We start from the raw sequence: 57,671 nt of genomic DNA, 5'->3' as shown, positions 1-57,671 counted from the left end.
GTCGGCGTAGGTGAGCGCGACGGGCTTCTCGCAGAAGACGTGGACCCCCCGCGCGGCTGCGGCGACGACAGGTTCGAGGTGGGCGTGGTTGGGCGATGCAACGATCACGACGTCGATCTCGTCGAGCAGATCCTCCAGCGTCGAAGCATCCAGACAATCCGCTTCGCGCGCCAGTTCTGCGCCATTGCCTGGCGAGTAGACGCCGGCCACTTTTGCGCCAGGGATGCCTCTCAGGATGCGGGCAAATTCACGCCCGAAGTATCCTGCACCGACGATCCCATAGCGCAGTGACGTGGGCGTCACTGGACCGCAGCGAGGACTCGCTGCAAGGGCTGATAGTGCTCGACGACCGCGAGCCGGTAGGCGTCGACGTCACCCTGGAGGGCGGCCTCGAGCATGTCGCCATGGGCTTTCGCGGTTTGACGCATGTCTGCAGGGAGGGCCAACCCGAGCTGCGGAAGCACCGCAGTGTGGACATCCCAGAAGGCTCCGACCAACTGTTGGGCCAGGTTGTTGCCCATCACGCCGAACATTGTGGTGTGGAAGGCGCGGTCCGCTTCGAGGAAGTTCTCTCCACGCGATGCCTTCTCGACCATCTCGTCGACCATCGCGCGGAGCGCGGGAGCGTCTGCCTGGCCGATCGCCCCGACGACACGCTCGGCCATGGACAGGTCCAACGCCAGCCGAACCTCGACGACCTCGCGGAGTGCGTTGAGCGAGCCTTCGGGCGAAAGCACGCCGCGGAACACGAGGGCCTCGACCATCGGGTCGAGCGACATCCCGCCCACGTAGGTGCCATGTCCGTGCCGGACGGTCACGATGTCCAGCGTTGAGAGCGTGCGGATGGCTTCGCGCACCGACGAGCGCGACACGTCCAGCGTCTCGCCCAACTCCGATTCCGTAGGGAGCGGGTCACCCGGTCGGAGGTTCTCACGCAGGATGAATTGCTTGATCTGATCGGCCGTTGTGTTGCGGCGCATTCGGGATCCGCGGGTGTCACTCTGGGGCATCCGTCCCACTCCATTCAGAAACTTAAAGGCGCCTTGCCTATTGTGCAGGGCGGCAACCTGTGTTTATAGTACGTCAGACGTCAGATGTCTTCAAGACGTCCTTCCCCATCACCAATGGAGCTAACACATGAACTCCCGATTCACCTCCCGCCGCGGTGCGGGTCGCCTTGCAGCCTTCACTGCAGGCGGCATCGCCGTGGCACTCGTCCTGGCGGGCTGCGGCGCATCAGCGGCACCGGAAGCCAGCACTCCGACCGAAGCGACCGACCCCGATGCGATCATCGAAGCCGGTATCTCGTACGCCCTGGGCGGCAGCTTCGACCCGATGCTCGCGACTGGCGCCGTCACGCTCGCCGCGAACTGGCACATCTTCGAGGGCCTTGTTGACCTTGACCCTGTGACACGCGAACCCTATGCAGCGCTCGCGGCAGACCTGCCGACCGAGGTCGACGAGACGACCTACGAGATCGACATCCGCGAAGGCGCCACGTTCCACAACGGCGACCCGGTCACCGTCGAAGACGTCGTCTACAGCTACGAGCGCGTTCTCGACCCCGAGTCGGGCAGCCTGTTCACGAGCTTCATCGACTTCATCGACACGGTCGAAGCTGTCGACGAAGACACCGTCCGCATCACCACCGACTACCCGTTCTCGCTCGTCAACGAGCGTCTCGGTGTGGTCAAGATCGTCCCGCAGGCAGTCGTCGAGGCAGACGCCGAGGACTTCGGGGCAAACCCGATCGGCAGCGGCCCGTACGCACTCGTCTCTGCTACTCCCGACGACGCCGTCGTCTTCGAGCGCTACGACGACTACAACGGTTCACGCCCGGCCCTTGCTGCCGGCATGAACTGGAACCTCCTGTCGGATCCCGCTGCTCGCGTGACGGCCATGTCATCGGGCACCATCCAGGCCATGGAAGACGTCCCCTACATCGACGTCGACTCGCTGGCGGCCACGGTCGATGTCGAGACCGTGCAGTCCTTCGGTCTGCTGTTCATGATGTTCAACACGCAGCAGGCTCCCTTTGATGACCCGCGGGTTCGTCAGGCGTTCTTCTACGCGCTCGACATGGACACGATCATCAACACCGGTCTGCTGGGCAACGCGGTGCCCGCCACGTCGTTCCTCCCCGAGGGGCACCCGAATTACAACGAGGCATCCACCGTCTACACCTACGACCCCGAGAAGGCGCAAGAGCTGCTCGCCGACGCCGGTGTGAGTGACATGTCGATCACGCTGCTGACGACCGACACCGGTTGGGTGCGCGAGGTGGCTCCGCTGATCAAGGAGTCGTTGGATGCTGTCGGCATTCAGACCACGCTCGACATCGGGCAGTCGCCCGCGCAGTACGGCAAGGTCGACGCCGGTGACTTCGAAGTGATGGTGGCTCCCGGAGACCCGTCGGTCTTCGGCAACGACGCTGACATCCTGATGCGCTGGTGGTACGGCGACAACGTGTGGCCGAACGACCGTTACCGCTGGGCGGGAAGCCCCGAGTTCGCTGAACTCACCGCCCTGATGGACGAAGCTGTCGCCCAGTCCGGCGACGAGCAGCAGGACACCTGGAACGAGGCATTCGACCTGCTTTCTGAAGAGGTGCCGCTGTACCCGCTGTTCCACCGCCAGCTCCCCACGGCGTGGAGTGCCGACGACCTCGTCGGCTTCGCGCCGGTGCCCACCACCGGACTGTCGTTCCTCGACGTCGGAGTGGCCGCGCAGTAATCCCCTGAGCCGGGGCGCGACCTCGCGTCGCGCCCCGGCCCACAAACTTGGAAGGACTGACCGTGTCGAACACGCTCCGTCTCATCGGGCGAAGGCTGCTTCAGCTGCCGCTGATGATCCTCGGCATCACATTTCTGGTGTTCTTCGTGATGTCGTTCTCAGAGGTCGACCCGGCCATCACCGCCCTCGGCGAGGGCGCTTCGGTCGAGGACCGCGAGGCATACCGCGAAGCGATGGGGCTGAACGACCCACTCCTCGTGCGCTACTTCGATTTTCTCGTGGGAATGCTGCAGGGCGACCTGGGCACCTACTCCGCACGACAGCTTCCCGTGATCGACGAAGTCGCTCGCGCCTTCCCGATCACTCTCCAGCTGACCTTCCTCGGTCTCATCATCGCGGTGATCGGCGCGGGCATCCTCGGCATCGTCGCGGCGGTCTACCGCGATCGCTGGCCCGACCAGTTCATCCGCATCCTGTCCATCGCTTCGCTTTCGACGCCGTCGTTCTGGCTCGCCATCCTGATGATCCAGCTCTTCACCCTGCAGCTGGGCCTTCTGCCGGCGTCGGGTCCGCTCCCTCCGTTCACCGAAGATCCCGCCGGGTGGCTTGCGCGAATGACCCTCCCTGCGATCGCGCTGGCGATCCCGGTCATCGGCCAACTCTCCCGCGTCGTCCGCACCTCCATGGTCGAAGAACTCGACCGGGACTACGTACGGACCGCCCTGGGGGCCGGCGTCCCCCGCCGGATCGTGGTCGGACGCAATGTGCTCCGCAACGCGCTGATCACACCGGTCACCGTGCTCGGGCTTCGCGTGGGCTACCTCATCGGCGGCGCCGTCGTCATCGAGATCATCTTCGCTCTCCCCGGGATGGGCACGCTCATCCTCAACGGCGTGACCAACAACGAACCCAACCTCGTACAGGGAGTGACGCTCGCAGTGGCCTTCGCGTTCGTCATCATCAACATCGTCGTCGACCTCCTGTACGTCCTCATCAATCCCCGAATCAGGTCGGTGTGACATGCGCAAGCGACTAACAGAACGACTCTCCGTCCCGGGCCTTCGCCTGGGGGAGCTCACCCTCGGAGCGAAAATCTCCCTCGGTCTCCTGATCGCCATCGGCGTGATCGCGATCTTCGCGCCGGTGTTCGCGCCCTACGACCCGCTGGCGTCCGGGCCGCCGGTGCTGCCGCCCTCGGCAGAGCACTGGTTCGGCACCGACCGACAGGGCCGAGACATCCTCTCCCGTCTCATCTACGGAGCGCGCTACTCGCTCGTCATCGGACTCGGCGCCACCCTCGTCGCCCTCCTCGCAGCAGCGGTGCTCGGCACGGTCGCCGCAACGGCCCCCAAAGCGATCGCCGAAACGCTCATGCGCATCCTCGACATCGTGATGTCGTTCCCCGGAATCGCGCTCGCAGCCGTCTTCGTCGCCGTTTTCGGTCAGTCACTCCCGGTCCTGGTGCTGACGATCGCGTTCCTCTACGTCCCGCAGTTGACCCGCGTCATTCGGGCGAACATCCTCGACCAGTACGGCGAGGATTACGTCTCTGCTGTCCGCGTGATGGGAACGTCCACGCCGCGCATCATCGCGAAGCACGTGGCGCGCAACAGCATCGCGCCCGTCCTGGTCTTCGCCACCGTCCTGGTCGCCGACGCGATCGTCTTCGAAGCATCCCTCTCCTTCATCCAGGCCGGCGTGCCCGACCCTGAACCGTCTTGGGGCAACGTCATCGCCGCCGGCCGCAACCTGGTCATGAGCGGCGCCTGGTGGGCAACCTTCTTCCCCGGGCTGCTGATCATGCTCACCGTCCTCGCGCTGAACCTCCTCGCAGAGTCGATGACCGACGCGATGGTCTCACCGCGGGCCCGCAAGGTCACCGTCGACGCCGGCTCCACCGAAGAGGCGACGCACGACCTCGAAGAGGCGCAAGCACCAGCGCTTAAGGGAGCCACCCCAGAAGAGGTCGCGGCAGGGATCGATGAGCTGCGCGATGAGCGGATGCCGATATCCGGCCTGCCCGGAGACTTGATCGACGCCGTGCCGGTGACGGTCATCCCACTCGAAAAGCGTCTCGCCGAACTGCGCGGAAGAGAACTGCAACGCACGGACCGCCTCATGTACGGTCGCGACTCCGCGCCCCTGCTCGAGGTTCAAGACCTCTCCATCGCGTTCCCGCGACACGGAGATGTGAACGTGGTCGACAACGTCAATTTCACGGTTCGTCCGGGCGAGACCATGGCGCTGGTCGGCGAATCAGGATGCGGCAAGTCCATCACTTCGCTCGCCATCATGGGCCTGCTCGACCCGCGGGCGACGCTCCAGGGCAAGATCCTGTTCGACGGCAAGGATCTCCTGGCGATGGGCTCCGCAGAACGCAACGCTCTGCGCGGGAACGACATCGCGATGATCTACCAGGACGCTTTGAGCTCGCTCAACCCCGCGATGCTCATCCGCTCGCAGATGAAGCAGCTCACTTCCCGCGGTGGCACGCGCACGTCGGAAGATCTGCTGGAGCTCGTCGGGCTCGACCCGAAACGCACCCTGGCGTCGTACCCGCATGAGCTTTCGGGCGGTCAGCGCCAACGCGTCTTGATCGCGATGGCTCTCACTCGCAATCCTCGCTTGGTCATCGCTGACGAGCCGACCACGGCGTTGGACGTGACAGTCCAGGCGCAGGTCATCGAGCTCTTGAACCGGCTCCGCGAAGAGCTCGGCTTCGCGATGCTCTTCGTCTCTCACGATCTCGCGCTGGTGGCAGAACTCGCCCACCGGATCACCGTCATGTACGCCGGTCAGGTCGTCGAGCAGGGCACCACTCGTGAGGTGCTCACGCAGCCCGTGCACGAATACACCCGTGGTCTGCTCGGCGCCGTTCTCTCGATCGAGACCGGTTCGACCCGCCTCCACCAGGTACAGGGTGTCGTGCCTTCGCCGCGCGACTTCCCCTTCGGTGACCGGTTCGCGCCGCGCTCGTCGGACCCGGCGCGAAACCTCGGCGTCGTCCCGGTCCGTCGGCGCATCGAAGGCACAGACCACTACTACGCCGCGCATCCCGAGGATGCGCCCATCGAAGCGATCGGAGCAGGACGATGAACGAACCAGTGATCGAGCTTCGTGACGTGCACGTGCGTTACAAGTCGCGCTCGTCCACGCTGTTCCACAAGCAGTACGTCGATGCGTTGGACGGTGTGTCACTCACCGTCCGGCGCGGCCAGACGCTGGGCATCGTCGGCGAGTCAGGTTCGGGCAAGTCGACCTCGGCGAAGGTGCTCGTGGGCCTCGAACGCCCGACCTCGGGTGAGGTCGTGTTCGCCGGGGAACCCGTGAGGTCGTTCACGACATCCGTACGCAAGCGGCTCGGACGCATCCTGTCGGTGGTGTTTCAAGACCCCGCCACCGCGCTCAATGCACGGATGACAGTGCGAGACGCGCTGCTTGACCCCATGCAGGTGCACCACATCGGCACCCGACCGCAACGTGAAGCGAAGGTCCGAGACCTGGTCGGCATGGTCGGGCTCCCGGCATCCGCCCTCGAAGCACTCCCCGGACAACTCTCCGGTGGGCAACGGCAACGCGTCGCCATCGCCCGTGCGCTGGCGCTGGACCCGCAAGTGATCGTGGCGGACGAGCCGACCTCAGCCTTGGACGTCTCGGTGCGCGCGCAGATCCTCAACCTGCTCACCGATCTCAAAGACGAACTGGGTCTCGGGATGGTCTTCATCTCGCACGACATCCAGACCGTCCGCTACCTCTCGGACGAGATCGCCGTGATGAACAAAGGCCGCATCGTCGAGTTCGGCGACGCAGCCCGAGTGTTCGACAACCCGACCGACGACTACACGCGCACCCTGCTGGGTGCCTCACCCTCCCTGCTCGAGCCGACCTCGTTCAGCTGAACTTCCCTACCTGGAGCCCCACATGACCTCTTCACTCACGACCCTGCCCGCACGCCAGTTCGCAGGTGTCGTCCCTCCGGTCGCGACACCCCTGCTTCCCGACGGCGGCATCGACCACTCCTCGCTCGAACGACTCGTCGACTACCTCATCGGTGCCGGCGTCCACGGGCTGTTCGCGCTCGGCTCGACCGGCGAGACGGCGTACTTCACCGACGACCAGCGGGTCGAGATCGCGCGCACCATCGTCAGCGCCACCGCCGGCCGTGTGCCGATCATCGCGGGCGCGATCGAGCTCACCTCGGCTCGCATCCTCGAGACCTCTCGTCGGCTCACCGCGACCGGCGTCGATGCGGTCGTGACCACCGCTCCTCTCTATACGCTGAACTCGCCGGCCGAGATCACGGCGCACTTCCGTGCGATCGCTGCCGGGATCGACGTGCCGCTCTGGGCGTACGACGTCCCCGTGCGGGTGCACTCCAAGCTGTCCGCTGACCTGCTCCTGGGTCTCGCCGTCGATGGTGTCATCGCGGGCGTGAAGGACTCTTCGGGTGACGACGTCGGCTTCCGCCGGCTCGTCGCGGCGAATGCCGCCGCAGGTCACCCGGTGCAGCTCCTCACCGGTCACGAGGTCATCGTCGACGCGATGGCGCTCGTCGGTGCGGACGGCGTTGTTCCCGGGCTCGCGAACGTTGAAGCGGCGGGCTACGTGCGGTTGTGGGATGCCACGACCCGTGGTGACTGGGAAGCCGCGCGCGACGAGCAAGAGCGACTCAACCGCGTATTCGAGATCGTCTTCCAGCCGACCGGGCTCTCCGGCGACGCCACAGGTGTCGGCGCGTTCAAGGCCGCGATGAAGGCCAGGGGCATCATCGACCACGCCACGATGGCGTTCCCCACCCAGCCGCTCGATGAGACCGCGGTGGACCGCATCCAGAACATCCTCGCCTCTCTCGACCTTCTCCCCGACCCGGTCGCCTGATGTCGGAGGCAGTGCTCGCCATCGACATCGGCGGCACCAAAACCGCGGTGGCACTGGTCGACCGCGCGGGCCGGATCCTCGACACGGAACTCGCACCCACACCTGCCCTCGAGGGCCCGGATGCCGTCATCGACACCGTGCGCGACCTCGCCATCACGCTTCTTGAGCGGTCGAGCGGTTCGGTGGTGGTCCGAGGCATCGGTGTTGCGACCGCCGGTGTCGTCAATGTGCGGGAGGGATCGATCGTCTCGTCGACCGACACCTTGGCGGACTGGGCGGGCACGTCGGTGGTGACGCGAATCCGTGCTGCGCTCGGCAGCGCGTGCGAATCCGGGTATAGCGTGCATGTCCAGAACGACGCGGACGCGCACGCGGCGGGGGAGTACAGCTACGGAGCCGCGGTCGGCGCATCCAGCGCACTGGTCGTCGCGGTCGGTACCGGCGTCGGAGCGGGGATCATCATCGACGGGCGCGTGCTCCGCGGTGCGCGTCACGTCGCGGGCGAGATCGCGCACGTCCCCACGCCGGGCGCCGACCACCTGAGGTGTCCGTGCGGACGCCCGGGCCATCTCGAAGCGATCGGCTCCGGCGTTGGACTGCACCGCCACTACCTCACGCTCGGCGGCGACCCCGCGGCATCCGACGCCCGAACGGTCGTCGCCCGCGCACATACAGGCGACGCCCTCGCGCGACGCGCAATTCACGACTCCGCGACGGCCGTCGGCCGTGCGATTGCCGCGGCCGTCACCCTGCTCGACCCCGAGAAGGTCATCGTCACCGGAGGTGTCGCCGACATCGGCGATGACTGGTGGCAACCGATGGCCGACTCTTTCCACGCCGAGGTGATCGATGCACTCCAGGACGTCCCCGTGATTCCCGGCGTGCTCGGCGGTCGGGCGCCGCTCCTGGGCGCAGCAGGATCTGCCTGGGAAGCACTGGAGGTTTACGCAGCATGAGATTCGACGCATCCGAAATCCTCGCCCGCCTCAACGGAGGGCTGATCGTCTCGTGCCAGGCCTACCCCGGTGAAGCGATGCGAGACCCGCGCACCATGGTGCAGATCGCGCACGCCGCGATCGTCGGGGGAGCCGCCGCGATCCGCCTGCAGGGCATCGCAGACATCCGGGCCGCCGAAGCATTGCCGGTACCCGTCGTCGGACTGTGGAAAGACGGCGACTCTGACGTCTTCATCACTCCGACGCTCGCGCACGCCCGAGCCGTCGCGGACGCAGGAGCCGACATCGTCGCTCTCGACGGCACGCGGCGCTCTCGTCCCGATGGACTCACTCTCACTGAAACGATTGCTCGACTTCGCGAGACGCATGACGTGCTCGTGATGGCGGACTGCGGATCGCTCGACGACGCCATCGCCGCCGAGAACGCTGGCGCGGACATCCTCGGCACCACACTTTCGGGCTACTCGGGCGAGCGACCCAAGACCGCGGGTCCCGATCTGGAACTCATTGCCCAGCTCAGCGAGCACTGCCACCGCCCCATCGTCGCTGAGGGTCGCATCCACACGCCCGCCGCCGCGGCCGCCGCAAAAGATGCCGGCGCGAACTCCGTATGCGTGGGTACCGCAATCACTCACCCCTCGACGATCACCTCGTGGTTCGTGCGGGCACTAGAAGAGGAGCGCTGATGGAAGTCATCATCACGAACGAAGAGTCGATCGGACAGCTCGTCGCCGACGACATCACGAACCTCCTGCGCCGCACACCCGACGCGGTGCTCGGCCTCGCGACCGGGTCGAGCCCGCTGCGCATCTACGACGCTCTCGCCGAAGGCGTCAGCCGGGGAGAACTGTCGCTGGCCCGCGCCCGCGGCTTCACCCTCGACGAGTACGTCGGGCTGCCGGAGGGGCATCCCTGCCGATACCGGACGGTGATCGACGAGGACTTCACCTCCCGCGTCGACATCGATCCGGCGGCTATCCACGCGCCCGACGGCAACGCCCCTGACCTCGACGCCGCCTGCCTCCGGTACGAAGAGGCGATCAGCGCGGCCGGCGGGGTCGACCTGCAGATTCTCGGCATCGGCACCGATGGTCACATCGCCTTCAACGAGCCGGGGTCCTCGCTCGCATCGCGCACCCGCGTGAAGACCCTCACCGAGCAGACACGGCGAGACAACGCCCGGTTCTTCGACGGTGACCTCGACGCGGTGCCCATGCACTGCCTCACCCAGGGTCTTGGCACGATCATGCAAGCCCGCCATGTCGTGCTCGTGGCGACGGGCAGCGGCAAGGCGGAGGCCGTCCATCACATGGTTGAGGGAGCGGTCTCTGCCCTCTGGCCCGCGACGATCCTGCAGCACCACCCGCATGTGACGGTGCTCGTGGATGATGCCGCAGCATCCCGCCTTCAATTGGCCGACTACTACCGCTACACCCGCGCACACCGGCACCTCGTTCAGTGAACGGCACGTGCCAGCCGTGAACCCCGCAACCATCATCAGCGCCTACGCGGCGTCCCCTGCGCACACCGTGTGGGACCCCGAACTTGAAGCCGAGCTCCTCTCGACGCTGTGCGCGCTCCCGACCGTTGCCGGGCTCGAGGTTCCGTGGATGGGCGCGCTTCACCCGCACGACACGTCCTGGTTTCTGCAACATGTGCCCGCGGGCGCGAAGCTGTCGATCACCGCGCTGCCGTGGGTGATGCAGCGATGCGCCGCCATGCCTTCCTACGGTCTGGCTTCGCGAGACTCCGCAGGGCGGGCGGCAGCGATTGCTGATTTCAGGATGCTTCACGCCGACGTGCATACGCTCGCACAGCAGAGTTCGGCACAGATCGACTTCGTCGCGGTTCACTCTGCGCCTCACGAGTCGGCGAACAAGGATGCGTTGGCGGAGTCCCTCGCCGAGATCGCGACCTGGGACTGGGGTGGAGCGCGCCTGATCATCGAACATTGCGATGCGGTGCGGCCCGGTCAGACGTACGAGAAGGGGTTCCTTCGGCTGGAGGACGAGATCGAGGTGCTCGGGAGAGTATCCGCCGATATCGGGCTCTGGATGAACTGGGGACGATCCGCAATCGAACTGCGCGACGCCGACGAGGTCACTGCGCAGATCAAGGTCGCAGGTGAGAGCGGATACCTCACCGGCCTGACCTTCTCGGGAGCGGCGTACGCGGATGGTCCGTACGGCTCAGCGTGGACGGACACCCATCCACCGATCGCCGAGACCGACCCCGACTCGGCGTCGCTCCTCGACACTTCTCACGTGATGTCGGCAATGGAGGCTGCGGGGTGCCTGGACTGGGTGGGGGTGAAGGTCAGCCGAAACCCTGCTGATCGCACTGCCGCCGCGGTCACGGCGACCGTGGCACGCAATCTCGACATCGTTCGCCGATCGATCCCTGTGGATCGGGCTTGCCGCGCGCGCGGACAATCATGACTGACACCGTCGTTCACTCGGCACGTCTGATCACCACCGGAGCCGTCGGAGAACATCGCGACATCGCCGACGCGTGGGTCCACCTGCGCGGTGGGGCAGTGGTTGCTGTTGGTGAGGGGGATGACTGGCGTCGAAACGTGGCGTCGGACACGACGATCGTCGACGCGCTGTCGGCGATCGGACCGGGAGCGATCCTCACGCCCGGACTCGTCGACATTCACTGCCACGGCGGAGGTGGCTCCGGCTTCGACGAGTCGCCCGACGATCTCGCTACGGCTGCCCACACTCATCTGCAGCACGGCGTGACGAGTGTTGTCGCCTCACTCGTGAGCGCGCCCATCGACGCCCTCGTGACGAGGCTGGCCACGATTCGGGATGCTGCGCCCTCGTCTCCCTCGATCATCGGCGCTCATCTCGAGGGCCCGTTCATCGACACCGCACACTGCGGAGCACACGACCGATCCGCGCTCTCGGACCCCAATCTCGTCCAGTTGCAGTCCCTGATCGACACCGGGATTGTGCGCCAGGTCACGCTCGCTCCCGAACTGAGCGGGGGGATGGACGCCGTGCGGTTGATTCACGCCGCCGGGGTGACAACGGCCGTGGGGCACACAGGCGCGGACGCCGCCACCGCGCAACGCGCGTTCGACAACGGAGCTCGCCTGCTCACGCACACCTTCAACGCAATGAATCCTCTTCACCACCGCGAACCCGGACCGGTCGGAGCCGCAATCGCCGACGAGCGCGTCACTCTCGAGGTGGTGCCCGACGGACACCATGTCGACCCCCGCGTCGTCGCGATGCTCTTTCGGGCAGCACCAGGCCGCGTGGCGATCGTCAGCGATGCGATGGCCGCCGCGGCGGCCCCAGACGGTCTCTATCCCTTGGGCTCACTGACCGCGGAAGTCGCCCACGGAGTGGCGCGCATCCAAGGGACGGCGACGATCGCCGGATCGACGTTGACCCTCGACACGGCGGTCCGCAACTGTGTGGGGTTCGGTGTGCCGCTGGCAGAAGCGCTCGCCGCGGCGACCGTCGTCCCCGCCCGAGCGATCGGTCGCCCCGACCTCGGTGTGATTTCGGTGGGTGGTCCTGCGGACATGGTGCTCTGGGATTCCGACCTGGCTGTAGCCCGGGTGTGGAAAGCCGGTGAATCGCTGTAGCACCAGCCTCGACGACGCCCGGGGACCGTCGCCTGACCGTCAGGGAAAGGTCACTGCGCCGGTCAGGCGGGCGATGGATGCTTGGATCGCCACAGCGGCAGCGCCGCGCGCCCACGCGCCGAAGCCGATGTCGTCGACGAGGATCTCGAGGGGTTGGGCGAGCGGATCGCGGTCAGCCGCGGCTGCGATCCGGATCCTATCGTCGGCGATACCCCACAGCCCGATTCCGTCTCCGGCGAGCACCACTGTGGGTTGCATCGTCAGGTTGGCCGCGAGGGCGATGAGTCTGCCGAGTCCGCGAGCGGCAGCATCCACCACCGCCACAGCGACCGGGTCAGCGTTCGTCGCGAGGGTCAGCACTTCGTCGTAGTCGACAGGTCTGCCGAGCGCTCCCTGCACCTGAGCGCACATCCCGACCGAGGTGAGGAGCGCGGACGAGCAGCCGCGGTGTCCTTCCGGGCAAAGTGGACCGGTCGGGTCGAGGGGGATGTGGCCGCCGAGACCGACACCCGCCTCACGTGTGTGCACCGACTCGCCGCCGATGACGAGCCCGTAGCCGACGCCGGCGCCGATCGTGATGACCGAGAATCCAGATCGCCCGCGGCCCGCGCCGAACCACCGTTCGGCCTCGACGAGCGCGACCACGTCGTTTTCGACCGTGACCTCCACTCCGCACGCCTCAGTCAAGGGTGCGGCGAGGTCGACATTCGACCAGCCGAGGAATGGAGCGCGGAGGACCCGACCGTTGTCGTCGACCGCGCCGCCGAGGCTGACGCCGACGCCCGCGAGGGGAGCAGGGGCAAGTGTGGCAATGTCGCGGATCAGGGTGGTGAGCAGTTCGATGACCGCCGACGGTTCGGTGCTGAGGAGGGGGAGTTCGCGCTCGTCGACGATGACGGCTCTCGTATTGGTGAGCACCGCGTAGACACTGTCTCCGGTGATCTTGAGGCCGATGAAGTCGCCGAGGTCGGGGTTGATGTCGAGCGGGCGTACGGGCCTACCCACCGAGCCTGTGGACGCTTCATCCAGCTCGATGAACAGGCCGCGTTCGAGAAGGGGCTTGGCCAAGCGCGTCAGGCTGGCCGGTGAAAGTCCGAGGCGTGGTCCCAGGGCGCTCCGGCCGATCGGCCCATGGATAAGCACCTCTCGGGCGAGCGCTTCGTGGCTCTCGGTCAACATGGTGTCGTCTCCATTTGGTTCCATCATGACAGCAACGTGACGGCGATGCGCGGCAATCGTGACCAGTACTCACTCTTGACACGCTTATTACTTTCGCGGTAGAAATAATTCGTGACCAACGAAGACCACCGCTCCGCAGACTCCCGCAGGCACCAGACCGTCGAATCCGACCGGTCGGCCCATGCATTGCATCTCCACCGCGGCGGCACCAGCGTCGTCCTCGACATGTCGGCCGCGCCTCATCCGGTCATCGTCCACTGGGGCGAAGAACTCATCGACTCAACACCAGAGACCCTGCGTTCGCTGGTCGTCGCCGCACGCCCGCAGCGTGTGTCGGGCGGGCTCGACCAGACGCCTCGCTTGGGCTTGGTCGCCACACAAGCCGTCGGCTGGCTGGGGACCCCCGGCGCCGATGGACACCGCGAAGGCTCTGGAACCAGCCTGCGCCTCGAAGTCGCCGGCGTTCAGGCGAACGAGCATCGCGCGACGATCTCACTGATCGATACCGAGGCTCGGCTTGCCGCCGACGTCGAGCTGCGCGTCGGGCCCAGCGGGCTGTTCCACCAGCGCATCCTGCTGCGCAACACCGGCAATAGCTCCTACACGCTGCAGTCGCTGCAGGCCGCCTTTCCCCTCCCGTGGGACGCAACAGAACTTCTCGACACAACGGGGCGCCACCTTCGTGAGCGCTCGCCGCAGCGTCACACCTTCACTTTCGGCACGCACACGCGTGAAAGTCGTCGCGGGCGTCCCGGAGCCGACGCCACACTTCTGTTGGCGGCCGGACGCCCCGGGTTCGGTTTCGAGCACGGACGTGTGCACGGCATTCACGTCGCCTGGAGCGGCAACCATCGCGTCATCGCCGAGCGTTCCACGTCGGGTGACGCCTTTCTCGCCGGCGGCGAACTGCTGCTTCCCGGCGAGGTCATCCTGGCGCCGGGGGAGTCAGTGCAGTCCCCGTCGGTCATCGGCTCGTGGGGTGACGGTCTCACCCAACTGTCGGCACGTTTCCATGACGAATGGCGGGCGCGTCCCCAGCACCCGCGCCGTCCGCGGCCCATCACGCTCAACACGTGGGAGGCCGTCTACTTCGATCACTCGCTGGAGAAGCTGACGGCTCTGGCGGATGCTGCGGCTGGCGTCGGCGTCGAACGTTTCGTGCTCGACGACGGCTGGTTCACCGGTCGTCGTGATGACACGGCAGGCCTCGGTGACTGGTTCGTGGACGAGGATGTCTGGCCCGAGGGCCTGCACGCCCTGATCGATCACGTGCGCGAGCGGGGCATGGAGTTCGGACTCTGGGTCGAGCCCGAGATGGTCAATCCCGACAGCGACCTTGCCCGCCGGCATCCCGATTGGATTCTGCGGGGGCGGATGCCTCTGCCGCCGTCGGCACGACAGCAGCAGGTCCTCAACCTCGCGCACCCCGAGGCGTACGACTACATCTCGGCTCGGCTCAACGCTCTCCTGGACGAGTACCCCATCGCCTACCTGAAGTGGGATCACAACCGCGACCTGGTCGACGCCGGAAGCGGACCCGCAGGCGTGAGCCGTGTGCGCACCCACACCATTGCCGTCTATCGGCTACTCGACGAACTCAAGTCCCGCCACCCGGGGCTCGAGATCGAAAGCTGCGCGTCCGGCGGTGCCCGAGTGGATCTCGGCATCCTGGACCGCACCGATCGGATCTGGACCAGTGACAGCCTCGACCCGATCGAGCGGCTCACGAACCAGAAGTACACCGGCCTCGTCGTCGCGCCCGAACTCATGGGCATGCACCTGACCAGCCCGGTCGTGCACTCGAGCCACCGCTCGGTGTCGCTTTCGCTCAGCGGAGCGGTCGCCCTGTTCGGTCACTTCGGCATCGAGTGGGATCTGACCTCCGTCGATGACGAGACCCGCGCCGCGATCGCAGAATGGGTCGCGCTGGCCAAGCGGATCCGCCCGCTCATCGCGACAGGCCACGTCGTCCACGTCGACGGCGTCGAGCCGGGCGTTGATGTGCGCGGAATGATCGCTGCGGACGCAGCATCCGCCCTCTTCACGATCACGCAGGTCGATTCTTCGGTCGGCCACCCCGGTGGACGGGTGCGGATGCCGGGCCTCGCGCGCGATCGCCGGTACCGCCTGCGGGTGGTCGATGTCGCAGCGTCGATCCCCGGACCTGGTCAGTCGCCGCTGGAATGGGCCCACCACGACACGGTCCTTACCGGTCGGGAGCTGGAGTCCGTCGGGGTACGCCCGCCCGTGCAATTTCCGCAGCAGGCCACCGTGGTCGAGCTGATCGCCGAAAAGTAAGACTCACACGCACCATCGCGCGCAAGGAGGCGCACCATGACCAAGAGATTCAGAACGACCGCCCACGCGGTCGCCCTGCTCGCAACAGCGGGCGTAGCGATCGGGCTGGGCGGATGTGCCAGCAGTCCCGGCAACGGGGTGACCACGCTGAGCTTCTTCCAGTTCAAAGGAGAAGCGCTCGAGGACTTCGCCCAGATCATCGCTGACTTCGAGGCAGAGAACCCCGACATCAAGGTGGTGCAGAATCAGAGCGCCGACTCCGAGACCGCGATCCGCGTGCTGCTGGTGAAGGACAAGACGCCGGATGTCATCACCCTGAACGCGAACGGCAACTTCGGGCGCCTTGCGCAGGCGGGGGTCTTCCACGACTTCTCGGCCGACCCGGTGCTCGAGACGATCAACCCCGCCGTCCAAGAGATCCTCGCGGACCTCGGCAACAAGGAGGGCGAGGTCAACGGCCTCGGCTACGTCAACAACGCGAACGGCGTGATCTACAACCGCACCATCTTCGAAGAGCAGGGGCTGGAAGTCCCCGAGACGTGGGACGAGTTCATCACCGTCTGCGACGCTCTGGAGGCCGCCGGAGTCCAGCCGTTCTACGGAACGCTCGCGGACGCCTGGACCGGGATGCCGTCGTGGAACGCGCTCGGCGCCTATCCCACACAGGACGGCTTCTTCGACCAGATGCGCGCAGAGGGCGAGAACGTCGGTCCGGATTCGCCGGTCTCCTTCCAGAAAGACTTCGTGAAGGCGATGGCCCAGCAGGGTGAGCTGTTCTCCTACATGCAGGAGGGCTACCGCGGCCGCACCTATGACGACGGCAACACGGCCTTCGCCAACGGCGAAGCCGCCATGCTCCTGCAGGGCATCTGGGCACTGAGTCCGATCAAGGGCATCAACCCCGACATCGACGCGGCGATCTTCCCCTATCCCACCACCGACGATCCGGCCGACCGGCTGCTGGTCACCGGCGTCGACGTCGTGGTCACCATGGGTCGCGACACGGAGCACCCGGAAGAGTCGATGCGCTTCATCGACTACCTGTTCGAGGTGGGCGTGATCGAGGAGTTCGCGGCCTCGCAGAATATGGTCCCCTCGGTCATCGGGGCAGAACTCAGCGACGATCCCGCGTTGCAGTCGGTGAAGCCCTTCTTCGATGACGGGCAGATCACCGGCTTCATCGATCACCAGATTCCACCCAGCATCCCGCTGACGGCGATCGTGCAGCAGTTCCTGTTCGACGGCGATGCGAATGCTGCGCTCGCCACCCTCGACAGCGAGTGGGCCAAAGTGGCCGCCCGCACCATCCCAGTGACGGGAGACGGAGAATGACCACTCTCACCAGCGCCGTGCGCACCTCAGCTTCAGGGCCGGAATCGAAGGGGCGCGCACCACGGGTGCGCACCAACAGCTCGAGGGCGATGCCGGCGTTCTACTGGATGGTCTGGCCGGCCGTCATCGCCTTCGCCGCGTTCCACACGATCCCCGTGATCGTGGGAGTCTTCTTCAGCTTCACGAACTACGCGGGCTATGGCGACTGGAACTTCGTCGGCCTCTCGAACTACTTCAACCTGTTCAAGGACGACCGCGTTCTGAATGCGTACGGCTTCTCGTTCCTGTTCGCGATCGTGGCAACCATTCTGACGAATGCGATCTCGCTCGCGATCGCCATGGGGCTCAACGCCAAGATCAAAGCCCGCAACTTCTGGCGCGGTGTCTACTTCGTGCCCTACGTGCTGGCGATCCTGGTGATCGGCTACGTGTTCCAGTTCCTCTTCTCGAACTCGCTGCCGAAGATCCTCGCGGGCATCCCCTTGTTCCGCGACAACATCCTCACCAATCCGGATTGGGCGTGGACGGCGATCGTCGGGCTTGCGGTCTGGCAGGCCTGTGCCTTCTCGATCATCATCTACCTGTCGGGGCTGCAGACGATTCCCTCAGAGCTGTATGAAGCAGCATCCCTCGACGGCGCATCTTCGGGTCGCCAGTTCGCGTCGATAACCTTCCCGCTCATCAGCGCGTTCTTCACGATCAACGTCGTGCTCAGTCTCAAGGGCTTCCTGCAGGTGTTCGACCCGATCATCGCTCTCACCAACGGGGGACCGGGCACGTCGACCGAATCGGTCACTCTGCTCATCTTCCGCGGGGGTTTCTCCGGCGGAGAGTTCGCCTACCAAACCGCGAACGCCGTGATCTTCTTCATTGTGATCACGATCGTCTCGCTCGTGCAGTTCCGGTTCCTTCAGCGCAGAGAGGCCGATATCTGATGTCTACGGCAGCAACCACCCTCGCCCAAGCAGAGGCGGCCACGCCCGCTCCTCCGCGCCGACTCTTCGCCAATCGCCGCGATCCGTCCGACGTCGAGGACGACTCGCGCAAGACCAACTGGTGGGCAACCGCGCTCATCGCGGTCTGCTCGCTCACCGTGCTCATCCCGCTGTACCTCGCGGTCGTGGTCGCGTTGAAGACACCAGAGCAGCTCGCCTCGGGCACCGGGTTCGAGTTGCCCAACCCGATCCGGTGGGCGAACTTCGCCGACGCGTGGGAGCGCACCGCCTTCCCGCAGGCGCTTCTGAACACCGCGATCATCACGGTCGGAGCCGTCGTCTTCACGCTCCTCACGAGCTCGGTCGTCGCCTACGCCCTGGCTCGCAACAACCACCGGCCGTTCTTCAAGGGAGTGTTCTTCTACTTCCTCGCCGCTCTTTTCATTCCGTTCCCGATCATCATGTTGCCGCTGGTCAAGCAGACCTCACTCCTGGGGCTCGACAACCAGGTCGGCATGATCATCCTGTATACGATCTTCGGGCTGTCGTTGAACATCTTCATCTACAGCGCGTACATCCGCTCGATCCCGATCGAGCTCGAAGAAGCGGCCCGCATCGACGGCGCAAGCACCTGGCGAGTCTTCCGATCAGTGATCTTTCCGCTGCTCATGCCGATGAACGCCACGGTCGGCATTCTCACCTGCGTGTGGGCATGGAACGACTTCATCATGCCGCTCGTGGTGCTCACCGACCCGGGTGCGCGCACCCTGCCTCTGGCGCAGTTCGTGTTCCAGGGTCAGTACAACACCGACTACACGACGGCGTTCGCGTCGTACTTGATGGCGATGGCGCCACTGCTGGTGGTCTACATCTTCAGCCAACGGTGGGTGATCTCGGGGGTCACCCGCGGCTCGATCAAGTAATAGCTCATCGCCAAACGACGGACGACTTCACAGACAGTGGAGTCGTTCGTCATTTGGCGTCGGCGATTACGCGTGCGACAGCGCATGAGACCCGTCAAGGATAAAATGACCCAGAAAGTTGCCCGTCGATCGGGTGCATCTGCTTTATGACCCCCATCACCTTTTCTCCGCGCAGGTCCGTCGTGACTGCGACCATCGTCGGCCGTGGTCGCGTCGGCCGCGCTCTGGCTGCCGCGTTCGAGGCTGCGGGGATCACCGTGACCGGACCGACTGTGCGCGGAGAGTCCGTGCCGGACGGGGACCTCATCCTGGTCTGTGTGCCGGATGCCGAGATCGCCCGCGTGATCGCCACGCTCGGCGATCACCCGGGCTTGGTCGGGCACGTCTCCGGTGCGACGTCGCTCGCCGACGCGAGCGCGGATTTCAGTCTGCACCCGTTGCAGACCTTCGCGGGTTCCGAGGGGGCGGAGGCGTTCCACGGCATCGGGTGCGCGGTCGCGGGGAGAACTCCGGCGGCGCTCGAGGTCGCAGAGGAGCTTGCCATCCGGATCGGTGCGCGACCGTTTCGCATAGACGACGCTCACCGTGCGGGTTATCACGCTGCAGCATCCGTCGCGTCGAACTTCCTTCTCACACTTCTGGATGCCGCGGAGCAGATTGCCGCGACCGCCGGTCTTTCCGACGCCGAGGCGAGGGAGTTGTTGGCGCCGTTGGTGCGCAGCACCGTGGAGAACTGGGCGGCGCAGGGCGCTCCCGGCGCCCTGACCGGCCCCATCGCGCGCGGGGACGAGCGGACCGTGGACCGACAGCGCGACGCCATTCAGGTCGGCGCACCTGACCTGCTTCCGTTGTTCGACGTGATGGCCGAGAGCACCCGCACTTTGGCCGCGCGCCGCGGAGTGAGCGCATGAGAACTGTCCGGACGATCGCCGAGGTTCGTGCGGCGGTCGCCGACGGCAGAACCGCCGGTCGGTCGATCGGGCTGGTCCCGACGATGGGGGCGCTGCACGATGGGCACCTCTCACTCATTCATAGGGCGCGGGCGGACGCGGGTCTCGTCGTCGTCTCACTCTTCGTGAATCCGACCCAGTTCGCCGCGCACGAAGACCTCGGTGCCTATCCGCGCTCCGAGGAACGCGATGCCGAACTCGCTTCGGATGCTGGTGCCGACATCCTCTTCGCCCCGACCGTCGCCGAGGTCTACCCGCACGGTTTCGCGACGACCATCCATGTCGCCGGCATCACCGAGGTCCTTGACGGCAAGCATCGAGGTGCCGCGCATTTCGACGGAGTCGCGACGGTGGTGGCGAAGCTCTTCGGGATCGTCGCGCCCGATGCCGCGTACTTCGGTCAGAAGGATGCGCAGCAGGTGCTCGTCATCCGTCGTCTCGTGCGCGACCTCGACATCCCCGTCCGCATCGTGGCATGCCCGATCGTTCGTGAGCCCGACGGGCTTGCGATGAGTTCGCGCAACGTCTACCTCGATCCCGCGTCTCGCCGGCAGGCGACAGCGTTGAACCGTGCGCTGGATGCTGCGCAGGCGACCGTCACCGGACCGGACACGGGCGCCACCATCGTGCTTGCTGCTGCCCACTCCGTGCTCACCGAGGCCGGGATTGATCCTGAGTACCTTGAACTGCGATCCCCGGACGACCTCACCGAGCTCGACACCATCGGCGATGGTGCGCTGCTGGCGGTCGCTGCGCACGTCGGCCAAGCCCGTCTTATCGACAACCGAATCTTGGAGGCACCCTGATGCGAACCGCAACGACCGAGGCGACGCCATGAGCGCTCACTCGGTGCCGATCCCGACAGTGCCGGCACGTCCCAGGGTGACTTTCGGGCATCTCACGGACATGAAAGCGCACAGCGAGCCGATCGTGATGGTCACCGCGTACGACTATCCCAGCGCGCAGATCGCCGACGCCGCCGGAGTCGACATCGTGCTCGTCGGGGACTCCGCCGCGATGACAGTTCTCGGCTACGACAGCACCGTGCCGGTCACCGTCGACGAGATGCTGATGCTCACCGCCGCCGTGCGGCGAGGGCTCCGCCACCCGCTGCTGGTCGCCGACCTGCCATTCGGCTCATACGAGGTATCCGATGAGCAGGCCGTCGCGACGGCGCTGCGGTTCATCAAGGATGCGGGTGCCGACGCTGTGAAGATCGAGCGCGGTGGAACATCGGTCGAACGCGCACGTGCGATCGTGGCAGCCGGTATCCCCGTGATGGGTCACGTGGGCCTCACCCCGCAGACCGCAGCGAGCATCGGTGGCTACCGTGCGCAGGGCCGCACCGCGGAAGAAGCGCACGTGGTCTTTCACAGCGCTCGCGCTCTTCAGAACGCAGGATGCTTCGCCCTCGTCTTCGAAGCGATTCCGAGTGAAGCGGCCGCCGCCATGATGCCGCTTCTCGAAGTGCCGGTCATCGGGATCGGTGCAGGGCCCGCCACCGACGGGCAAGTACTTGTCTTCCACGACCTCCTGGGCATCTACGACGGCCATGTCCCGCGCTTCGTGAAGCGATACGCCGAATTGCGCGCCCCCATGATCGCTGCCGTAGCCGCGTATGCGGAGGATGTGCGCACCCACCGCTACCCCCAGCCCGAGCACGAATACGCCATGCCGCGGGCGGAGACCCAGCTTCTGATGGGCCTGCTTCCTGAACCCGCTCGCTCGCGGGACGCGGGTAACAGATCCACCGCACCGTCAACTGCCTGACGATTTCTCGACGCGGCCGCGACACCTCTCGGCGACGCTCGAACGCCCCCGACGGCTCAGGGTTTCTCGAAGAGGACGTTCAGTTTCCGGGTCGACTCGATCCCGGAGAATAGCGCCGCCCGGTAGCGCAGCGTTTCCTTCGTCTCGGGGCTGGCGGACTCCGACGGATCCTCAGATCGTCTAAAGAATCGCTCCGAATATTTACACGTTCTGGAGACGTGTCAAAGACTGACTTTTCAGGCAAGGGGCCCGACTGCCGCATCCGGCAAGCTGCTCGCGGCTGGCGAGCGACCTCCATTTCCCCAGAATCATGAAAGCCACCATCGGCAGTTCGGACTCACCTTTGCCGCGTGCGCGGCGCCCGGTCCTAGCGAACGTTTGTGACGGCTCGCGCACCTGCCACCACTGCGGAGGACGCACAGCTGGATGCCTCGATCGCACGGGTGTGCCTCATACGAACCCCGCGTCAGTCTGCGACTCATATGGCACACATAGCTCGCACCTAAATGAACCATCAGGAGGATTCGTAGCGTTCTCGAGAGTGGCCGATCGGGCCGTCGAGAGGACTCCCATGTACTGGACTTATCTGCGTCGCGAGATCATCGGGCGTCGGAAGCAGACGGTCATCGTCGCGTCAGGCCTAGCGACCGCGATCGCGCTCGTGATCATCGTCAACTCGCTCTCGGCGGGCGTGCGCGACGCGCAGGACGAAGCGCTCGAATCGGTATACGGAGTGGGAACCGACCTTACGGTGACCGGTGCGATGGCCGAACCCGGCGCCAGCGGCGGACCAAGGTTCGAGTTCGGCGAGTCGAATGCTGACTCCACGGACGGTACGACCAATCTGAGCCAGTCCCGGCTCATGACCGACTTCATGCGCGGAACGCTCGACGCCTCTGCGTTGCAGACGATCGCTGAGGTCGACGGTGTCGCTGGCGCTTCGGGTGCGCTGAGCCTCACCAACACGACGTTCTCGGGTGAGCTCCCCGACCGGTCCGCGGCGCCCGAGGCCGGCACGGGCCCCGGATCGGGAAGCGACACGGAAGCACCACAGGGAGGGTTCGGCGGCGGAAGCTTCGACGTGAACGCGTTCACGGTATTGGGCGTCGACCCCACCGCCACCGCCGTCGGGCCGCTCTCTGCTGTCACGGTGAGCGACGGACGTGGGCTCGATTCCGATGACACCGGAGCGAATCTTGCAGTGCTGGATGCTACGTACGCCTCGAGTAACGACCTCGCCGTCGGTGACACGATAGATGTAGGTGGCACCGACATCGAGGTCATCGGCATCGTCGCCTCGACCTCGAGCGAGGCTGACACTGCAGCGAACGTCTACATTCCTCTCGATGTCGCCCAGGCCCTCGCCGGCGTAGGCGACGTGGTTTCGATCATCTATGTCCAGGCGGCATCAGCCGACGCGATCGGCACCGTGCAGGCTGATGTCCAGGTGGCACTGCCAGACGCGACGGTCAACGCGCAGTCCGACCTCGCCTCGACGGTTTCGGGTTCACTCTCGAGCGCATCCGCATTGATCTCGAACCTCGGCACCTGGCTCTCGATCATCGTGCTCGCGGTTGCGCTCGGCCTCGCCGTGCTCTTCACAATCTCGGGCGTCTCACGTCGCACCCGCGAGTTCGGCACACTCAAAGCCATCGGCTGGTCAAACGGACGCGTCGTCGGGCAGGTGGCGGGCGAATCCGTTGTGCAGGGTCTGCTGGGCGGTGCCGCGGGTTTGGTGCTCGGACTCATCGGGATCGGGGTGATCAACCTCATCTCGCCGACGATCTCGTCCGCTCCGTCGACGGTGACAGGCCCGGGCGGAGAAGGCCTGACTGGCGCAGGACCCGGCGGCGGTGGGCCCGGTTTCGGCAATGCTTTGCAGCAGAGCGGGGTGACCGACGTCGTGTTGAACGCACCCCTCACTCTGTGGGTCGTCATCGCCGCCATCGGAATCTCGATCGCGGGTGGCCTCATGGCCGGCGCGTTCGGCGGTTGGCGAGCCGCGCGGCTCAGCCCTGCCGAAGCCTTGCGATCCGTCGCGTGAATTTGATGCCCTCAGGCCACGTTCAACCCACCATCGACAGCACCCCAGGAGCCGACATGACCTCGACCGACACACAGGAGTCACTGCTGACGGCGGATGCAGCATCCGCCCCCCTCTACAGACTCTCGGGCGTCACGCGCACCTACGAACAACGAGGACGGATCGTCAAGGCGCTCGCGGGCGTAAACCTTGAGATCGCGGCTGGAGACTTCGTCGCTATTCAAGGACCGACCGGCGGCGGCAAATCGACACTTCTGCAACTGCTCGGCGCCCTCGACACGCCGACGACCGGCAGTGTGGTGCTCGCAGGAACCGACATTGCGACCGCAACGCAGGCCGAGCTCGTCCGGCTGCGCGCCGAAGAGATCGGCTTCGTATTTCAGGGGTTCAATCTCATCCCCACACTCACCGCGCACGAGAACGTCGACATGGCGCTCGAACCGCTCGGCCTTTCGACAGCCGAGCGCTCCGCTCGCGTCGTCGAGGCCCTCCTGCACGTGGGGCTCGCAGATCGGGCCGACCACCGACCCGGTGAACTCTCGGGCGGTCAGCAACAGCGTGTCGCGATCGCCCGGGCGATCGTCAAGCGACCGCGGGTTCTGTTGGCAGACGAGCCGACCGGCAACCTTGACGAGAGCATGCGCGACGAGATTCTGGGTGTGCTTGAGGCGCTGAACAGCGAGGGTCTCACTCTGATCGTTGTCACCCATGACTCCGCGGTGGCTAAGCGTGCGCGGCTGCGGCTGCGGCTCGATAAGGGCAAGGTCCGCGACGTCACACGCTAGTGAGGCCGCGCGCCCGCCGTGGCGCGTCACGTCCACCTTGACCGGGTTCTCGAGTCTTTGGAACGCCCACACGCGGCGACGCTTAGTGCACACATCGAAACACATCTATGTGTGGCGCCCCGTGGCGCCAGATGGAGGGACTGACGGGAATCGAACCCGCGCTATCTGCTTGGGAAGCTGGGATTTCGGCTGTTGGAGGGCTGAAAAAGCGCGGAAATACGCGGGTTTCTGGGGTGTGAGTGGGCCAGGTGTACACATTGGTGTACACCTGGCGATTAAGCTTTCTCGGCGTCAGATCACCGGGCAGTCTGAAGATGTCTAGAGGACATCGCTAGGCGATCAAGCCATAGGGGGACTTTGTTGAATACGCCATCCCGAGGTGCGCTCCGCCAGCGAAGGATGACGCGGCCTTCGCCAGGGCTGGGCCCCAAACTACGGCTCGAGTTGACGTGGTAGGCGCAGTTTCGAGAACGCTCACTTATAGAAAGTTGTTGCTGGGCGCCTCATTGCGCACGGCTTCGATAGCCCTCCGTGCAGCGGCTACCGCCTGCTTTGCGTGGGGAAGCATCTTCTCGCCTGCCATTGTCAGCGCGAATTTGCCGCCGCGACGTCCGATCAGCGTCGTCTCCAGATCGTGTTCGAGCCTGCGAATGAGTTCGGAGATCGCCGGTTGGGTGATGCTGAGCGCCGCGGCAGCCCTCGTGAAGCTCCCGAGCTCCGCCGCGGTGGCGAACGCTTGAAGCTGAGAGAAGGACGTGAGATGGTGCGGCCGACGTGAGGCGTTGCGGCGGGATGTGGGGGAATGCACACGGTTCATCGGACGATGTGCGAGCGGAGTGCGAGACTGTTGAGGGTCTCGCAGTCGCCGTCGGTAGTGATCACCGAACCGCCGACGCACACTTGCCGGACGCCCGCTATCGCGCTCGGCTGTAGGGCGAAGGTCATTCCCGGAGCGATCTCAAACTCGCCGTCCGCCGGGAGTCCATGCGTGATCGGAAGACCGTGGAGGTCAGTCTGCGCTCGCGTGTTCACCCACATTGCACTGTTGTAGGTGCCGGGTGCGACCGTTTGGATCATCGGTGCGCGCGACCAGAAGCCCGCCTCGATCACGGGCTCGTGCATCGCTGCGGCGACCTCGGAGAACATCGCCCCCGGACGCAACGCCTGAACGCCTTGCAAGTAGGCCTCATGCGCGGCGTCGGCAAGCCTGTCATGCTCGGCGTCCGTGCCGAAACGGACGTGCATCTGTTGCTGGGAGTCCATGCCGCCGTAGCACCCGAAGATCTCGGCGCCGATCGCACCGCCCGGATGTAGGCGTGGGGGCTCTCCGCCGGCCCAGCCCCACTCAGTGAATCCGCCGAAGAGCGGCCCGCCGCTCCGCAAGATCATCCCGGGCCACGTCGTGTGACCGCCGCGGCGAAGAATCTCGTGCTCGACGGCCGCATAGACGTCGCTCTCCCGAGCCCCGACGACAGCAGCGTCGAGGAATGCGCGTGATGCGTGTTCGCCGATCCGCGCAGCGTGGCGAAACATGTCCAACTCTGCCCGGCTCTTGACGAGGCGCTCCTGTGCGATGTCATCAGAGACGTCGACCCAAGTCACCGTGGGGTTTAATCCTGTGATCGCGCCCCACAGGGCCGACGAAACGCCGAGCATGCTCGAGAGGCCCACGGCACCGACGCGTGCGGTGCTCGCCCCATCGGAACGCAGTCGATCCGCGAGGAGGAGTGGAGGCGGGCCGACGCGCAGGTCGTCGATCCATCGCGAGTCCACGAGAGCGCGGCCCTGCTCGTCGTGACGCAACATCGCAGCACCGCCAATGATGGTTGCGATCATCGGCTCACCTTCGAGCGGGAGATACACAAGTGCGCCGGGAATTGACTCCCGGGCAAAGTAGACGTCCGTGCGGTCGTGGAGGCCGCCGAAGAAAATGAGTCCGCGGAGGTCTCTGTCGCGCATCACCGCCCGCGCGCGTGCCCAGCGCCGGTCGCGCTCCGTGCGGTCGAACTGGGGGAACTGCTCATCCGGTGACATGCCGCCGACCTCACTCCTGCCGCAGAAGGGTGCGGTCCACTCTGGTATACCAGAGTGGACCGTCAGATCACAACGTGAGTCGATGCCGCTTTCCGCGTCGAGTCGGCTCGACCGCTCGCCACGTGGGCGAACGCGAGCGAGGCCGCGACGTCTGGTTGTCCTGCGCTGATGGCGCGGTAGAGGCCCTCGTGCTCGGCGCACTGGGCCGGCATGTCGCGGTCAGACGTCATGCGGAAGAGCCACTCGACGCGACCGAGGATATTCTCAAAGATCCGCGCGAGCAGATCGTTTCCCGCGAGACTGATGATCTCCGCGTGGAAGGCGAGGTTGGCGCGCGCGAGTGTCGTGTCGTCGAGGGCATCCATGGCTTCACGTGCGTTGCGCAACAGCTCATTCATGCGCTCCAGGGCTGCGGCAACCGCCAGGTTCTCGGGCGATTCAGCAACCCTTCGAGCGGCAGAGCGAGCCGCGAGGGCCTCGAGAGACTCGCGGACGTCGAACAGGTCGTCGATGTCCTGGGCCGTGAGTGCTTTCACGATTGCGCCGCGGCGCGGCAGGATCTGGATGTAGCCGCGGGATTCGAGGAGGGGGAGTGCCTCGCGTACTGGCACTCGCGACACCTGCAACTCGTCGGATATCTCCCGCTCCTTGATTCGGTCGCCGGCGGCCAACGCGCCGCTGAGGATCAACTCGCGGATGTGCTCGTAGACATGGTCGGACAGAGGTTGGTACGCAACGCTACTGGTCATAGCGAGGGCTCCTTCCATAGCGCGCCTCGGGGGCTGTCCGAGGAATCTGGGACCGGCACTCACCCTACTCTCTTGATGCGTGAGCATACCTCGCGGTATTTTGTATACCCAACGCCATTGTGCCCTTTCTGGGTGCGCACCACCCTGACCACCCTGCGCTGCCCTTCCTCGTGCGACGTCAGGAGGATGCAGACCTGCTGGTCTTCCGCGGCACCGTGGACTGTCGACATTGCGCTCGAAAGGACGGGCGACGACTTTGCAAGCTGCTGCTCCCCGGGAGCGGGATCTGTAATCTCAGTCAAGCTCCCGGGGAGCAGTTCATGCCGGGGGTGATCACCCACTTGATGCGGTCAACGAATCACGGCCAAGCGGCGTCCATCGACTGGAGAATCGCCTCTGGCGTCAACTGATCAGTGAGTAGTCCCTGCACGCCGACCCCGAGCGCGTCATAGATCGCGGGTGCGGGCCACGTCGTGTTGGCGAGCGGAACGTATGATCCCGACTCAAGGATTCCGACGAGCGGAGCGAACTGTGGGAGCAGCTCGCTCTCGGTCGCGCCTGTGATCGGTATGAGGCCCGCAAGTTTGGCGAATTCGGCGGCCTGCGCCGGCTGAGCCATCCAGTCCAGGAAATCCTTGGCCGAGGTCTTGGCCCCGTCTGATGCCTTTGCGTTGAGCGACCATGTGTAGTTCGCCGAGATGTTCATGAACTCGGTTGTGCCAGATGCCGCTGGGAACGGGTGGACGGTCAACTCGATGCCGGCGCTACTGCCGATCGACTGCGCGGCGCCTCCTGGAAGCGGGGCGGACAGCGAGGAGCCTGTCGACAGGCTAGGTGCGATGGTGTCGAAGGCACCCGCCGCGGCGCCGTCCTGGAAGCAACCCGCTTCGTTGAGTTCGACGATGTCCTCGAGCGTTTCACGCCAGCCGTCAGAATCGGCGAATGTTACTTCGCCGGCTTCGCGCTTTGTGTTCCAGTCGGGATCCTCTTCGTAGACACGTGTGGCCGCGATGATCTGCGCGAGCAGTCCCGCACCCGCGGGTACGGCGCCGGCGACGACGGCGAACGAGGCTCCTGCGTCCCGTGCAGTCGCGCATGCGTCCAGCAGCGCGCTAAAGGTGGACGGGAACTCATCGATGCTTGCTGCGGTTGCAGTCGCGTCGTTGTAAACCATTCCGACGGGGACGAGGCCCGTAGGCTGGCCGAACACATCTCCGTTGAAGGAATACAGGTGTTCGGTCCCGGTCGGAATGACGGCTGAGGCCGCGTCGAGTGGTTCGAGGAACCCCGCCTCGGCGAGGGTCACGACCGACACTGCCTGCCCTGTCCCCGGCGTCAGGATCATGATGTCGGCTGCGTTGCCGGATTGGAGCTGGGTCGTGACTTGAGTGTTGTAGGCGTCGCCCGGGTAATAGATGACCTCGATATCGATGTCACGCTGCTCCGCGAAGACCTGGAGCATCCGCTCGTAGTAGTCGTCTGCGTCATTGCTCTGCATGATCATCGCCGTGAAGCCGGCCGCCTCATCGGTCTGATCGGTCTGACTGCTGTTGCCGGAGCATCCGGCAAGGCTCACTAGTCCGACGATGGCGACGACTCCGCACCACACGCGGAGGCCGCGTTCTCTTGTCTGCGTCATTGCATGAAACCTCTCGATTAGAGTGGGCTCGCGGTTCACGAGCTAGGCCTAATGGTATACCAAAAGAACGAATCTACTCCCAGATCCTGGTCATTGCCATGCGTTTTTCTGGCTAGCGTGTGATTGATGGTATACTTTGTGGCTGTCCGTGCTTGATAGTCAACGCTGGTTCCGCGAATGCCGAGGCCAGCGGCCTGGGGAACTTCGAAGGTCTTCTAGTCTGGACCGGGCCGCCTAGCTCGACCTTGGCCCGGCATCGATCGACGCCTATTGCATGTGCCGTTACCTTCCAGGTCTGCGTGCTGTCGTCGAGTTCCTTGAGTTGCGTTAATATTCGAGTCCTCCGCGGGTGCGCCCGGGGACAGCGTCAATTGCGGCGAGTGAGCGGCTGCCGGTCATGGGTTGGCGCTCATTCGGCGTGCAGTCGCCGATGGAACTCTCCGATCACCACAACGAATCCGGAGACAACGGCAGCTAACAGCACGCTCCAACCGAAGTGAACCGCGACTAGCTGTGCGCCCGCCCAAGCACCGAATCCGATAAGCAGGACCGATATCAGCCGGCGCGGCCATGGCTGGCCGTTGCCAGCGCCGACGCGCGAGTCGTAGACGAGACCAACGAGCGTCGAGGTGACGACGACTGTGGTCACGTCCTTCGTGCCGACGGCGCGTGCCGCGCCCGCCTGCACACCCATGGCCAGTCCGAGGAGTGCTGTTAGTACGTTGTGATCGATCGCGTCGATGTGGTCTCTCGCGAAACCGAGGCCCGCAACTAGGAGTAGCGCCGCGGTGACGACGCTCAGAAGGACGGTCGTGCGCCCTGACCAGCCCGTTTCCGCCCTACGACCTGAGCGCCCGGCGATCGCGGCGCCGACCATGAACGCGACCAGAGCGATGATCGGTCCGACGATTGGCAAGTCGTCGGCGCCCGCTAGTCCCATCCCCAGGATCACGACGTTACCTGTCATGTTTCCGGTGAACACTTTATCGAGGCCGAGGTACCCCGCGGCGTCGATGACGCCGGTCGAGAATGTCAGAGCGAGCATGCACCACAGCCGAACGTCGTCGGGCCGCTGCCGTCGGAACGCATCACTCATGTCTTCTTCCTGCTCTCTCTTCGTCGGGGACTATTCCGCCCCGACGCTCATGGCCGGTCGGCCGCGATCTGCAGCACGGACTCGGCGAGGGCTTGGATGGCGTGCCCAACGTCGCCTGCCGCGACTGCCTCGTCGGGGTGGTGGCTGATGCCGTCTGGGTTGCGGATGAACAGCATCCCGATCCCGGTGATCGCGCCGATGGCCATTCCGTCGTGCCCCGCAGGACTGAAGACGACCGCAGGGTTATCAGCACCCGGCGCCCGTGTCGACATGATGCCTTCGCGCACCGCATGTTGCAGAAGCGGGTCGCAGTACACCGCGCGCGCGGAGTGAACCTCCTGCGCGCGCCAGTGCAATCCTCGCCGCCCCATGATGGCGTCGATCTCGCTGGCGATCTTCGTCCACACCCGATCGCGCTCTCCATCGAACTCTCCGCGGAGGTCGAGTGACAGGCGGGCTTCACCTGGCACCACGTTTACGGCACCGGGGAACGCTTCGAGCTGCCCGACGGTGCCGATAATGTGATGCTCGGCGCGACAGATTCGTTCGACGGCGAGCGCGGCCTCCGACGCTCCAAGTAGCGCGTCACGGCGTATGTCGTAGGGGGTCCCGCCAGCGTGTCTGGACTCGCCTTCGACGGCAAGCTGGAATCTGCGAGCCGAGGCGATTGACGACACTACGGCCAGCGCCTCGCCTCGCTGGTCGAGTTCGGGACCTTGCTCGATGTGGGCTTCGAGGTAGCCGATGAGTTCGTCGGGGCTCCGCGCCGCTTCCCTAACGCGCTCCGGATCCAAGCCGAACGTGACGAAGGCGTCGCGCAGCGTCACGCCGTCCGCGTCAGTGAGCTGCCACCACGAGGGTTCCCACTGCCCGGCCACGGCCGAGGACCCCAACAGCGCCCTGCCGAACCGGGTCCCTTCCTCATCTGAGAATGCGACGACCTCGAGTGCGAATGGCAGGGATACCGCTGCGTGGACTGGCCGCGCGCGGAGTAGTCGCACTACTTCCAGCGCGACAAGCACGCCTACGATGCCGTCGTAGCGGCCGGCGTTAGGGACGGTATCGAGGTGCGAACCCAGGAGCAGGGCCGGTCGATCCTGATCCCCGTTCGCAGGACCGATCCGCCCCACTTGGTTTCCGGCTGCGTCCTGCCACGTGGTCATGCCGATCTCGCTCATCCACCCTGCCACGATGCGGTTTACGCGCGCGTGCTCAGCCGATAGATAGACGCGCTCGATTGAGCCCGGTGTCGACGACACCCGTGCGAGCTCGTCACACCGGGCCATCACACGCCGCCGTGCTCCCGCGATGCTGTCCTCGTCTGCGGCGAGGAGTGACCCCGCCTTCTCAGGCACGCCGAAACTCATCCGCTGCAGCGTCCGCTCCGCCGCCGACAGGGACCGACGCGCCGAAGCGTCGGAGGACCGACTCCAGTGCGACGAGCGTCGTGAGCACCGTGTCGAGCCGCGCGTTGAAGCCCATAGTGCCGATACGCCACACTCGGCCGTGCAGTGGGCCGAACGACGTGCCGATCTCGATGCCGAAGTCGTTGAGCATCGCGGCGCGAGCGGCATCGCCGGGTACGCCGTCTGGGATCTCTACGGCGACGACGTTGCTCATCTTGTGAGCCATGTCGCCAAACACCCTCAGGCCCAGCCCTCGCACTCCGGCCAGCATTGCAGCCCCGGCGATCCGGTGGCGCTCGATCACTGCATCGCGACCCTCGAGCGCAATCACGCGTGCGCATTCGCGTGCCGCGTAGAGCATCGAAGTGGCCTCGGTGTGGTGGTTGAGCCTGCGCGGACCCCAGTATTCGAGGATCATGCCGAGGTCGAAGTAGTTCGATCGCACGAAGTGCGCGGAGTTCTTGTCGCCGGGTTCGCGGATGCCCGCTTCGATCCGCGAGCGGCTGCGAACTAACTTGACCGCACGATCCGACAAGGTGATCGGAGACGATCCCGAGGGTCCGCCCAGACACTTCTGCAGGCCGGCGGTCGCAGCATCCACTCCCCACGCGTCTGCCTCAAACGCGTTACCGCCGAGGGATGCGGTTGCATCTGTGTAGAAGAGGACGCCGTATTTCGCGCACAGCGCGCCGATCTCGTCGAGCGGCTGATTCATTGTCGTAGAGGTGTCTCCCTGCACGATCGCGAGGAGTGCGGGCTTCACTCGCAGAATCGCCTCCTCGATGGCCGAGACGGGGAAAACCTGCCCCCAATCCGTCTCGATCGTGTGTACCGCGGCATGCGCCCGCTCCGCGATCTCGGCGAGCAAATGCCCGAATCGGCCGAATATGGGCACGAGGACGCGATCGCCCGGTCGTACCAGCGAGACGATCGCGGCCTCGATTCCAGCGCGTGACGTCCCGTCGATGAGCAGAGTCGCCTCATTGCGGGTGGCCCATACGCTGCGGTAGAGCTCCTGTGTCTCGTTCATGACCGCCGTCATGTAGGGGTCGTACTGGCCGACGAGTGGTGCCGACATCGCCCGAAGCACGCTTGGGTATGCCGAGATGGGGCCAGGACCCATCAGCAGGCGCGGGGGTGGGTCGATGGGACCGGGAACAGCTCTCACGGGTTCTCCTGGGGTGGGACGGGGGAACAATAGACCGCTGGCGGCGGTGAGACGCATGGCGCCGCAGTCGCGACCGCATCGGCAAGTTGACACGCAAGTGCGACGAGCGCGATATCTGATCCGGCAGGCCCAATCAGACTCACCCCAACGGGGGCAGGGCCGAGTGCGGAAGAAACGGTGAGGAGTGGGACCGACACCGTCGGCAGTCCGGCAACGGCGGCGGGAGTGGTCATACGGAGGGTGCGGGCACGTACGTCCGGGATTGCCGGATCGCTCCGACCTCGTGCGGGCGCAGGTCCGGGCACTGTAGGGGCGATTAGCACACGTTCGCTCGCGAGGTCGCGGAGGCGATCCCGCAGCGGTATCAGTGCAGCCCGCGCGGCGCCCTCCTCCGTCGCTGTCACATCGGCAGCCGCCCGGAAGCGCTCGGCAACGTTGGGTCCGATGGCATCGCGATGAGCGCGCAGCCAGGCGCCATTGCTCCGCCATGCCTCCGCTGATTGGACCGTTCGGAAAGGTGCGGCATAGGCGTCGAGGACGCCGATCGACGTCGTCGAGACATCAATGTGTGCAGCGACCAGCACGAGGAGCGCCTCGAAGACGGCCCGGGTCGCGGGGTCGGCCTCAGCGACAAGCTCGTCGGGTACTACCAATCTCACCGGCATTCGGACGGCATCAGTGGCGGGATCGGGAGTGAGGCCGACGGCGGCCACTTTCTGAATAGTGGCGCCGTCACGAGTGATCCAGCCGACCGTGTCGAAGGATGGCGCAAGTGGCAACAATCCGTCACGAGATACACGGTCGTGCGTAGTCCGAAGGCCCCATAGCCCTTGGTATGACGCGGGCACCCGAATCGACCCCGCAGTGTCGGTGGCGAGGCCGACGTCCGCCTGTCCGAGAGCGACGGCAGTGGCGGGTCCGCTGGATGACCCGCCGGGGAGCGCGCCGGGCACCGCGCCGTTGGGTGGCGTGCCGTAGTGGGTGTTTTCGCCGGCGATCGAGTAGGCGAACTCGTCGGTGCGCGCGATGCCGCGAAGTGCAGCGCCGGCCTCAAGCAGCACGGCGACTGCTGGGGCTGTAGCGGGTTCGACCGGGGCCGCGGCGAGGTAGGTGGGGTTGCCCGCGCCGATTCTGTCGCCAGCGAGCGCGAACACGTCTTTTACTGCCACGGTGAGCCCGGCGAGAGGGCCGCTCGGCGCTCCCGAGCGGAGGGGGTCACCGACGGTGCGCCATACAGACCGATCGAAGGCTTGCTGCCGAGGGGTGACGTGCGCCGCCGAGATAAGCCAGCGGTCTCCGATGCGCTGCCATAGTTGCGTCTGCAGCCCTGTGCCTCCGGAGGCGAAACGCGATACCGACACCAGGAGTGCGGCATCGTTCCCCAGCCGTCGATACTCGACCCGTTCGATAGCTCGCGAATTGATTCCGCCGCGTCCCCCGCGAAATGCCGAGATGGTTTCATGGCCGACGAGAAGTCCCGCGCCGTCACCGCGTAGGGTGTCGGACCCCGGCGCGAAGGCGGCGTCGAGTTGGTCGAGATCGTTCGCGACGACTGCGGCTTCATACGTCTGGAACGCGCTGAGGAGGTCGTCGGGCATGTCTGCGGCGAAGGGCTCAGCCACGATCCACCGCCGTGAAGTCCGCTACGCGGATACGCGCGTGCACACCGCAGACGATGTCGACGACCTGGGAGAGGTTGAAGTCGGTTGCAGCGCTGAGGTATGCATAGGCGAGGTGCTCGGCCATGCCGTACCGTGCCTGCAATAGCGCGAGTGCCGCACGCACGCAGCTGCGCATCGCCGCGTTGAGGTCGGGGTCGAGACCGGTCGGTACAAGGTATTCCGTTGTGCGGATGAGCGGTCCATCGAGCTCACCGAAATCGGCGAGCGCTTTAGCGTGCGGCACGAGATCGAAGCGGAGGGTTGCCCGCAAGGATGCTTCGAGCGCTGTGAGGGCTACCTCGCCGTCGCCCTGGGCGAAGTGCGGATCGCCTACGTAGGCGAGCGCGCCATCCACCTGCACGGGCAGGTAGAGCACCGCTCCCGCTACGAGTAGATTGATGTCGATGTTTCCCCCGTGGCTGCCCGGGGGAACCGAGTGCGGGCGCTCGTCCGCATCGATTGCCACCCCCATCGTGCCGAGGAACGGTGCGAGCGGGAACTCGACCACTGCGTCACCATCATCTGTGAGAGGGAGGACGCCGGCCCAACTGTCGCCGCGTCGCTCGATGGGTGTAAACACGCTGACGTTTTGCGCGTGCCTCGGCAACTCACCGGCGAGCGCACCCTTGCCGTGACGGCTCGAGATGACCCCGTACGGGACTCGTGGATCCAATCGAACGACAGTGATCTTCAGCAGGTCCCCGGGAAGCGCCCCCTCGACACGGATCGGTCCGTTGATCACATGCGGGCCGTCGGCACCGGGATCTCGCGAGACATTCGCGGCGATATCGATCGCGTCGATGAGAACAGCCGAGTCGTGGACACCGTGCGCACGGAAGTACGCACGGGGGTCGCTCCCTTGGTCATCCAGCATCCCCTCGTGGCTCACGGTGTCTATCGTGATCGTCGCTCCGGGCGCGACAGTGAGCACCGGCGCATCAGTGCGACAGGGCAGGCGACCCCACAGCACTTTGTCGGTCGTTGCGCGCAGGTAGTGGTCGCCATGGATGTCGCCGACGCCCGGCTGCAGGATCGGGAACGTCGGGTCGAGGACGGTGCTCATAATTTTCTCCTTGGTGAAGCCACGCCCGCTGTGACTCCGGTGGACGCCGTCAGAAGCACGCCGAGGGGCGCGTCGACAGCGGCGTTCGGAGCACTTTCGTCGTACACCACGTAACCGCGCAGCCATGTGCGACGTACGCGACCTGTGAGGACGCGACCGTCGTAGGCGCTGATCGGGTTTCGGTGCCGCAGTTCAGTCGCGTCGACGACGAACGGGTCGTTGACGCCGAAAACGGCGAAGTTCGCTGGTGCCCCCACCGCGATCGTGCCGGCGCCCTCGAGCCCGGCCACGCGGGCCGGGCCAGTCGTGTACGCCGGTAGGACCGCATCGAGCGCGAGTCCGCGGCGCTGGGCCTCGGTCCAGACCACCGACAGCCCGACCTGCAGGCCGGAGATCCCGCCCCACGCCAGGCCGAAATCGCCCTCGACTGAACGCTTTAGGTCGACCGTCGACGGCGAGTGGTCGCTGACGATCGCGTCGATCGTGCCGTCGACGATGCCCTCCCAAAGGAGGTCGCGGTTGGCCGCTTCTCGGATGGGCGGGCAGCACTTGAACTCAGCGGCACCGTCAGGGATCTCCTCTGCTGTGATTGAGAGATAGTGCGGACACGTCTCTACGGTGAGGGCAACCCCGTCCTCCTTCGCAGCGCGAAGAGCTGGCAACGACCGTGCGTCGCTCAGGTGAAGGATGTGGGCTCGAGCGCCGGTGCGGCGAGCTTCGGCGATCACCGAAGAGATCGCAGATGCCTCACTCGCGCGCGGGCGTGATGCGAGGAAGGAGTCGTATTTCTGCCCGAGAACGCCGTGGTCGCCGAGGAACGCCGGATCCTCGGCATGGACGATCAGGCGCGAACCGATCGCGGCGACCTCCTCCATGGCAGCTGCCAACTGGATGATATCGAGGGGTGCAAATTCCTCAACGCCGGACGGTGCCAGGAAGCATTTGAAGCCGTACACACCCGCGTCGTGCAGAGCGCCCAGCGTGCCAAGGTTCTCGGGCACCGCCCCGCCCCAGAACCCCACATCGACAAACGCCGACGGCTTGGCTGCCGTACGCTTGACTGCGAGGGCTTCTGGCCTCGTGGTAGCAGGGATGGAATTGAGCGGCATGTCCACAATGGTGGTGACGCCGCCCGCGGCAGCCGCGCGCGTCGCGGAGCGGAAGCCTTCCCACTCGGTGCGGCCGGGCTCATTCACGTGAACGTGGCAGTCGACGAGTCCGGGAAGCAGCACGGCGTCGTCGGGTACGACATGCGTTTGCCCATCGAGATCGCGTGAGGAGCCGATATGCGTGACGATGCCGTCTTGGAATGAGACCGCCACGGGGCGGAAGGCGCCGTCCACCCACGCGCGGGCGGCATGGATGTGGCCGGTGCCACGGATGTTGGTTGATGAAAGCGACGTGGATTCTTCAAGGCCGTGCCGTGTGCTCTTAGTCACGTCGTCAACCGTCTAAATCCAGATGGAAGGATGCCCCACCTTCCTGAGCGAGAAGGACGCCCGCCATCGCGAGATCTTGAAGGCCGCTTCCCAGGGAATTGAAGAGAGTGATCTCCTTGTCGTCGCTGCGCCCCGCCACGCGGCCGATGAGTACGTCGCCGAGTTCCGCATCCAGATCCTTAATCTCGATCACGCCCTCAGCGAGTGGGATCAATATGTCACCGGATTCCTTGAGCGTGGCCTCGCGGGTGTCGAGGATCACTCGCGAGCGGCGGATCGCTTCGGAGTCCACCTCGCGATGGTCGGCACGTGGACGCGCCCCCACCGCGTTGATGTGGTGGCCAGGGCGGAGCCACTCGCCGCTAATCACCGGTTTCGACGAGGGCGTTAGCGTGCACACCACGTCAGCGAGGTCGACGACCTCTCGAGGCGTGGAAACAGCGATCGCCTTGATGTCTCGAGACAGCAGTGCTCGTACCAGTTCGTCTGCGCGTTGGGCTGTGCGACTCCACACCACCACGAGTTCGAAGGTGCGCAGCCGGCTGAGCGCCTCGACGTGGATGAGCGCCAACCCCCCGGCGCCGATGAGCCCCAACACGCGAGCTGAGGAAGGGGAGAGCGCGTCGGTCGCCACGGCCGAGACCGCCGCAGTTCGGATCCGGGTGACCGACGCGCCGTCGAGAAGCGCTACAGGGCGTCCGTCGCGAGAAGAACTCACGAGGATCGCTGAGCGCTGAGTGGGGAGGCTCCGCGAGCCATTGCTGGGGATATCCGCGAGGAGCTTCACGCCCACAAGGCCGGAGACCGTGTCGACCGCAGCCATGCCGAGGAAGACGGCCTCGCCGCCGGGTTCCGCGACTGAAATGGGTGCTGGCGCGGCTGACTCGCCGCGCGCCAGTCGACGGTGGGCGTCTGCTACCGCAGCGATTGCGGCATCAAGGGTGAGGGACCGGGTGATCGCGGAGCGGGTGAAAACCCGCATCAGCCCGGCGTTCCGGGCTGGGGCACGCCGAGACGAGCTGCCAAATGCGGAAGGATCCGCAGTGCGTTCTCAGATGACACCGCGCGGACTTGCTCTTCAGTCCATCCCGCCCGCGCATCCAGAGCGTAGGCGCCCTCCTGTCGCAGGATTTCGGTGCTGGCCCATGGTATGTCGGTACCGAAGAGGATCCGATCTGTTCGCTCAAGGTCGAGAAGCGGACCCAGGTTGAGCGTGGTGTCGTAGTAAAGCCCGTCGAGCCGGCGGATCTGCTCCTCGATTTGCGCAGCGGTCGGATCGATGTTCCAGTCGCCCTTCTGCACGCAGTACAAGGCGATCCGCCACTTGATGTACGGCACCATCCCGCCGGTGTGCGGGAAGATGAAACGGATGTGGGGGAAGCGCGCGAATACGCTTGCGCCAGCGAGCGCGGTTACCGCGCGGGTCGTGTCGAAGGTTCCCTCCAGCAGCGGACCAGGGAGCCCTGCCGGGGCATTGAAGACCAGGATCGGGTGCATGAACACGGTCGCCGACCGTGCGTCAAGCTCCTGGAGCAACGGCTCGAACTCCGGTTGCGCCAGGTACGCGCCCTGGTAGCTCGTGAGCATCGTGACACCTTGGAAGCCCCCCTCGTCAAGCGCAGAGATCGCCGTGCGTGCACTCGCCTCGGGGTCAGGCATCGGCAGGACTGCGAATGCACCGAAGCGCGTGGGCCGATCGCGGGCGATGTCGTGCAACTCGTCGTTGAGGTCGTTGACGAGACCCTGAACATCGGTCGGTGCGACCCACGACAGATCGCCTGGTGTCGAGAGCACTGACAGATCTGTACCGGTCACCGCCATCTGGTCGAGCGCGATTTCCGGGGTCCAAGCCGGTGCGCCAGCGAAAATTGGCCGGCCCACGCGCTCCTGGTAGTTGGTGAGACGCGTCAGCGTCGGGTGGTGATGGACGTCGATGATGGTCACGGTTGTGCCTTTCCGCCCGCGGGTATCGCGGGATCTGCTGAGGATTGGAAGGATGTGGCGGCTGGCGCCGCCTCTCGAAGAGCCGGGGGCATCGGCACCGGCACGGCGCCGATCAGTTCGCGGGTGTACCCTGCGCTGGGTCGCTGAAAGACGGTCTCGGTGGCTCCGGCGTCGACTATGCGCCCCTGCTCAAGAACGCAGATTTCGTCGCAGAGGTGGCGCACGAGTGCAAGATCGTGCGCCACGAACACCACGCTCATGACTAGCTCACGCTGTAGCGACTGGAGTAGCGCGACGATCTGCGCCTGGACCGACACGTCGAGGGCAGAGACCGGTTCGTCGCAGATCAGCAGTCGCGGCCGCATGACGAGCGCACGCGCGATGGCGATACGTTGTCGCTGCCCGCCCGAGAAAGACCGAGGGTACCTGTCGAGTGCGGGGGCGCCGAGCCCCACGTGCTCGAGTGCATCAACGACCCGCTCGCGACGACGTTTACGGCCGAGTCGCGGCTCATTAATGTCGAGCGCCTCTCCCACGATTCTCTCGATCGTCCGCCGCGGGTCGAGGCTGGAGTAGGGGTCCTGGAAGACCATCTGCATCTCGCGCATGTAGCGCCGCAACACGGCACGAGGCGCTCCGACGAGCTCTTCGCCGTCGTAGCGGATTGAGCCAGCGTCAGGGGTCTCCAGCCCGACTAGGCAACGAATGGCGGTCGACTTACCGGCGCCTGATTCACCGACCAGCCCGACGACCGCGCCTTCGGCGACGACCATCTCGAACGAGTCAAGGACCGGACGGCGATGACTTCCGCGCCCGAAAGACTTCGAGAGTCCTTCAACTTCGAGCAGGGATGTCATCGGGCGTGCTCCTCGATCAGGTGGCAGGCGGCGGTGTGTGTGTCGCCAACTCTGCGCGAGTCCGGCAGTACATCCGCGCAGTGATCCAGCGCCACCGCGCAGCGATCGACGAAGGCGCACCCGAGTGGCCGATCAGTCGGCAAAACCGCTGCGCCGGGGATCGGTCGTAGCTGAAGGTCGGGTCTGTCCAAGCGCGGCAGCGCCGCGAGCAATCCTCGCGTGTAGGGGTGAGCGGGGTTGCGGAATACCTCGATGGCAGAGCCTGCCTCGACCGGGCGCCCGCCGTACATGACGACAACGCGGTCAGCAACCTCCGCCACGACGCCCAGGTCGTGAGTGATGAGGAGCACTGCCAGGCCTCGAGACACGGCGATGTCGCGCAGCAGAGTGAGAACTGTGCGCTGAACGCGCACGTCCAGTGCCGTCGTCGGTTCGTCGGCGATCAACACGTCTGGCTCGGCGATGAGTGCCATCGCGATGCACACGCGCTGGCGCATGCCGCCGGACAGCTGGTGAGGGTACTGGTCGAGCAGTCCATCTTTGGGTCGCAACCCGAGAGATTCGAGAAGTACTACAGCGCGCTTCCTGGATTCGGAGCGCCCGACACCGCGTAGCCTCAGCGGCTCGGCGACTTGGGCACCGATCGACATGAGGGGGTCGAGCGCCCGCAGGGAATCCTGGAAGACCATGCCGACCCGCGCCCCGCGTAACGACTGAAGTAGCCGCGGTGCGAGCCCCACGACCTGCTGACCGCCAACGCGAATACTGCCGCCGACCTGGAGTTCGGGATCGAGTCCGATAATGCTGCGCGCGGTCACCGTCTTACCCGAGCCAGATTCGCCAACGAGCGCGGTGACAGTTCCGGCCTCAAGAATGAGGTCGACACCGTCGACGAGCCGGAGTGGGGAGTCGCCGGCGCGCGGGACGTCGATCGTGAGTTCGCGTACTTCGAGTACCGCCGCACGAGGGGTCACGGCGTCGCTGTGGACCTCTTCGACGATCATCGTCGTCCTCCCGTCCGCAGCGCGGGATCGAGGCGCGTCTGTAACATCTCGCCGAGCAATGCGAATGCCACAGCCGAGATCGTGATGAACAGTCCAGGCAGGAATGCTGCCGGCCAGTTGGTGAAGATGTACTTCGCGGATGCCGATGCCATCGCACCCCACTCAGCGCTCGGCGGTTGAGCGCCCACGCCGATGAACGAAAGGCCCGCCATGATCAGAGTGACCTGACCGATCAGCGCGGTCGCGTTGACAATGACTTCGTCCATCGAGTTCGGCAGGACGTGCCGCGACATCAGTCGCCAGCGGGATAGACCCATCGTGCGGGCGGCTTCAACGTAAGACTCCGACATTGTGCGCTCGATCGAGGCACGTGCGATGCGCATCGTCGCGGGAAAGCTCGTGGCCACCAGTGCGATGATCGCCGCCTCGAGCCCCGATCCGAGGGTCGCGGCGATCGCGAGCGCAAGCAGCAAACCTGGCAGTGCGAGCAGGATGTCGCCGGTACGCATGACCGTCTCGTCGACCCAGCGAGGTCCGGCTGCGGCCAACGCCGCTGCGGCGACTCCCATCGCGGTACTGATCGCGACCACGAGAAGAGCCGAGAGGATAGTTGGCTGTGCTCCCGCCAGCAACCTGCTGAGGATGTCGCGACCTTCGGAATCGGTGCCGAGCCAGTAGTCGGGGCCAGCCGGAAGTAGACGCATCGAGGGTTCCGAGCGGAACGGATCGTGCGGAGCGATGAGTGGCCCGACGAGGGCCATCAGTAGAAGCAATACGATCGCCGCGACCACGAGTACATCTAGCAGAGGCGGCAAAGCGCGCCGCTGACGGCGAATGAGTTGGTGACCTGCAGTGCGCATCGGCGACGGGGGCGGGGCATCGGTCGCCGCAGTGGCGGGGATGACACTCAGTGCGCTCATGCTTTCACCTCTATGCGGCGGTGGCGGATGCGGGGGTCGATGAGAAGTTGGATGATGTCAACCGCGAGGCTGCATAGCACCACGATGATGCCGACGAACAGCACGGTTCCGAACACTGCCTGAACGTCTTTGCCGATGATCGCGGATGAGAGGTAGGACCCGATGCCTGGCCACGCAAACACCGTCTCGACGAGGACAATGCCGCCGATGGTCCAGCCGACCTGTAGACCGAGCAGCGTTACGACGGGCAGTGCGGAGTTGCGTAGGGCATGGCCGACAAGTACGCGGGTTGAACCGGCTCCTTTGGCCCGGACCGCATCGATGTAGTCGCCCGTGAGAGTGGAGACCATCGAAGCGCGCAGCATCCGGAACAGTCCCGCGTAGACGGCGAGCGAGACCACGACTGCCGGGAGCACGAGGTGAGCGATCGCATCCGTGGCCACTTCGGGACGCCCTGCGAGGAAGGCGTCGAGCACGGTGAAGCCCGTGACACGTGGAAGCGTCACGCCGCTGGAAAGTTGTCCCGACACGGGCAGGACCTGTAGTTGCGCTCCCAGCGAGTACTGCAGAAGGTAGGCAAGCCAGAAGGCTGGGATCCCTCCGGCGAGCACCGCCAGTAGACGTAGCGAGGTGTCGGAGCCGCCCCCTCGGCGGGCCGCGGCGATGACACCGGTCGCTGTGCCGACGATCAGGGCCAGCAAGAACGCCGCGACTACGAGCTCGATCGTCGCCGGTAGCGCGGCGGCGAGGTCGGATGACACCGGTTGCAGCGTCCGAGTCGAGCGTCCAAGGTCTCCAGTGAAAAGGCGCCCGAGTTGCGTTAGGTACTGCACGAAGAGAGGCTCGTCAAGTCCAAGCTGGTCGCGCATGGCCTGGATCTGCTCGGCGTTGGCGTTACGGCCGGCCGCCGCCCGCGCCTCGTCACCCGGTGCCACCTTCATGATGAAGAAGACGATGGTGAATAGACCCACCAGGGTGAGGAGGCCGTTCGCGGCACGGATGCCGAGATAGCGGGCGGCGGTCGACACGATGCAAGTCCCTACGCTCAGCCGACGCGTAGTTCGCGCAGGTCGATGGCGTCGATCGAATTACTGTCGCCGTAGCCGGAAATGCCGTCGCGTGCGATGTAGCTGGAGACGGAGGAGGCGATGTTCAGACTGACCGTGTCAGCACTGACGATCTCCTCGATCTCGTTATAGAGGCCGCAACGTGCTGGCTCGTCGGACTCCGCGAGCGCGGCGGTCAGCAGCTCGTCGACCTTCGGGTTGGTGTAGTTGCCGAAGTTCGAGCCGAGACCGATCGTGCGCGTCGCGTAGGTGCGATCCAGCATGGTCCCCGCGTCGGGGTAGAGCGTAAAGTCCGACAGGATCATGACGTCAGGTGTCGTTTCTACAGCTGCCAGTGAGGCCACGTAGGTCTCGTAGGTAATGGTCTGGAGCTCCACGTCAACGCCGATGTCCGCCAGGTTTGACTGGAGGAGCGTCGCTGCCGACACGAAGGCGTCATTCCATGTCTGGTACTGGACCACTATGGAGAGGTCCTCGACCCCGGCGTCTGAAAGCAGCGCGGCCGCGGCGTCGGCATCTTGTTCCGCGGGGGTCAAGTTGGCACGGCACGTGACATCCCACGGCAGGATCCCCGTGGCGAGCTCGGCGTTGCCGCCCATAGCCTGGATCTGACCCTCATAGTCGAACGCGTGGGCAATGGCCTGGCGCACGCGGACGTCAGCGAGCTCCGGACTCTGCGTATTCAGGAACGCGTACATTTGGCCGCTGTCGGCTTTGTCGATCACTGTGAACTCATCATCGGCCGCGAACGCAGCGGCACCGGTTGGATTCATGCTGAATAGATCCAGCTCCCCCGCAAGAAGCGCATTGCGGCCGGCGGTCTCGTCGCCCGTCGCCCGTAGCACGATCGTCTCGGGCCTGCCGTCCTCGGTGGCGTGGTAGTCGTCCCGGACGGCGAGAGTTACGTCTGCGCCCTGCCGGAAGTCGGTGAGCGTATAGGCGCCGGTGCCGGCTGCGTTAGTCGCCAGGTATGTCTGCCCGTTGTCGCCGCCCTCGTTCTCGATCATGATCGCCGAGTCAAGGATGAAGATACGGCTGAGGCCACCCAGAAAGATCGCGTTGGGCCGGTCTAGCGTGATGACGACGGTGTGATCGTCGATCGCCTCCGCCGAAACGTAGTCGGCGAGCAGAGATGCCACTCCCGTGCCTACCTGCTGCGTGCGGTCCAGTGTGTACAGCACATCCGCAGCGGTAAGCGGATTGCCACTGCTGAACGTGACGTCATCGCGCAAAGTGAAGGTGAGTTGAGTCGCGTCGGGCGAGGTCTCCCATGACTCGGCAAGCCGCGGCAGGAGAGCGCCGGCCGCGTCGTACGAGATGAGGGGGTCGTACAACGCGTTGCTTGGCCACAGGCTCTGCGATTGGTCCGCGAGGATCGGGTCGAGAGTGTCGATGCCACCAAACCCCACGACGACGACCGAAGAGTCGCTTTGGGGAGCGGCGGCGGTCGACGTACAAGACGCAGTCAGGGCAACGACCGCGAAGACGGCGGCGGCGGCGGCGAATCGGCGTGTGCGGGTGAGTTTCACTTCAGGCCTTTCTTTGGGATGAAGCAGCGGTTGGTATACAAACTGCCAAAAAGAGGAATCAGGCGGAAGTCCTACATGTTTCGGCTTTGTAACGAAAACAAGGGTTTCGGATGCTTGGATGTCTTTTGCCGGTTGGGCGAACCGAGTATCTGGTCTACCAGAATATATGTAAGAACTGTCACTCGACCCCAGTCGTCCACTGGCGGCTGCCAGGACAGGTCTCGAGAAATTGCGATCCAAGCGCTCTGCCGCAAGGAATCATCGCGTTGAAGTCCCCAGATGCCACCGCCTGCTCCGGCTCGGCCATCCAGGCGAGGAGCTCCTCGGCGGCGGCCTTGTGCTCGCTAGCCGCTTTGATCGAAAACCGGGTGCTGCGGAGTTTCGAATGCAAGACCCTCATTGCCCACTGACGCCCGAGAGTGGTCGCGGCGAACAACGTTCCCTCACTCGCCCAGTTCAGCCGCGCTACACGTCTGGGAGGTGCTCCGGCTTGACCGGCAACCCGTCCACAAACCGCTGGAGGTCTTTCACGGAGTACAGCGGCTTCGTTCCCGAGAAGTGCGGGGTGATATCCCCGAGCCGCACATGGTGCCGCAACCTCGACGGGCTGATCCCGACAGACGCGGCAGCGGACACATGGTCGAGCGCCACCACGGTGGGCGCCGTGACAGTTGAGTTCAGAACACTAGTCACTCACCGGTCGACCGACATTTGATGTCAACCCACCAGGCGCCCAGCATCCCGCGCCTTCTTGATCCAGTCCGAAGCGGTGCGCTCGGGCACGCTCAGCTCGAGAGAGATGAGCTTCACGGGCGGCAGATCCGAGAGTGCGGCGGTGCCGTAGAGGATCTCGATGACGTCCCACCGCTCGTCCTTCATCCCACGCTTCACGACCGCTGCGGCAAGCCACGGTGGCACGATGCGTCCCTCGCCGGTGGTGAGATCTGCGACGGTGACCCACTTCGCATCCGGAGCGTCTTCGAGACGCACCGCGATGCAGTGGGGGATCGCGGCTTGCATGATCGCTTGCGGCGCGGTGTGCCGGAGGCGATCCTCATCGAACTCGTCCGAGAGCGCCTTGTTGACGATGATCGTCGGGATGTACCGACCGCGCCGGGCGCTGTAGTGCGCATCGATCGCGACGTACCGCGGCCAACGAGAAACCCCCGGAATTCCGGGGGTGTCGCTGAGGGACTGACGGGAATCGAACCCGCGTGGCCTGCTTGGGAAGCCGGGGTTTCGGTTTCCTAGAGGGTTGAAGAACCCCGAAAATATGCGGTTTTATGGGGTGTGAGTGGGGCAGGTGTACACATTGGTGTACACAGAGCGATTCAGCTTCGTGCGGGCCAACGCCGCAGGCCACTCCGCGCGCACCATTCAGCGAGATCGCCCCCGTGCGGTCGTGATCGCGACGGGCCATCTCCTGCCGTCGTACTCGGCGGTCGAGAGCCTCGTCGCGAGGCGCCCGGTCAATTGCGCTTCCCACGAATAGTCGGTGCGGACGACTCGGTGGACGATGCCGCCGATGATCGCCATCGGTTCCGGCGCGGATCCGTCGACGTACACCGCGTCGACACCCTCGTCGACCCGCACTCGCGTGTCGGTGATGTTCCACAATCCGCCCTGCGCCGGCTGTAGGTGTCACAGGTATCCGGTCTGCGCCAACATCGCGTGCAACTGATTGACCGGCATCCGGACCTGCTCTGACTCTGCCGCCTGAACCGCTATGTTGATGATTCGAGTTCCTCGCCGAGCTGCGCAGCTATCGCGAATGCCGTCTCGCAATGTACTCCGCAGGACCTTCACATGACCGAGAGGCAACAGCGCATGCGCGTCACTCCACGCATCTGGATCGGCTTGGCGATCTACGTCGGATACGTCCTGGTCATCTACGTCGTCTCAAGACTCAGCGGAGTGGAATACACAGACATCGGGAAGTCCGCCGAGTTCACCTGGCGTGGAGCGGTCCTCGACCTCGCGGTTGGTGCGGTACTCCTCGCCGCCACCACATGGTTGTTGGGCTGGTGGAAGCCAGCGCTCTTCGAGCGGAAACGCTCGCATCACAAGTGGCCGATCTTCGTCCCCGCGATCATGCTCGTCGTTGCCATCCTGAACCTGTCCAACACCGACTGGTCAAAGTTCGATGCATCCTTCATCTTGTCCCTTCTCGCGCTCGGGGTCGCCGTCGGGTTCTGCGAAGAACTGCTGTCACGGGGACTCCTGTTGACAGCGTTCCGCTCACGCCTGTCAGAGGTCTGGGTGTGGCTTCTCACCTCCCTTCTCTTCGGTGCCATGCACTTGATCAATGCGGCACTTGGCGCCCCACTCGCAAGTACGCTCGGACAAGTGGTCATCGCCGCGATGTCGGGCACGTGCTTCTACATCGTGCGACGGGTGACGGGCTCGCTCATCTGGGCAATGGCGCTACACGGCATCTGGGATGTATCCGCGTTCTCGGTCGGCTTCGCCCCTCTCGGCCTTGCCTGGGCCACTTTCCTCACGCCCGTCATCGGCGTTCTCGCTGTCGCTGTCGTTCACTGGGTCATCAAGGGCACCGACGAGAAACCGATCGGATTGACGGCCGCCACGCGCTGATGATCTCGATGCGGCGCATCCATGGGAGATTGGTCGTGCAGGTCAGGGTTCCCAGCGGGAAAAACGTCGCTGAGTGAGCTTGGTGTCATGGCCGTATAGCCATCGGTCGCGTGTACCACCGTGAGCGCCCCACGAGGGTCGGCGTCACGAACCCCGGCTTCTCAGTCGTTCTCGCCAGCTGAGAGGCGGCCCTCCTCGCGCGCCCGGGCAACGAGAATCTCGATGCGACGAGTACTGCGCTTTCCCCGCCATACAAGCGCCACGGTGATCAGGGCGAAGCCGGCGACGATGAGCAACTGGGGCCACGGGATAGCCCACAGCGTGACGGTTCGGATCACCGGCTCAAGGGGCTGCACCTCCCCATTGGGCAGCACGATCGAGCGCTCCACGGTGACCGGGACGGTCACCATGCCAACGGGCCACACCTGCGGTATCCGGATCTGGTGCGAACGTCGATCGCCCGGAAGGAGTTCAGTGTCGCCATCGCCATCGCCATCGCCATCGCCATCGACGAGATGACCGTTCTCGGCAGTCGCCTCTGCGACTATTCGGACGTTTCCCGTGTTCTCCAGGGTGTAGGACAGTTGTACCGTTCCGGGATCCAGGGGATTCCAGTCCGTGAAGTACGTGCCGGATGCCGTAACTCCGAGCTGCGGCGTCAGCTCCCCGGCGACGCGCACCATTACTCGGAAGCCGACGCGACTCTCCACCGCCACGGTTGCGCCGTCCGCGCTGCCCTCAGTAAGAACTGACGCGGCGATGCCAGCGGCGTGGTCTCCGGGTGTTGCGTCGGCGGGAACCTCGATCTGGAAAGCCACCACGGCCGTTCCTCCCGCTGGGACGGTGACCGTCGGCGCCACGGTCAACCAGGTGCCCGCATCCACCGACTCCTCCGAAGACGGAAGGATGTTGAAACGGCCCGAAGGAGTGAAATACCCGTCAGCGCCCGTGACCGAGAATGTGACGTCCTGTTTGCCGAGGTTCCGCACGGCGAGGTGCTCGGTGGCGGCCTGCCCGGGTTCGAGCTCGAGTTCGATCCATGAGCGACCGTCCGGACCAGCCTCATCCGCGGGGCGCACCGCCCAGCTGACGGTGTCGGATTGGTCGTCCGCCGGCATGAGGTTCATCTCATTGGCGGCTGCGGCCGAGGCTGTCGGAATCGCGGCGACCAACCCTATGGCGAGCATCGCTGCCCAAAACCCTCTGGTGCCCGCTGCTAGTTGGATCATGGCGTCATCACCTTTCGAGAGCGATCGTAGGCCGCAGATTTGGAGTGCGCACCTGCCGCAGGGCTTCTCCCCTGATCGGCGCCGGAATCGTCAGTGTTCAGATTTGTTCATTCTCATGCCATTTCGTTGCGACACGTCTCGGCGTGACATTCACTAGCGGTCATCATCTTCGCGCTCAAGGAGCGAGCGCAGGACGAGCGGCCCGACCAGCGTGGAGCGGTGCCGAAACACCCCGATGGCGCCTGTCGAATCAGTCGCCTCGAGACAACGATGCCCGTGTCAAAAGCGGAGGAGTTCTCATGCAACTAACGCAGCTCGCTCGAAGGTCCGTCCTGCAGGTCGGCGGATTCATCGCCGTCGCCGCCGTGCTGAGTGGCGGCGCGTCCGCGACCGCGGCGCCGACTGCGGCTCCCGCAGCCGTAGCCGGCTCAACGCAGATCGATGATCTCGGTCCCGCCGTCGTCCAGTTCTCGTTGATGAGTTCGGTGACGATCGGCGACACCGTGTACGTGGGATCACGCAACGTTGAACCGGCGCGAATCGTCGCGGTCGACCTTCCGAGCGGTGAGGTGACCGCGGTCACGTATCTCGAGACGGGCCACTCTCTGCAGGCCATGGCAGTCGACCCCACTGGCCGGTACGTCTACGCGGGCGTGCTCCAGAATGCCGCTGGGACTCAGCCCAACCTCTACCGCTGGGACGTCACGACGCCCGACGAGCCCGCCGTCGCTGTCGGCCGGATCGAGAATCGCAATGTGCGTGCGATCACCGTTGCGCCCGACGGCCACGTGTTCGCGGTCGGAGATGGGGGCCCGACGCCACCGCCACTGTGGGAGTACGATCCCGCGACCGGCCAGGTGAGCAACCTCGGTGCCCCCGACCCGGCGGCGACCGGCGCCCGGGCGGTGGCGGCCACCGAGACCACGGTCTTCTACGGCGGTGGAACGCTCTTCGGCGGCGGCGCCGCACGTGCTGGCCTGTACGCCTACGATCGCGCGACCGGCGTCTCCACCAACATCACACCCGCCGAGATGCAGAACGATCCGAGCATCCGCGAACTGGCCGTCTTCGACGACAGGCTCCTGGTGGGATCCGCTGCGTCCACCGAGGAGTCGAAGGTGGCCGCGATGAGTCTCGCCGACCACACCAGCTACTCGATCGCGACATCGATCGGCAAGACCGCAAAGAAGTTCGCGATGATCGGCGACACCGTCTACTTCGCCAACGAAGCCGGCATGATGTCGTACTCACCCACGTCGGGTGCGATCGGGCAGGTCTCGTTCGACGGGCCTTCCCTCGGCGAGATCTGGGGAGTCTCCAGCGCGCGCGACAAACTCGTCGTCACCTCCGCGTTCGGCTTCGTGGCCGAAATCGATCCCGTGGCGGGAACCTCCACCGTCACCGACCTCGTCACTGCCGGCGCACCGGCCTCACCACAGGCGGCCATGGGACTGGCGGCGGGACTCGGCTCGGTATATGTCGGTGGGACCGGCGCCATCGCGCACCACAACCTCGCCGACGGATCCGTCGATTATCTGCGTGCACCGGGAGAGGCCAAGGACGCCATCTCCGTGAACGGCATGCTCATCACCGGCCAATACAGCTCGCAGGGCATCTGGAGATACGACCCCAGCGACGGGCTCCCGCTGCGCCAAGTCGCCGACTTCGCCGGCGAGCAGAACCGGCCGCAAGACGTGCACTGGGACGACGTGAACAAGCTTGCGCTCGTCGGCGTGCAGTCCGACACCGTCGGGGGCGGTTCCCTGTGGACGTATGACCCCGACACCGGCGAATCGAACATGTTCGTCAACCCGATCGACGCCCAGCAGTACGTCCGAGCCGTCGCCACTCATGACGGAGCTGCCTATCTTGGCGGCGGACTCCAGAACACGGACGGTCCCGGCACCGTCGTCGCACTCGACCCCGTAAATGGCCAAGAGCTCTGGCGGATCGCGCCGATGCCCGGAGCCGGAATCTCCGCGCTCGCGGTGCAAGGCGATCACCTGTACGGACTGACCCGCAAGGGCGGACTCTTCGTCGTCGACCTCGTGCAGCGCACCGTCCTGCACACTGCGGACGTCAGCTCATTCAGCACCGGGTTCGCAGCCCTCGTGACCAACCGCGGCGTCGTCTACGGAGCATCCGAAAAGAACGTGTTCCGGTTCCACCCGACGACGTTCGCCGCCACCGACGTGGTGCGGGACATCAACGGAGCGTGGTACAGCGGTGCACACATCACCAACGACGAACTCGGCAACCTCTACACCCTGCAGGGGCGCAACCTGGTGCGGATCGACGATCAACCGATCGCCGTAGACATCGTGGCGGAAGCTCGGTGCCTGGGGTCGAAAGCGCACCTCGTCGTAAAGGCGAAGAACGACGAGCCCCAACCGATCTCGCTGACGATCACCACCCCCTACGGCGAAAAGGTGTTCGCGTCGGTAGCTCCCGGAAAGAACGCCATGGCGACCTTCAACACCCGAGCAGCGGACGTGGCTTCCGGCGCGGTCACCGTTCAGGCCACGGCCGCGACAGACGGGATGGAGACCTCCAACCCGGCGGTCTTCAACGCGGTCACGTGCGGCTGACCACCCACCGTCCGAACCGCGAATCCGAAACATCCACGAGAGGAAACATCGCAATGAAAACTCCGAAGCACGACTCAGCTCGTCTGCGAGTTGCACTGGCCGCGCTCGGCGCGCTTATTCTCACCGCCGCCGGCACTGCGGCCGCGACCGCAGCGGATCCGGTCGGCGACGACAGTGATGTCGACGTCACCGTCTCGATCACCGAACTCACTGAGCCGGGAGTGCTCGCGATGACCATCGCCGGCACCGCCGCAACCCTGACCGAGAGCGAGTCCGGCGACCCGCTCATTCGGCAGTTCACCGGCCAGCTGCCGACCGTCACGGTGACCGATACCCGCACCGCGGAGGAGATTCCCGCAGCCGCCGCCTGGTACGTGCTCGGCACTGCAAGCGACTTCACCGGGGACGCCGGGCAATCGCCGATCGACGCCGGACACCTCGGTTGGGCACCTCGCCTCATCGACGGCGGCGACTCTGGCCTCGTCACCGAAGGTCCTGAGGTGGCGACAGTTATCGACGATGATGCGGCACCGAACAACGTCGGTCTCGTCGACAAGGAGCTTCTCGCCGGCGCGTGGAACTCGAGCGAGATCGCCACGGAGGGATCGTGGACGGCGACAGCCGACCTGTTCCTTCGAACCGACACCACGGTCTCCGCAGGTGACTACACGTCCACGCTGACACTGTCGCTGTTCGAATAGCCGCACGACCACCACGGACGACCGGGACGAAGCGACTACTTCAATGACGAACCACCTCACTCGACGGCAAATGCTCATCGGCACCGCGTGCACTGTCGCGATCGCGATCGCGCTGCCACCCGGCGGTGCGGCGCTGGCGCAGAGCGCCAACACACTCGCACTCGGCGATGTGCGCGTCCGCGACCTCGGGCCGGGTGTGGTGCAGTTCCCGCTGATGAGCAGTCTCGTCGTTGGGAACACGCTCTACATCGGGTTGCGCAACCTGCAGCCTGCGCGGGTGATCGGCTTCGATCTGACAACGCGCACAGTGACCAGCCGCACCGACCTCACCTCCGGCTACGCGATCCAGGCGATGGCGGCGTCACCGGACGGGAGGGCGCTGTACATCGGCACACTCCGTACCGACGACGACACGGGTGCGAGCGTGCACCGGTGGGATCTCACCACGCCGTCCACACCCGCGGTGCCGCTCGCATCCACCGGTGATCGCGACATCCGAGACCTTGCGGTCGCGCCCGACGGCAAGATCTACGTCGCGGGTGGCGGCGAGCCCACGAACCCGCCGTCGCTGTGGGAGGTCGACCCCGCGACCGGGGCCGTCACGAACTGGGGAATCCCAGATGCGGGGGCCACGATCGCCCAGGCCGTCGCGGCGACCGCATCGACGGTGTACTTCGGCACCGGGTCGGTCCTCGCAGGCGGCGCTGGGAGCTTGGCGAAGCTGTTCGCCTTCGACCGCACCACCCGCACGTTCATCGACATCCTGCCGTCTGAGTTCTCGGCAGCTGTCTCGGTCACCTCACTCTCCGTATTGGACGATCTGCTCGGCGTCGGACTCAAGGGACCCGGCAAGTCCGTCCTTATCAACCTCACGACTCCGACGACATACGAGACCATTCCGCAGACCGGGGTGAAGCTTCGCCGCCGCGGCGATGACATCTACTACATCAAGGTCCCGAGCGTGATGGCCTACTCGCGAGTCACGAAGAAGATCACCAACCTTCAGACGCGCAACCTCGACACCCTCTGGGGACTCGACCTCGTCGGTGATCGCCTTGTTGGAGCATCCGCTTACGGGTTCGTCGCCGAGGTCGATCCGGCGACCAAGACCAGCTCGCTGACTGAGCTGCTCGACGTCGGTGCTCCCGCCGACCCGCAGAGCGTGATGGGCATTGCTGCGGGTGCGGGTTCGGTCTATGTCGGCGGTACGGGTGCGATGAGCCGGCTCGACCTGGCCACCGGTCTCAAGACTCATCTGCGCATGCCGGGCGAGGCAAAGGACGGCGTCATCGTGGGCGGTGTCCTATACACCGGACAGTACAACTCGCAGGGCATTTGGCGGTACGACCCTGCGTCGGGTCAGCCGCCTGCACAGGTCGTTGCCCCCACTACGGGTCAGAACCGGCCACTTGATGTGTGCTGGGACGCGGTGAACGGACTGGTCCTGCTTGGGGCGCAGAACGACACCGGCGGTGGAGGCTCGTTCACCACCTATCACCCTGCGAGCGGGGCGAGCACGACCACGGTGAATCCGATCGACTCTCGGCAGATGGTGCGAGCCGTGGCGACGGCAGACGGCATCGCCTACCTGGGTGGCGACAACATCTATGTGGATGGGCCCCGGAGCACGATCGTCGCGTGGGACCCGATTGCGCGCGCTGAACTGTGGCGTATCGATCCGGGCCTCCCCGCAGGAATCGCCGCACTCGCGACGGATGGTCGCCACCTGTTCGGACTCGGGAGGCGGGCGGGCGGACTGGTTGTCATCGACCTCCAGAGCAGAACCGTCGTCCGTGTTGTCGACGTGAGCGGGGTCGCCACCGACTTCGGAGCGCTCAACTATTTCGACGGAACGGTCTACGGCGTGTCTGACACCACGCTGTTCCGGGTCGACACCGCCAGCCAGCAACTGTCCACGGTCGTCGCCGACATCGACGGCGGCTGGTACAGCGGACCGCACCTCGACATCGACGAGGACGGTGTGATCTACACAATGCGAGGGCTGAACCTCGTAGCCGTCGAGGACGGCGCCCGAACCGGAGCCATCGCCATCGATGTCATCGCTGAGCCCCGTTACATGGGTTCGACGGTGTATCTGTCTGTGAGGGTGACGAACCGTGGAAATGGCGCGGTCTCGCTGAAAGTGAAGACAGCCTTCGGAGACAAGGAGTTCGCCGTCGTCGCCTCGGGTAAGAGTGGCGTCGCGAGCTTCAACACCCGCGCTTCATCTATCCCCGCAGGGATGATCTCTGTCGAAGTGACGCGTGCCGCAGACGGGGCGAGCATGGCCCGCACCGCGACATACAGCGCGACCTGAGTCAGCCGAGGCGTACGGCCCAGTCGGGCTGGTTTTGCCAGGCGTGGCGGTAGTAGGCGTGGTGCTGGAGGTGTGAGGCTGCGGCTTCGTCGACGATGACGGTGACGTGTGGATGCAGCTGGATGGCCGATGCCGGAATCGAGGCGCTGACGGGTCCTTCGACCGCTGCGGCGAGGGCGTGCGCTTTACCTTCGCCGAAGGCGAGGAGGATCAGGCGACGGGCTCGGAGGATGGTGCCGATCCCCTGTGTGATGCAGTGCGTGGGCACGTCGTCGAGACGGTCGAAGAAGCGCGCGTTGTCGTTACGGGTCTTCTCTGTCAGTGTCTTCACCCTGGTGACCGACGCGAGTGAGGATCCGGGTTCGTTGAAGCCGATGTGTCCCGACGCCCCGATGCCGAGGAGTTGGATCTCGACCCCGCCGGCTTCGGCGATGGCCTGTTCGAAGGCGCCGCTGGCCTCCGCGATTGTGGCGATGTCGCCGTTGGGCACGTGGATGCGGGCTGGATCGAGGCCGATCGGCTGAATCACTTCGCGACGGATGACCTCTCGATACGACTCCGGGTGTTCGGCCGGCAACCCCACATACTCATCGAGGGCGAACCCGCGCACCCCGCTGACGTCGGTGCCCTCGGCGCGGACTCGGCGGGTGAGTGCGGCATAGGTGGACGCGGGCGATGAACCTGTCGCCAGCCCCAGCACCACGTCGGGGTGCTCGGCGATAGCGGCGAGAATGTAACTCGCGGCCAGGTCTCCGGCCGAATGCTCGTTCTCCAGGATGACCACTTCAGCCATCATTTCCTCCTTGTTTTCGTCAGGTGTAGGGTCTCGTGCGCACCATCGCGTGCCAGCAGCGCGGTTCCGATCAGTCCGGCGTTCTCTCCGAATGCCGCGCGCTCGAGGCGGGGGCGGCGATGGAAGCTGAGTAGCGCGTCGAGGTGCGCTCGGAGCGGGTCGAGCAGGGCGGGCCCGGCCTGGGCGAGACCACCGCCGATCACGATGATCTCGGGTGCGATCACGGCGACCAGTCGGGCGAGGCTTTCGGCGAGTGCCTGGATGGCTTGTGCCCAGACTGCGCGGGCGGTGGGATCACCCGCGCTGGCCGCGTGCAGCACCTCTCGGGCGCCTGCGACACGGATTCCGCTCTTGAGGCTGTAGCGCCGCGCAATGGCGGATGCTGATGCGATCGTCTCGAGGCATCCGACCGCCCCGCACGGGCAGCGTTCGCCCGTCGGGTCGCTGAGCGAGTGGCCGAGTTCACCGGCGTAGCCGTCGCCTGAATGCGGAGCTCCATCAATGACGAGGGATGCCGCCACCCCCGTGCCGATCGCAACGACGATCGCTGTCCGGGCACCGGTCGCGGCACCGAGTCGACACTCAGCGGCCGCTGCCGCGCGGACGTCATGGCCGAAGCTCACCGGCAGGCCGATGGCTTCGCCGACGAGCCTGCGCATCGGCACGTCCTGCCAGTCGAGACTGGCTGCGAGGTGAACGATGCCGGTGCGCTCGTCGACGAGCCCCGGCACACTGACCCCGATCGCGGCAGGCATCACGAGCGGCCACTGGTCGAGGTGCATCCTGGACAGCGTCGCGATGGATTCCACGATCGCCCCGGCCGGATCATGAATGTTGCGCACGGTGGGAGTGCGGCGCACAACGAGCAGAGACCCACTCCGATCAATCAGCGCGGACTTGGTATCCGTCCCGCCGACGTCAAACGCGAGAACCGCATCCCCGGCACCCAGGATCGAGCCACTCCGGGTCTGATTCATCGGGGCTTCTGCGGCATCCGGTCGGCGGCGAGGAAGACGTCGAGCTCCTGACGGTTCGGCATCGCGGCGAGGTCTCCGGCACGCGTTGTCACGAACGCCCCGACCGCGGCGGCCTGGTCGAGGCGTTCCTGCAGGCCTCCTCCCGACAGTTTCGCGGCGATGTAACCTGCGGCGAATCCGTCGCCGGCACCAACGGTGTCAACAGGGCTGACAGTGAACGGTCGGGATCGCGCCGACAGCTCGGCGGTGTATGCGACGGCTCCGGCGGCGCCCAGTTTCACGGCGACCTCGTGAGCCCCGGCGGCCAGATAGAAGTCGGCGATCGCGCGCGGATCGTCCACGCCGGTGAGCAACTGTGCTTCTCCTCGGCCGGGAAGCACGATGGTGCACCGAGCTGCCACGGCGTTGACCACGCGGCGCATCTCTGCCGGGTCCGGCCACAGGTTGAGCCGCAGATTCGGGTCAAACGAGACCGTGACGCCAGCCGCCACCGCCGCTTCCAGCAGCGCATAAGCGACAGCACGTGTGCCGGGGGAGATGGCCAACACGATGCCGGTGAGGTGAACGTGGTCGATGCCGTCCAACGAAAGCAGGTGCGGCATCAAGAGTTCGGCATGCCGAGCGAACGCGGTGCCACCACGCACCTGCAGCACCTCCGGGTCTCCAGGAGCACCCGACGCCTTGAACATGAGCGCCGTCGAACCATCCGCGCGAACTGTGACGGCGTCGACGCCCAGAGCGGTCACGGCATCGTTCAGATAGTCGCCGTGCGCATCGCGCGCGAGCACGCTTGCCCAAGTGGCCGCGACCCCGAGCCGACCGAGGCCGACCGCCACATTCAAGTCTGCTCCGCCGGGGAAACGCGTGAAGCGCTCGGCAGTGCGCAGGGAGCCGTCGCTGGTCTCGTAGCCGACGAGCGCTTCACCGAAGGTGAGCACGCGCGGCGGAGCCCCGATCGTGCGATGCCTCATGTGCGCGGGGCGTGATCGACGACGGCGCGAATCGCACGGCACCGCTCACGAAGCTGCTCAAGATCTCCGCCCGTGAGGGCGTCGCCTAGTAGGGGTCCACCGAGGCTGACGGCGACCGCGCCGGCAGCTAGCCAGTCGTGCGTGGAGTCGAGGTCGATCCCTCCTGACGGGACGGCAGGCAGGCCGGGAAACGGGCCGTGCAGGTGTCGCAGGTAGTCGGGTCCCACGGTCTGTGCGGGGAAGATCTTGACCGCCGTCGCTCCGGCATCCCAACCGGTGATCAGCTCTGATGGGGTGAGGCCGCCGGGGATGACCGCGATCGAAGAAGCTACCGCCCGGTCGATGACGGGCAGGTTCATCGCGGGGGTGACAAGGAACGCCGCCCCCGCGTCGATGCCCTGCTGCGCCTGTTCGGTGGTGGTGACGGTGCCGAGCCCGACGTCGGCGCTGCCGGAGTAGCGGTCGATCAGTCGGCGCACGGAGCCGAGCAGGTCGGGGGTGGTCAGTGTGAGCTCGAGACCGAGGATGCCCTCTTCGACCAGCACGTCGCACACCGGTGCGAGGGCATCGACGCGCGGCGCGCGGAGCACGGCGATGATTCTTCCTGTCGCGAGCCGGGGAGGGAGCAGGGTACGAGCAGATGCGGTGGCAGTCATGAGCAGATCACTCCATGTCGGTGATGGGGCAGGCGTCCATGTCGGAGAACGCCTGGTTCTCTCCCGCCATCGCCCAGATGAAGCTGTAGGCGCGGGTTCCGACGCCGCTGTGAATGGACCAGTTCGGTGAGATCACGGCCTGCTCATTGGCAACGATCAGGTGTCGCGTCTGCGTGGGCTCTCCCATCAGGTGCACGACGCGGGCATCGTCGGCCACGTCGAAGTAGAGGTACGCCTCCATCCGGCGGTCGTGGGTGTGCGCCGGCATGGTATTCCACATGCTGCCGGGGTGAAGCTCGGTGACGCCCATCATCACTTGGCAGCTCGCAACGTCGCCGTTGTACAGGAGCTGTCGAAGTGTGCGTCGGTTGGATGTTTCCTGTTCGCCGAGTTCCAGCTCATTCGCCTGATCCTCGCCCACGAGCGTGGTGGGCAGCGCGGCGTGTGCGGGTGCGCTGAACAGGTAGAAGCGGCCGGGCGCGGCGAACGTGACATCCTGGCTGCCGCGGCCGATGTAGAGGCATCCACGATGGGGGACGGTGTAGGAGATTCCGTTCACGGTGACCACGGCTTCGGCGCCGATGTTGATCACTCCGGCTTCGCGAAGGTCGAAGAGATGGTCGGTGTGCAGTTCGGCGGGAGTCGGAAGCGTCAGGGGTTCACCGGTCGGCGCCGCGCCCGCGATGATCACGCGGTCGTGGTGGCTGTACGTGAAGGTGACCTCGCCCTCGACGAACACGTCGTCGATGAGGAATCTCTGGCGCAGCTCTGACGTAGACATGGTGGCGACGTGTTCGGGTGCGCAGGCGTTGCGGGTGTCCATGGTGCTCCTTTGTTCTCGACGAGGTGTCGCGGTCAGCGGGCCAGCCAGCCGCCGTCGACAG

Annotated in this window: 52 protein-coding genes (2 of these 52 cut by a window edge); 23 read left to right on the top strand and 29 right to left on the bottom strand. The window is 65.5% G+C overall.

The window, feature by feature from the left end; translation table 11 throughout:
• Positions 1-303, bottom strand: partial view of a Gfo/Idh/MocA family protein gene (locus LG299_RS10635; RefSeq protein WP_404430001.1) — the 5' portion only. It extends 813 nt beyond the left edge of the window; only the first 303 of its 1,116 coding nucleotides appear in the window; the start codon lies at positions 301-303; its stop codon lies beyond the left edge, outside the window.
• Positions 300-980: a FadR/GntR family transcriptional regulator gene (locus LG299_RS10630; protein WP_404429999.1), complete on the bottom strand. Its 681-nt coding sequence runs from the start codon at positions 978-980 to the stop codon at positions 300-302. Before LG299_RS10630 ends, LG299_RS10635 begins: the two co-directional genes overlap by 4 nt.
• A gap of 157 nt (positions 981-1,137) precedes the next feature.
• On the opposite strand from LG299_RS10630, the gene LG299_RS10625 reads away from it, so the two are divergent.
• The 10 genes from LG299_RS10625 to LG299_RS10580 all read left to right on the top strand — a co-directional run bounded on the left by LG299_RS10625 (position 1,138) and on the right by LG299_RS10580 (position 12,168).
• Positions 1,138-2,733, top strand: a complete 1,596-nt coding sequence (locus LG299_RS10625) for an ABC transporter substrate-binding protein (RefSeq protein WP_404429997.1) — start codon at positions 1,138-1,140, stop codon at positions 2,731-2,733.
• Between the two features lie 62 nt (positions 2,734-2,795).
• Positions 2,796-3,752, top strand: coding sequence for an ABC transporter permease (locus LG299_RS10620; RefSeq protein ID WP_404429995.1), 957 nt, complete (start codon positions 2,796-2,798; stop codon positions 3,750-3,752).
• Position 3,753: 1 nt separating this feature from the next.
• Entirely contained in the window at positions 3,754-5,829 is a 2,076-nt protein-coding gene (locus LG299_RS10615) for a dipeptide/oligopeptide/nickel ABC transporter permease/ATP-binding protein (protein WP_404429993.1), read from the top strand.
• Positions 5,826-6,632 (top strand): ABC transporter ATP-binding protein, encoded by an 807-nt coding sequence (locus tag LG299_RS10610; RefSeq protein WP_404429991.1) that lies wholly within the window; start codon positions 5,826-5,828, stop codon positions 6,630-6,632. Before LG299_RS10615 ends, LG299_RS10610 begins: the two co-directional genes overlap by 4 nt.
• A gap of 22 nt (positions 6,633-6,654) precedes the next feature.
• Complete coding sequence (locus LG299_RS10605; protein ID WP_404429989.1) at positions 6,655-7,611, top strand: dihydrodipicolinate synthase family protein; 957 nt, start codon at positions 6,655-6,657, stop codon at positions 7,609-7,611.
• Positions 7,611-8,567, top strand: coding sequence for an ROK family protein (locus LG299_RS10600; RefSeq protein ID WP_404429987.1), 957 nt, complete (start codon positions 7,611-7,613; stop codon positions 8,565-8,567). The genes LG299_RS10605 and LG299_RS10600 overlap by 1 nt, the downstream gene beginning before the upstream one ends.
• Positions 8,564-9,253, top strand: coding sequence for an N-acetylmannosamine-6-phosphate 2-epimerase (locus LG299_RS10595; protein WP_404429985.1), 690 nt, complete (start codon positions 8,564-8,566; stop codon positions 9,251-9,253). The genes LG299_RS10600 and LG299_RS10595 overlap by 4 nt, the downstream gene beginning before the upstream one ends.
• Entirely contained in the window at positions 9,253-10,029 is a 777-nt protein-coding gene (gene nagB, locus LG299_RS10590) for a glucosamine-6-phosphate deaminase (protein ID WP_404429983.1), read from the top strand. The genes LG299_RS10595 and nagB (LG299_RS10590) overlap by 1 nt, the downstream gene beginning before the upstream one ends.
• Positions 10,030-10,045: 16 nt before the next feature.
• Positions 10,046-11,005, top strand: a complete 960-nt coding sequence (locus tag LG299_RS10585) for a DUF4862 family protein (RefSeq protein WP_404429981.1) — start codon at positions 10,046-10,048, stop codon at positions 11,003-11,005.
• On the top strand, positions 11,002-12,168 hold the full coding sequence (locus LG299_RS10580; protein ID WP_404429979.1) for an N-acetylglucosamine-6-phosphate deacetylase: 1,167 nt from the start codon (positions 11,002-11,004) through the stop codon (positions 12,166-12,168). Before LG299_RS10585 ends, LG299_RS10580 begins: the two co-directional genes overlap by 4 nt.
• 39 nt (positions 12,169-12,207) lie before the next feature.
• Here the strand turns inward: LG299_RS10580 and LG299_RS10575 are convergent, their stop codons facing one another.
• Positions 12,208-13,374, bottom strand: a complete 1,167-nt coding sequence (locus tag LG299_RS10575) for an ROK family protein (RefSeq protein WP_404429977.1) — start codon at positions 13,372-13,374, stop codon at positions 12,208-12,210.
• Positions 13,375-13,572: 198 nt separating this feature from the next.
• Between LG299_RS10575 and LG299_RS10570 the strand changes: the two genes are divergently transcribed.
• The 9 genes from LG299_RS10570 (at position 13,573) to LG299_RS10530 (ending at position 24,384) form a co-directional block, all read left to right on the top strand.
• On the top strand, positions 13,573-15,645 hold the full coding sequence (locus LG299_RS10570; protein WP_404434863.1) for an alpha-galactosidase: 2,073 nt from the start codon (positions 13,573-13,575) through the stop codon (positions 15,643-15,645).
• Between the two features lie 36 nt (positions 15,646-15,681).
• Positions 15,682-16,977, top strand: a complete 1,296-nt coding sequence (locus LG299_RS10565) for an ABC transporter substrate-binding protein (protein WP_404429975.1) — start codon at positions 15,682-15,684, stop codon at positions 16,975-16,977.
• The gene (locus tag LG299_RS10560) at positions 16,974-17,912 is read left to right on the top strand and encodes a carbohydrate ABC transporter permease (protein ID WP_404429973.1); all 939 of its coding nucleotides are present in this window, start codon (positions 16,974-16,976) and stop codon (positions 17,910-17,912) included. The genes LG299_RS10565 and LG299_RS10560 overlap by 4 nt, the downstream gene beginning before the upstream one ends.
• On the top strand, positions 17,912-18,835 hold the full coding sequence (locus LG299_RS10555) for a carbohydrate ABC transporter permease (protein WP_404429971.1): 924 nt from the start codon (positions 17,912-17,914) through the stop codon (positions 18,833-18,835). The genes LG299_RS10560 and LG299_RS10555 overlap by 1 nt, the downstream gene beginning before the upstream one ends.
• Before the next feature lie 182 nt (positions 18,836-19,017).
• On the top strand, positions 19,018-19,746 hold the full coding sequence (locus LG299_RS10550; protein ID WP_404429969.1) for a Rossmann-like and DUF2520 domain-containing protein: 729 nt from the start codon (positions 19,018-19,020) through the stop codon (positions 19,744-19,746).
• Positions 19,743-20,591, top strand: coding sequence for a pantoate--beta-alanine ligase (gene panC, locus LG299_RS10545; protein WP_404429967.1), 849 nt, complete (start codon positions 19,743-19,745; stop codon positions 20,589-20,591). Before LG299_RS10550 ends, panC begins: the two co-directional genes overlap by 4 nt.
• A 28-nt stretch (positions 20,592-20,619) precedes the next feature.
• On the top strand, positions 20,620-21,555 hold the full coding sequence (panB, locus tag LG299_RS10540) for a 3-methyl-2-oxobutanoate hydroxymethyltransferase (protein WP_404429965.1): 936 nt from the start codon (positions 20,620-20,622) through the stop codon (positions 21,553-21,555).
• Between the two features lie 571 nt (positions 21,556-22,126).
• Entirely contained in the window at positions 22,127-23,599 is a 1,473-nt protein-coding gene (locus tag LG299_RS10535) for an ABC transporter permease (protein ID WP_404429963.1), read from the top strand.
• Positions 23,600-23,655: 56 nt separating this feature from the next.
• Complete coding sequence (locus LG299_RS10530) at positions 23,656-24,384, top strand: ABC transporter ATP-binding protein (protein WP_404429961.1); 729 nt, start codon at positions 23,656-23,658, stop codon at positions 24,382-24,384.
• Between the two features lie 478 nt (positions 24,385-24,862).
• On the opposite strand, the gene LG299_RS10525 is transcribed toward LG299_RS10530, so the two are convergent.
• The 19 genes from LG299_RS10525 to LG299_RS10435 form a co-directional block, all read right to left on the bottom strand.
• On the bottom strand, positions 24,863-25,201 hold the full coding sequence (locus tag LG299_RS10525; RefSeq protein ID WP_404429959.1) for a LysR family transcriptional regulator: 339 nt from the start codon (positions 25,199-25,201) through the stop codon (positions 24,863-24,865).
• Positions 25,198-26,418 (bottom strand): M24 family metallopeptidase, encoded by a 1,221-nt coding sequence (locus tag LG299_RS10520; RefSeq protein ID WP_404429957.1) that lies wholly within the window; start codon positions 26,416-26,418, stop codon positions 25,198-25,200. Before LG299_RS10520 ends, LG299_RS10525 begins: the two co-directional genes overlap by 4 nt.
• A 62-nt stretch (positions 26,419-26,480) precedes the next feature.
• A complete protein-coding gene (locus LG299_RS10515; protein WP_404429955.1) occupies positions 26,481-27,167 on the bottom strand; it encodes a GntR family transcriptional regulator in 687 nt (228 codons plus the stop codon).
• Positions 27,168-27,525: 358 nt separating this feature from the next.
• On the bottom strand, positions 27,526-28,806 hold the full coding sequence (locus LG299_RS10510; RefSeq protein ID WP_404429953.1) for an ABC transporter substrate-binding protein: 1,281 nt from the start codon (positions 28,804-28,806) through the stop codon (positions 27,526-27,528).
• Positions 28,807-29,215: 409 nt separating this feature from the next.
• Entirely contained in the window at positions 29,216-29,902 is a 687-nt protein-coding gene (locus LG299_RS10505; protein ID WP_404429951.1) for a YoaK family protein, read from the bottom strand.
• 47 nt (positions 29,903-29,949) lie between these two features.
• Entirely contained in the window at positions 29,950-31,257 is a 1,308-nt protein-coding gene (locus tag LG299_RS10500) for an allantoate amidohydrolase (protein WP_404429949.1), read from the bottom strand.
• Complete coding sequence (locus LG299_RS10495; RefSeq protein ID WP_404434862.1) at positions 31,250-32,431, bottom strand: pyridoxal-phosphate-dependent aminotransferase family protein; 1,182 nt, start codon at positions 32,429-32,431, stop codon at positions 31,250-31,252. Before LG299_RS10495 ends, LG299_RS10500 begins: the two co-directional genes overlap by 8 nt.
• 41 nt (positions 32,432-32,472) lie before the next feature.
• On the bottom strand, positions 32,473-34,098 hold the full coding sequence (locus tag LG299_RS10490; RefSeq protein WP_404429947.1) for an AtzH-like domain-containing protein: 1,626 nt from the start codon (positions 34,096-34,098) through the stop codon (positions 32,473-32,475).
• A complete protein-coding gene (locus tag LG299_RS10485; protein ID WP_404429945.1) occupies positions 34,091-35,200 on the bottom strand; it encodes an acetamidase/formamidase family protein in 1,110 nt (369 codons plus the stop codon). Before LG299_RS10485 ends, LG299_RS10490 begins: the two co-directional genes overlap by 8 nt.
• Positions 35,197-36,564 (bottom strand): allantoinase AllB, encoded by a 1,368-nt coding sequence (gene allB / locus LG299_RS10480; RefSeq protein WP_404434860.1) that lies wholly within the window; start codon positions 36,562-36,564, stop codon positions 35,197-35,199. Before allB ends, LG299_RS10485 begins: the two co-directional genes overlap by 4 nt.
• Before the next feature lie 79 nt (positions 36,565-36,643).
• Positions 36,644-37,621, bottom strand: a complete 978-nt coding sequence (locus LG299_RS10475; protein WP_404429943.1) for an ornithine cyclodeaminase family protein — start codon at positions 37,619-37,621, stop codon at positions 36,644-36,646.
• The gene (locus LG299_RS10470) at positions 37,621-38,583 is read right to left on the bottom strand and encodes an amidohydrolase family protein (protein WP_404429941.1); all 963 of its coding nucleotides are present in this window, start codon (positions 38,581-38,583) and stop codon (positions 37,621-37,623) included. Before LG299_RS10470 ends, LG299_RS10475 begins: the two co-directional genes overlap by 1 nt.
• Entirely contained in the window at positions 38,580-39,440 is an 861-nt protein-coding gene (locus LG299_RS10465) for an ATP-binding cassette domain-containing protein (RefSeq protein ID WP_404429939.1), read from the bottom strand. The genes LG299_RS10470 and LG299_RS10465 overlap by 4 nt, the downstream gene beginning before the upstream one ends.
• Positions 39,437-40,444 (bottom strand): ABC transporter ATP-binding protein, encoded by a 1,008-nt coding sequence (locus tag LG299_RS10460; protein WP_404429937.1) that lies wholly within the window; start codon positions 40,442-40,444, stop codon positions 39,437-39,439. Before LG299_RS10460 ends, LG299_RS10465 begins: the two co-directional genes overlap by 4 nt.
• The gene (locus LG299_RS10455) at positions 40,441-41,364 is read right to left on the bottom strand and encodes an ABC transporter permease (RefSeq protein ID WP_404429935.1); all 924 of its coding nucleotides are present in this window, start codon (positions 41,362-41,364) and stop codon (positions 40,441-40,443) included. Before LG299_RS10455 ends, LG299_RS10460 begins: the two co-directional genes overlap by 4 nt.
• Positions 41,361-42,392: an ABC transporter permease gene (locus tag LG299_RS10450; protein ID WP_404429933.1), complete on the bottom strand. Its 1,032-nt coding sequence runs from the start codon at positions 42,390-42,392 to the stop codon at positions 41,361-41,363. The genes LG299_RS10455 and LG299_RS10450 overlap by 4 nt, the downstream gene beginning before the upstream one ends.
• 17 nt (positions 42,393-42,409) lie before the next feature.
• Positions 42,410-43,960, bottom strand: a complete 1,551-nt coding sequence (locus LG299_RS10445; RefSeq protein ID WP_404429931.1) for an ABC transporter substrate-binding protein — start codon at positions 43,958-43,960, stop codon at positions 42,410-42,412.
• Between the two features lie 717 nt (positions 43,961-44,677).
• Positions 44,678-44,980 carry a hypothetical protein gene (locus tag LG299_RS10440; protein ID WP_404429929.1) on the bottom strand — a complete coding sequence of 101 codons (303 nt, stop codon included), beginning with the start codon at positions 44,978-44,980 and terminating at the stop codon, positions 44,678-44,680.
• A 357-nt stretch (positions 44,981-45,337) separates the two neighbouring features.
• On the bottom strand, positions 45,338-45,577 hold the full coding sequence (locus LG299_RS10435) for a hypothetical protein (protein ID WP_404429927.1): 240 nt from the start codon (positions 45,575-45,577) through the stop codon (positions 45,338-45,340).
• A gap of 189 nt (positions 45,578-45,766) precedes the next feature.
• Between LG299_RS10435 and LG299_RS10430 the strand changes: the two genes are divergently transcribed.
• Positions 45,767-46,555 (top strand): lysostaphin resistance A-like protein, encoded by a 789-nt coding sequence (locus tag LG299_RS10430; RefSeq protein WP_404429925.1) that lies wholly within the window; start codon positions 45,767-45,769, stop codon positions 46,553-46,555.
• Between the two features lie 161 nt (positions 46,556-46,716).
• On the opposite strand, the gene LG299_RS10425 is transcribed toward LG299_RS10430, so the two are convergent.
• Positions 46,717-47,784 (bottom strand): WxL protein peptidoglycan domain-containing protein, encoded by a 1,068-nt coding sequence (locus tag LG299_RS10425; protein WP_404429923.1) that lies wholly within the window; start codon positions 47,782-47,784, stop codon positions 46,717-46,719.
• Positions 47,785-48,083: 299 nt separating this feature from the next.
• On the opposite strand from LG299_RS10425, the gene LG299_RS10420 reads away from it, so the two are divergent.
• Genes LG299_RS10420 through LG299_RS10410 form a run of 3 tightly spaced genes read left to right on the top strand, consistent with a single transcriptional unit; the run spans position 48,084 to position 53,390 of the window.
• Positions 48,084-50,372 (top strand): PQQ-binding-like beta-propeller repeat protein, encoded by a 2,289-nt coding sequence (locus tag LG299_RS10420; RefSeq protein ID WP_404429921.1) that lies wholly within the window; start codon positions 48,084-48,086, stop codon positions 50,370-50,372.
• Between the two features lie 53 nt (positions 50,373-50,425).
• Positions 50,426-51,073, top strand: a complete 648-nt coding sequence (locus tag LG299_RS10415) for a hypothetical protein (RefSeq protein WP_404429919.1) — start codon at positions 50,426-50,428, stop codon at positions 51,071-51,073.
• Between the two features lie 43 nt (positions 51,074-51,116).
• On the top strand, positions 51,117-53,390 hold the full coding sequence (locus LG299_RS10410; protein WP_404429917.1) for a hypothetical protein: 2,274 nt from the start codon (positions 51,117-51,119) through the stop codon (positions 53,388-53,390).
• Position 53,391: 1 nt separating this feature from the next.
• Here LG299_RS10410 and nagB (LG299_RS10405) read toward each other — a convergent pair whose 3' ends face one another.
• The 6 genes in view from nagB (LG299_RS10405) to kduD are tightly spaced (at most 32 nt apart) and all read right to left on the bottom strand, a layout consistent with a single transcriptional unit that may run on beyond the window.
• On the bottom strand, positions 53,392-54,183 hold the full coding sequence (gene nagB / locus LG299_RS10405; protein ID WP_404429915.1) for a glucosamine-6-phosphate deaminase: 792 nt from the start codon (positions 54,181-54,183) through the stop codon (positions 53,392-53,394).
• On the bottom strand, positions 54,183-55,160 hold the full coding sequence (locus LG299_RS10400; protein ID WP_404429913.1) for an ROK family protein: 978 nt from the start codon (positions 55,158-55,160) through the stop codon (positions 54,183-54,185). Before LG299_RS10400 ends, nagB (LG299_RS10405) begins: the two co-directional genes overlap by 1 nt.
• Positions 55,157-56,131, bottom strand: coding sequence for a sugar kinase (locus LG299_RS10395; RefSeq protein WP_404429911.1), 975 nt, complete (start codon positions 56,129-56,131; stop codon positions 55,157-55,159). Before LG299_RS10395 ends, LG299_RS10400 begins: the two co-directional genes overlap by 4 nt.
• Entirely contained in the window at positions 56,128-56,787 is a 660-nt protein-coding gene (locus LG299_RS10390; RefSeq protein WP_404429909.1) for a bifunctional 4-hydroxy-2-oxoglutarate aldolase/2-dehydro-3-deoxy-phosphogluconate aldolase, read from the bottom strand. The genes LG299_RS10395 and LG299_RS10390 overlap by 4 nt, the downstream gene beginning before the upstream one ends.
• Positions 56,788-56,794: 7 nt before the next feature.
• Positions 56,795-57,610 carry a 5-dehydro-4-deoxy-D-glucuronate isomerase gene (gene kduI, locus LG299_RS10385; protein WP_404429907.1) on the bottom strand — a complete coding sequence of 272 codons (816 nt, stop codon included), beginning with the start codon at positions 57,608-57,610 and terminating at the stop codon, positions 56,795-56,797.
• A 32-nt stretch (positions 57,611-57,642) separates the two neighbouring features.
• On the bottom strand, positions 57,643-57,671 hold the final stretch of the coding sequence (gene kduD, locus LG299_RS10380) for a 2-dehydro-3-deoxy-D-gluconate 5-dehydrogenase KduD (RefSeq protein ID WP_404429905.1). Its footprint extends 736 nt past the window's final position; the window shows 29 of its 765 coding nt (coding positions 737-765); the start codon falls outside the window, past its right edge; the stop codon is at positions 57,643-57,645.

Source organism: Microbacterium lacus, assembly GCF_044794305.1.
Lineage (GTDB): Bacteria > Actinomycetota > Actinomycetes > Actinomycetales > Microbacteriaceae > Microbacterium > Microbacterium lacus_B.
Note: the sequence above shows the minus strand (reverse complement) of the source record. Positions and strands in the feature narration are given on the sequence as shown.

What these genes read in the sequence shown, in the direction of transcription:
- LG299_RS10630 (WP_404429999.1), bottom strand. Translation starts at nt 980, where the DNA reads ATGCGCCGCAACACAACGGCCGATCAGATCAAGCAATTCATCCTGCGT.
- LG299_RS10625 (WP_404429997.1), top strand. Translation starts at nt 1,138, where the DNA reads ATGAACTCCCGATTCACCTCCCGCCGCGGTGCGGGTCGCCTTGCAGCC.
- LG299_RS10615 (WP_404429993.1), top strand. Translation starts at nt 3,754, where the DNA reads ATGCGCAAGCGACTAACAGAACGACTCTCCGTCCCGGGCCTTCGCCTG.
- LG299_RS10610 (WP_404429991.1), top strand. Translation starts at nt 5,826, where the DNA reads ATGAACGAACCAGTGATCGAGCTTCGTGACGTGCACGTGCGTTACAAG.
- LG299_RS10605 (WP_404429989.1), top strand. Translation starts at nt 6,655, where the DNA reads ATGACCTCTTCACTCACGACCCTGCCCGCACGCCAGTTCGCAGGTGTC.
- LG299_RS10600 (WP_404429987.1), top strand. Translation starts at nt 7,611, where the DNA reads ATGTCGGAGGCAGTGCTCGCCATCGACATCGGCGGCACCAAAACCGCG.
- LG299_RS10595 (WP_404429985.1), top strand. Translation starts at nt 8,564, where the DNA reads ATGAGATTCGACGCATCCGAAATCCTCGCCCGCCTCAACGGAGGGCTG.
- nagB (WP_404429983.1), top strand. Translation starts at nt 9,253, where the DNA reads ATGGAAGTCATCATCACGAACGAAGAGTCGATCGGACAGCTCGTCGCC.
- LG299_RS10580 (WP_404429979.1), top strand. Translation starts at nt 11,002, where the DNA reads ATGACTGACACCGTCGTTCACTCGGCACGTCTGATCACCACCGGAGCC.
- LG299_RS10575 (WP_404429977.1), bottom strand. Translation starts at nt 13,374, where the DNA reads ATGATGGAACCAAATGGAGACGACACCATGTTGACCGAGAGCCACGAA.
- LG299_RS10570 (WP_404434863.1), top strand. Translation starts at nt 13,573, where the DNA reads ATGTCGGCCGCGCCTCATCCGGTCATCGTCCACTGGGGCGAAGAACTC.
- LG299_RS10565 (WP_404429975.1), top strand. Translation starts at nt 15,682, where the DNA reads ATGACCAAGAGATTCAGAACGACCGCCCACGCGGTCGCCCTGCTCGCA.
- LG299_RS10560 (WP_404429973.1), top strand. Translation starts at nt 16,974, where the DNA reads ATGACCACTCTCACCAGCGCCGTGCGCACCTCAGCTTCAGGGCCGGAA.
- LG299_RS10555 (WP_404429971.1), top strand. Translation starts at nt 17,912, where the DNA reads ATGTCTACGGCAGCAACCACCCTCGCCCAAGCAGAGGCGGCCACGCCC.
- panC (WP_404429967.1), top strand. Translation starts at nt 19,743, where the DNA reads ATGAGAACTGTCCGGACGATCGCCGAGGTTCGTGCGGCGGTCGCCGAC.
- panB (WP_404429965.1), top strand. Translation starts at nt 20,620, where the DNA reads ATGAGCGCTCACTCGGTGCCGATCCCGACAGTGCCGGCACGTCCCAGG.
- LG299_RS10535 (WP_404429963.1), top strand. Translation starts at nt 22,127, where the DNA reads ATGTACTGGACTTATCTGCGTCGCGAGATCATCGGGCGTCGGAAGCAG.
- LG299_RS10530 (WP_404429961.1), top strand. Translation starts at nt 23,656, where the DNA reads ATGACCTCGACCGACACACAGGAGTCACTGCTGACGGCGGATGCAGCA.
- LG299_RS10525 (WP_404429959.1), bottom strand. Translation starts at nt 25,201, where the DNA reads ATGAACCGTGTGCATTCCCCCACATCCCGCCGCAACGCCTCACGTCGG.
- LG299_RS10520 (WP_404429957.1), bottom strand. Translation starts at nt 26,418, where the DNA reads ATGTCACCGGATGAGCAGTTCCCCCAGTTCGACCGCACGGAGCGCGAC.
- LG299_RS10515 (WP_404429955.1), bottom strand. Translation starts at nt 27,167, where the DNA reads ATGACCAGTAGCGTTGCGTACCAACCTCTGTCCGACCATGTCTACGAG.
- LG299_RS10510 (WP_404429953.1), bottom strand. Translation starts at nt 28,806, where the DNA reads ATGACGCAGACAAGAGAACGCGGCCTCCGCGTGTGGTGCGGAGTCGTC.
- LG299_RS10505 (WP_404429951.1), bottom strand. Translation starts at nt 29,902, where the DNA reads ATGAGTGATGCGTTCCGACGGCAGCGGCCCGACGACGTTCGGCTGTGG.
- LG299_RS10495 (WP_404434862.1), bottom strand. Translation starts at nt 32,431, where the DNA reads ATGGGTCCTGGCCCCATCTCGGCATACCCAAGCGTGCTTCGGGCGATG.
- LG299_RS10485 (WP_404429945.1), bottom strand. Translation starts at nt 35,200, where the DNA reads ATGAGCACCGTCCTCGACCCGACGTTCCCGATCCTGCAGCCGGGCGTC.
- LG299_RS10475 (WP_404429943.1), bottom strand. Translation starts at nt 37,621, where the DNA reads ATGCGGGTTTTCACCCGCTCCGCGATCACCCGGTCCCTCACCCTTGAT.
- LG299_RS10465 (WP_404429939.1), bottom strand. Translation starts at nt 39,440, where the DNA reads ATGACATCCCTGCTCGAAGTTGAAGGACTCTCGAAGTCTTTCGGGCGC.
- LG299_RS10460 (WP_404429937.1), bottom strand. Translation starts at nt 40,444, where the DNA reads ATGATCGTCGAAGAGGTCCACAGCGACGCCGTGACCCCTCGTGCGGCG.
- LG299_RS10455 (WP_404429935.1), bottom strand. Translation starts at nt 41,364, where the DNA reads ATGAGCGCACTGAGTGTCATCCCCGCCACTGCGGCGACCGATGCCCCG.
- LG299_RS10440 (WP_404429929.1), bottom strand. Translation starts at nt 44,980, where the DNA reads ATGCAAGCCGCGATCCCCCACTGCATCGCGGTGCGTCTCGAAGACGCT.
- LG299_RS10430 (WP_404429925.1), top strand. Translation starts at nt 45,767, where the DNA reads ATGACCGAGAGGCAACAGCGCATGCGCGTCACTCCACGCATCTGGATC.
- LG299_RS10425 (WP_404429923.1), bottom strand. Translation starts at nt 47,784, where the DNA reads ATGATCCAACTAGCAGCGGGCACCAGAGGGTTTTGGGCAGCGATGCTC.
- LG299_RS10420 (WP_404429921.1), top strand. Translation starts at nt 48,084, where the DNA reads ATGCAACTAACGCAGCTCGCTCGAAGGTCCGTCCTGCAGGTCGGCGGA.
- LG299_RS10415 (WP_404429919.1), top strand. Translation starts at nt 50,426, where the DNA reads ATGAAAACTCCGAAGCACGACTCAGCTCGTCTGCGAGTTGCACTGGCC.
- LG299_RS10410 (WP_404429917.1), top strand. Translation starts at nt 51,117, where the DNA reads ATGACGAACCACCTCACTCGACGGCAAATGCTCATCGGCACCGCGTGC.
- nagB (WP_404429915.1), bottom strand. Translation starts at nt 54,183, where the DNA reads ATGGCTGAAGTGGTCATCCTGGAGAACGAGCATTCGGCCGGAGACCTG.
- LG299_RS10400 (WP_404429913.1), bottom strand. Translation starts at nt 55,160, where the DNA reads ATGAATCAGACCCGGAGTGGCTCGATCCTGGGTGCCGGGGATGCGGTT.
- LG299_RS10395 (WP_404429911.1), bottom strand. Translation starts at nt 56,131, where the DNA reads ATGAGGCATCGCACGATCGGGGCTCCGCCGCGCGTGCTCACCTTCGGT.
- LG299_RS10390 (WP_404429909.1), bottom strand. Translation starts at nt 56,787, where the DNA reads ATGACTGCCACCGCATCTGCTCGTACCCTGCTCCCTCCCCGGCTCGCG.
- kduI (WP_404429907.1), bottom strand. Translation starts at nt 57,610, where the DNA reads ATGGACACCCGCAACGCCTGCGCACCCGAACACGTCGCCACCATGTCT.